The organism is Pseudotabrizicola sediminis, assembly GCF_004745575.1.
Classification (GTDB): domain Bacteria; phylum Pseudomonadota; class Alphaproteobacteria; order Rhodobacterales; family Rhodobacteraceae; genus Pseudotabrizicola; species Pseudotabrizicola sediminis.
Genome location: NZ_RPEM01000001.1, coordinates 511,003 through 568,466 on the forward strand (window position 1 = coordinate 511,003; position 57,464 = coordinate 568,466).

Consider the following 57,464-nt stretch of genomic DNA (forward strand, 5'->3'; position numbering starts at 1 on the left):
TGGCCGACCCAGTCAGGATCAGCACCATCGCGCCGGGCAGGCGGGCCATGGCTCCGGCAAGCGCCGCCTCGTCATGTGCCACCACCTCACACGCCGCCAGCCGCATCCCCAGGGCCCGCAGCCGCGCCTCCACCGCCGCGCGCCCCTTGGCCGCCAGCTTTGCCGGCAGGCCCGGAACCTCGGTCAGGATCAGCCCGGCATCGGGCAGCGCCACCGGATGCACCTTTATGGCCGCGCGCGCCAGATCACAGGACCGGACAAGGGACACCTCGGGCACGCTGTAGCTGATGATCTTGACCGTGCCCACCAAAGTGCCCGCCTCCACCCGGGTATAGGGCGCAAGCGTGGCCAGTGTGATCGACGGGTCCACCCGGTTCAGCGCGTGGATCGCCGCCGCATCAAGCCCCACCACACCGGGTCCGATGGCATTCAGATTGACCCGCCCGGTAAAGGCGGTGGTGACCGCCAGCCCGGCGGCACCCGGATCAGGCACCAGCGCCCGCGCCAGCCGCGTCGCGGCGTGGTCCTCCGCCACATCGCCGGGTTCCAGCCGCGCCACCGTCACCTGTGTGACCCCTGCCGCCCGCAATAGCGCAAGCTCGCCCGCGCCCAGAACCACACCCTTGCGCAACCGCCCTGCGCCCTCCAGCACCGAATGCGCCAGCACAGCGCCCTCGGCCAGGTCCAGCGGCACTTCGGCAAAGATCACGGCACGCTCCGCAAGACCTGGGTGATCTGTGCCAGGATCGAGACCGCAATTTCCGCCGGGGTCTTCGCCCCGATGTTCAGGCCCACCGGCGCGTGAATGCGGGCGATATCCGCGTCTGATACCCCCGCCGCCCGCAACCGATCCAGCCGTTTGGCATGGGTGCGGGTCGATCCGAGGCAGCCAAGATAGAAGCACGGGCTTTGCAGCGCCGCCATGATTGCCGGGTCGTCCAGCTTGGCATCATGGGTCAGCGTCACCACCGCCGTGCGCGCATCGGGGGCCAGTGCCGTCATCGCCTCATCCGGCCAGTCTTCGGAAATCACCTCACCCGGAAACCGCTCCGCGCTGCCAAAGGCCGCGCGCGGGTCGATCAGCGTTGGCGCATAGCCACAGGCGCGCGCCATGGTCAGCAAGGGTTGCGCAATATGCACCGCCCCCACCACGATCAGCCGCAGGCCGGGGTTCTGCACCGCAATGAAGCGCCCGTCCTCCTCCATCCCGGATTTGTCCGACCGCAGCCGCGCATCCACAGCCTGGTCCTGCCCCGGTCGCACCAATCCGCGCGTCCAGGCCTCCAGCGCGACAGTATAGGCGCATGCCTGCCGCCCCGCCCGCGCCGCCACCAGCGTCTCCAGCATCGCGGGCGGCAGGCGGGCACCACCTTCCCCAACAGGCTCCACCAGCACCCGGATGGTGCCGCCACAGGCCAGACCCACGGCGAATGCGCTGTCGTCGCTGACCCCGAAGGTCAGCAGGCGCGGCACGCCATCGGCCATCGCTTCCAGCGCCTCGGCCACCACCGCGCCCTCGACACAGCCGCCGGACACCGACCCCATGATCTGCCCGGTGCCCGACACCGCCAGCTGACTGCCCGCCTGACGCGGCGCAGAACCCCATGTTTCCACCACCGTGGCCAGCGCCGCCCCCTGCCCGACCAGGTACCAGTCCAGCGCAATTTCGGGGATACGGTCGTGATCGGCTGGGGTCATGTCATCCTCGGGTGCGGGGCCTGATCTGTGCCTCATTATGGGCCAGCCCCCGCAGCCATGCCACTGGCAAAAGGTGCCATACCCTCACATGCGAACGCCGCAGGGGGTTTCCCTGCGGCGTACACGTTCAATCCAACCCTCGGGTCAGCGCAGCGAGGCAGACCGCATCAGCGGCGTCACCACCCGCACGGCGGCGCGGCGGTTACGCACTTCATCCGCCTGCGTGTCGATGCGCAACTCATTCTCGCCATAGCCTTGCACCACCATGTTTTCCGGCGGGATATCGTAATACTCGGTCAGGGCCAGGGCCACCGACTCGGCCCGACGGTCCGACAGCGTCAGGTTGTAAGACGCCGACCCGACCGCATCGGTATGCCCTTCGATCAGGAACACCTCACCCGGATTGTCGCGCAGGATATCATCCATGATCCGGCCCAAAGACGCCAGTTTGCGCGCCTCGCTTGGCCGGATGACGGCCGAGCCGGAGGCAAAGGTGATGTTGTCCACGTCGATGGTTGCCGCCAGTTCGCGCACCTGCGGGATCTCGCGGATCTGACGCAGGCTGAAGGTCCGGCCCAAAGCGCGGGCCTCGTCGCGGGCAAGGGCGGCTTTCAGCGCGGCATTGCTGTCATTGGTCGAGATCGTCACCCGGTCAGGGCGCGGACGTGGCAGGGTCGAGATGTCGATGCGCTCTTCGCGCACCAGATCGTCGATCAGCACAATCTCGTTGCCACGGCTGTCATAGGTGGCGCGGCGCAGCACCCGGCCCGAGGCATCACGGATGGTCACAACCTGTGCCCCGTCTTGACGGTCAACTGTGGTGCGGGTCGAACCGTCATTGAACGTCTCGGTCCGCACGGTTGAACCGGGACGCCGCAGCAGCGTGTCATCGTCCTTGTAGACCGAGAAGTTGCCCTGCGGGTCGCGCACGACAACCCGGTCGCCGGTGTTTTCCACCACTTCGCGCCCGTCGCTCAGCACCTTGCCCACCACAAGCGCGCCCAGCGCCAGCAAGCCGACCTTTTCCAGGTTCGACAGGCCCGAACGCTGGTTGTTGCCAACGGCGGTGGGGGCTGCGGCGAATTCCTGTGCCGAAGACCGGGCATCGGCTTCGGTCACGGTGGTCGTCGTCACACTTTCCGGTTCCGGCTGGGCTGCCGGTGCCTCTGTGGTTGCGGCGGTGCCATCGGCGGCGGTGCCTGCGACCAGACCCGCTGCAGCGGCGGCGGCGGCAAGTCCGGTCAGCACATCGCTGCCGTCCCCGCCTGCATCCGTCGCGTCAGGCGCGGACAGCAGATTGAGCAGGCTTTGGTTTTCTTCCTCGGTCACGACTGGCGCTTCCACCGGTTCGGCTTCTGCAATTGCCTGAGCGGCTTGTTCGGCAGCCACTGCCGCCGCCGCTTCTGCCGCAATCGCGGCCTCTTCGGCTTGCGCAGCGGCCAGAGCATCCTCTTCGGCCAGCGCTTCGGCTTCGGCCGTTGCAGCTGCATCCGCCTCGGCATCCACTTCGGCGGTGGCTTCTGCCCCTGCCTCTGCCGGAACGGCAGGGTCAACCGGTACCTCGGCCTCCGCTGCGGCCTCTGCTGCAACAGCGGCTTCCAGCTCTGCAGCGGCCTCTGCTTCGGCCAGGGCCGCGGCGTCTTCTGCTTCTGCTGCGGCCGCCTCTGCCGCCAGTGCTTCTGCTGCCGCCGCTTCTGCTGCAGCTGCCTCTTCAGCAGCGCCAGCCTCTGCTGCTGCCGCCGCTGCTGCTTCTTCAGCTGCCGCTGCTTCCGCCGCAGCCGTGGCCTCGGCTGCTGCAGCGTCTTCCGCCGCCGCCGCTTGCGCTGCTTGCTCTACCGCTGCGGCCTCTGCCGCCGCTGCTTCCGCCTCTGCGGCTGCCGCCGCGTCTGCCTCTGCGGCTGCCGCCGCTTCGGCTTCTGCTTCTGCCGCTGCTGCTTCTTCCAGTGCCAGAGCTTCGGCCAGGGCCGCTTCTTCGGCCGCCGCAACCTCGGCAATCAGCTCGTCTGCATTACCGGCAACAACCTGTTCGGTGATCAGCGCGATGTCACAGGTCTGGCCCGCGGCCACCGAACACAGCAGGGCCCCGTCTTCGGCAAGAACCGACCCATCCTCGGAAACAGTCAGATTGGCCGACAGATCCTGCGCCATCAGCGGCCAGGGCTGAATGGGGGTCAGGGCGAGCGACAAAACCGCAGTGGTGGAGAGCAAACGTTTCATGGTCTTCCTTTCGCATGGGATCGGTCCGGTCGCATCTGCGATTCGAACCGCCGTTGAGCATGGCCGGACCTTGGGGCGATGCGCGTTGCTATGCGATATCACCCCCCGGTATCGGCATAACACGCGTCAACTCTGTGCCCCTAACGCGCATCCTGGGCATCAGGTTCCCGACAGCAACCGCATAAGACGCGCCTTTTCGCCACCGTCCCGGTCCGACCCGTCTTCGTGCCCGGACAACACCGCACCCAAAGCCTCCAGCGAGGCCACCGAATGCCCGGCCCGGAACGCATCACAATGCGGCAGCATCGCCCTGATGCCCTGTGCCTTCGGGGCAAAACCATCCCAGCGCAAGAGCGGGTTCAGCCAGATCAGCCGACGGCACGACAGGTGCAGCCGTTCCATCGCCTTGGCAAGCGCGCCGCTGTCATCGCGGTCCAGCCCGTCGGTGATCAGCAACACCACAGCACCCTGCCCCAGCACCCGGCGCGACCAGTCGCGGTTGAACTCGGCCAGACAGGCCCCGATGCGGGTGCCGCCCGACCAGTCCTGCGCCTCGGCCCCCGCCGCCCGCAGGGCTGCATCGACATCGCGGGTCTTCAGATGCCGGGTGATGTTGGTCAGCCGCGTGCCAAAGGTAAAACCATGCACCTGCGCCCAGCCCTGCCCCTGCCGGTTCGCCACCGCATGGATGAAATGCAAAGCCATCCGGCTGTACTGGCTCATCGAGCCAGAGATATCGCACAGCACCACAAGGTTCGGCCAGCGCAGGCGCGGGGCCCGCATCGCCAGCTGCGTGATCTCGCCACCCTGCCGCAGACTGGCGCGCAACGTGCGGCGCAGATCGACCTGCGCCCCTGTCGCCGACGTCCGGCTGCGCCGGGTGATCAGCGGCTTGACCGGCAGCGACAGCCGCGCCAGCATTGCCTTGGCCTGTGCCATTTCCTCCACCGACATCTGCTCGAAATCCAGCGACTTCAGCCGTTCTTCCTGACTCATGGTGGCCGAAGCGTCGATGTCGATCCGGTCTTCACCCGGGTCAGCAGGCGCGGGCAGATCCCGCTCCACCCCGTCCAGCAGCGCCTGCGCCGCCCGCTTTTCCGCAGCCTGCGCTGCGCGGTCTTCCTGCAGACCCTGGATCGCGGGCAGCAACAGGCTCATCATGTGATCGAGATACTTCGGATCGCGCCAGAACAGCCGGAACACCTGCTCGAACACCACCCGTTCTTCGGGCCGGCTGACAAAACAGGCGTGCAGGGTCCAGTAGAAATCGGCCCGCCCGGAAAAACCCGCAACCTCGACCGCGCGCACCGCATCCAGCACCCGCCCCGGCCCGATCGGCAGCCCGGCCTTGCGGAGCGCCCGCGCAAAATGGGCGATGTTCTGCGCCAGCTTGCCGTCATCTGGAATGGTCAGCGGAGCATAGGTTGCCATCGTTGCGACCGGGGGGTTTCACACCCCCCGGACCCCCCGTGGGATATTTATGAACAGATGATGAACAAGTGAGGTGTAGGAACTGGTCATGCCGGAGCCAGCTCTTTACGGACCTGATCGAGCAGGCGCTTGGCCTCGGACCCCTGAATTTTCTGGATATCGTCCTGATATTTCAGGATCGCCCCCAAGGTGTCGGCAATCACTTCCGGCGACAGGGCGATCACATCCAGCGCCAGCAGGCATTTGGCCCAGTCGATGGTTTCGGCCACGCCGGGCTTTTTGAACAGATCCTCGCGCCGCAGCCGCTGCACAAAGCCCACAATCTCGCGGCTCAGCGTCTCTTGTGCCTCTGGCGCGCGGGCGTGCAGGATCTCCATCTCGCGGGTGAAGTCGGGGTAATCCACCCAATGATAAAGGCAGCGGCGTTTGAGCGCATCATGCACCTCGCGCGTGCGGTTCGAGGTCAGGATCACGATGGGGGGTTCAGGCGCGCTTATGGTGCCAAGCTCGGGGATGGAGACCTGCGCTTCGGACAGGGCCTCCAGCAGGAACGCCTCGAACGGCGCATCGGTGCGGTCGATCTCGTCGATCAGCAGCACCGGCGCGCCGCCCGGTTGCGGGCGCATCGCCGCCAGCAGCGGGCGTTCGATCAGGTACTCTTCGGTGAAAAGGTCTGCCTTCGCGGCGCTGCCGCCCGTGGCTTCCGCCGCGCGGATCGCCACCATCTGCGCGGCAAAGTTCCACTCTGCTACCGCCGAAGCCTGATCGAGGCCTTCATAGCATTGCAGTCGGATCAGCCGCCGCCCCAGCGCCGTGGCCAGCGTCTTGGCAATTTCGGTCTTGCCGACGCCCGCCTCGCCTTCCAGAAACAAGGGCCGCCCCAGCTTCAGCGACAAGAACACCACCGTGGCCAGCGCCCGGCTGGCAACATAGCCCTGCCCTGCAAGCATCTCTTCTGTCGCGTCAATCGTGGCCGGAACGGCTGTCACACGGCATCCTCCCCTAGGGTGCGCCATGCTGGTCAGAACGCCCGGCGGGGTCAAGCAGGCAAGCGCCCGGCTACGACCAAGGCAGTAGTCAGCGCTTAGGATGGCGCCTGTGTCAGATAATCCGCGCTAAACGTCCGCCCGCTGCCGTCACAGACCCAGCATCCCCTGCCGGATGTAGCGGTGATCGCCCCGCGTCAGCACCCATCGCCCCAGCTTGCGCGCCAGATCGGGGCGGCCCCGGTCCAGTGCGCGCTTGAACAGTTCGCGCTGATAGCGGGCAAAGCTGCGGCGGGCGCGCAGGGTGCGGTAGAATTCAAGTTCGGACAGTGTGCCGTTCAGCGCGGCCAGCGTGATCGGCGCAAGGATGCCCATCTGGTGCAGGCTGGACCCAAGCCGGTGCCCCAGCAAGGGCGCGCGCAGCTTGACCACATTCGCGCCGCTGAACCGGTCGGCATGGGCGGCATCCAGCGGCTCGTAGGGGTCATAAAGCAGGAACACCCGGCCCGCCGCCTGCGCAGCCTGCGCCGCATCACCGTAGGGGCCGGAATAATCGCGGCCCCAAGCGGTGTGGTAGCGGGTTTCCCAAGGCACCAGGGCCTTGTCCAGCGTGGATTGCGGCGAGATCGCCACCACATCCGCCCCCGGACAGGCGGCGGAAAAGGCGCAGGCGGCATAGCCCCCCATCGAGGCGCCGTAGAACACCACCCGCTTGAACGGCCTGAAAAAACCGGCGTCGCGCAGCGCATCGAACTGCTGCCAGACCCAGGGGTCGCGATACCAGGTCCAGCCGTTCGCCATCACCCCCAGCATCGACCAGCCCTGCTTTTCGATGAAGGAAAACCCCCAGGGGCGGCGGTCTTCGCGCTTGCCCATGGCAATGTCGAGGTTGTCGAAGGTTACCACCAGCGTGTCAGAGCGTTGGATGAACAGAAACGAATGGTCCGGGCTTTCGCGGAAGAACCCGTCTTCGCCGGCCAGCGTTTTGGCAATCGCCGCCCAGCCGCCATCTTGCGGCACTTTGGCCGCAACCTGCGGCCCGGCGCGGAACAGCGCGCGGGTGATGGTCACACCGTCCGCCTCGCGCACCGTCAGCGACTCGCACCTGCCATAGTCGTTCAGCAACGGATAGCTGCCCGAGCCTTTGCGGATATCCGTCAGCATCTGTGTACCCGCATGAAGTGACGCTTCAAGAACGGGCTGCAGATGCTTGATCTTGTTGACATCTCCGAACCCGGACAGATTGGCGATCACCTCCACCGGACGCAAATCGGCGGGGCGTGCGATCCGCCTGATCCTTGTCTCGGGCACGCCATGGGCGGTCAGAAAGGCGATATAGGGAGCAACCCAGGGCGAGGCGGTGGCGGGCCAGTTGCCCTTGTGGTCCAGATCGATCAGATCAATCTCACAATCCCACCGGCTCCATGCCGCCAACGCCACAGATTGCGCATTGCCCCCGACATCGGCAAAGGCGGACACGTCGCCGCAGTCCAGACGGTGGATCAGACCGGCATCGAACACATGTTTGCCGCGCCCTTTGATCGGCGCGGCCTCTGCCGATATCTGATGCAAGACCAACAGCTTGTGCAGGTAACTTCCAACGGGAGGCAGACCGTGGTGGCGCAGGCCGAGTTCGCGCTTGTTCGAGGCCCAGAGGTGCAGCGCCGTGGTGCGCGGGGTGATCATCGCTTCGGCCACCGCTGCAGGTCGCAGGAATTTCAGCCGGTTGGGAAAGGTGACCGGGTAGAACGCATCCAGCGGCTGCACCTTGCCCGCCAGACCTAGCGCATGGGTGAAATGGGTGATCATCATCGGCCCCCAGACCCCCCAGGGCTGCTGGCTGACATGCACAGGTCGCCCCGCCGCCGCCGCCGCGCGATAATCGTCCTGCAGCCTGCCCTTCACAAAGGGCGGAATGGCATGAACGTCCGAGGTATAGTTCAGCATCGCCTGCAACAACGGCCCGTCCGCAGGCAGGCCCAGCACGGCATTGTTCACCCGCGCGCCGCCCGGCAGTTCAAATCCCATCACATGATCTTCGTCATAGGTCATCGGGCGCAGGCAGTAGACGTCGGTATCAACCCAGATCATCCCCGGATTGCGCGCGATCATGTGCAGCCGGAACAGATCGGCAAACAGCGCAAAGCTGTCTTTCTTTTCATATTTCAGAAAGGTGTCAGTCTCCAACACCTCGCGCCCATCACGCAAGATCACCCCTGCGGGGACATTGGGGATCGGCTCGTAGGAAAACAGCGTGATGGGCTGCCCCCGGTCGACAAAGGATTTCAGGCACAGCTGTTCCATCCAGGACAGGCTGCCGCCGATCCACAAGGTGCCGACCTCCCTGACCCTGCCCATGCCCGACGCCAACCCCACAACCGGCCCATCACTGTTGGCCGCCACGCACCAGTCTGACGAAATTACAGCGCTTTGCCAAGCGATTGGCACACGGCATAGGGGCTTTGCTTTGCCGTGATCCTGCCAACATGCTATGCCATCTGCCAAAGCGGCAGCAGACCGCAGGCAAAAAGGGGGCGGGGCATGGCGGGCAGCCCGAAGACATCCAGTGCGACCGTGCTTCACCGCAGCCTTGCGGCGCGGGATCTGGGGCAGGACGGGCTGACGCGGCTGCTCGATTGCGTGCAATTGCCCGATGGCACGGTAATCAGCACATTCGGCACCGGCACCCATCCATCGGCGTTTCTGCCCGACGGGGCACCGGACTGCGCCACCCCGCTGGACCTGCGCGAGATTTCCGGGGCGGCACTGGTCATCACCGCCGGGCCGGGCGCGCTTGCACTGGCCACCGGCGCCCGGCTAGACATGGTCCCCGTGCCTGCCGAACCCGAGCTGTTCGCCGGGTTGAACACGATCTTTGGCTTACGCATCGACGAATCTGCGGCGCAGGTGGCCGAAGGGCTGCGCTATCACGCGCTGCACCATGGTTTGCACGCAGCACTGATCGTCTGCCGCGCGCAAGATGGCCCCGGCTTTGCCCGCGCCCTGCGCAAGGCGCTGGCAGATACGGTGCTGACCGTGGTTGTGCTGGACAGCCCCTTGCCCCTTGGCAAGCCGGATCACGGCCCGATGAACCACCCATGGTACGCCCCGGACGCCCCCGGCAAGGACCGGATGGAGCCACCTGCCCCCGACCCCTGGCGGTCGGATCTGGCCGAACTGATCCTGTTCGAATCGCTCAAATGGCGGTTCCTGTCACAGGCCCGCGCAGTGCTGACGCTGGATGTCACCGATCTGCTGCTGCCCGATACCCCGAACGCCTTTGACCGTTGCCTGACCGCCCGGCATGGGGTGATTCTGCTGGCGGGGCGGCGGATTTACCCGTGGCGGGTGCGCCCACAGGCCGAGGCGCGCTTTGGCGACCACATCTGCCGGCAGTTCGATGCGCGGCGCGGCATTGCCCGCTGGGGCGTGGCCCCGGCAAAGGCGGGCCTGCAAAACACCTGGCGCATGGTGCGGGTGGCCTATGCCAAGCCCGACCCGGCCGAGGTGGTGCCTTTCCTGCGCGCTATGGCCATCCGCGTGCCGGGGCGGCAGGCGGGCGAGCTTGCGCCGAAAACCTCGCTGATCGAAGACCCCGCCCTGCTGGCCCTGTCGCAGATATTCAACCACAAACCGGTGCGCGCCCCCGCCTCTGCCCCGCGCCCCGCCCCGCAGGCCGCCGCAGAAGCCGGGCGCACGGCGATTGTCACCACGATGAAGAATGAGGGCCCGTTCATTCTGGAATGGATCGCCTATCACCGCGCGATCGGGGTCGATGATTTCCTGATCTATACCAACGACTGCACCGATGGCACCGACACGATGCTGGATCTGTTGCAGGAAAAGGGCCTGTGCCAGCACCGCGCCAACCCTTGGGTGCCGGGGGGCGATCTGAAACCGCAGCACGCGGCGTTGCAGGCGGCGGAGTCCGAACCCGTCATGCAAAATTGTGGCTGGGGCATTTGCATGGATGTGGATGAATTCATCAACATCAAGATCGGCGATGGCACCCTGCGCGCGCTTTACGCCGCGATGGGTCAGGCCAACATGATCAGCCTGACCTGGCGGCTGTTCGGCAATGCCGATGTGGCCCCCTATGACGACCGTTTCATGCTGGATCAGTTCACCCAATGCGCGCCTGAAGTGATCCGCAAACCGCATCAGGCCTGGGGCTTCAAGACGCTGTTCCGCAACATCGACATCTATAAAAAGCTGGGCGTGCACCGGCCAAAGGGGCTGAAACCCGACCTGTGGGATCAGGTGACATGGCTGAACGGATCGGGCCAGCCGATGCCCAAAGAGCTGTTCCGCAACGGCTGGCGGTCGACGCTGGAGACCTATGGCTATGGGTGGGTGCAACTGAACCACTATGCCGTGCGCTCGGCGGAAAGCTTTCTGGTCAAGCGTGACCGGGGCCGGGTCAACCATGTCGACCGCGATCAGGGGCTGAACTACTGGTTCCGGATGAACCACAATGCCGACCGCGATACGTCGATCCAGCGGATGATTCCGGCCATGCGCGCAGAATATGACCGGTTGCTGGCCGACCCGCATATCCGGGCGGCGCATGACCATGCGGTCGCCTGCCACCGCGCCAAGATCGCGCAACTGCTGCAGACCGACACCTACCGCACCTTTTATGCAGATCTGACCGGCACCCGGATGCAGAACCTATGCCGGATGCAGCACCATTTCGGCTCGGCGGTGTTCGCCGCGGGCCCCGAAGTGATTCCGCCCGATCTGCACTTGCGCGATCTGCCGCCGGGGTTCTTTTTCACCGTGGATCACGTCGGGGACGCCGACCATTAACAACAGATTAACACTGCACAAATTCAAGGCATTCACGACAAGGCCCGCGACCCTTCTCAGTAAAATGCTATCCGATCCGCCGCCCGATGCCGGCGCATAAAAGTCTTGACGCAGCTTCCTGACTTGCCTCAAATCGGTCAAAGTCAGTATGTAGATTTCGTGTAACCAGTAAAGTTCGGTGCATTCGTCTCTTGCACCGTGAACGGAGAGTATCATGTCGGAACGGCTCCCCCCGCTGATTCTAGCGGTCGTAGCACCACAGGCTTCAACCGGCGTGCACCCACAGACCCCCCCCCAGACCGTGACACCCATTGATGCATCGCCACCTGACAACCGTGAGGCCTGGCTGTCCATGATGGACCGGACCGGCGAAGAGGCAGGATATTTCATCACGCTTGGCGCACGGCACTGGGCGTTTTTCATCGACGAAGCGCCGACCCTGCTGGTGACGTTTGAACAGGCCGGGGATATCATGGCCCGGCCAGGCCAGATGCCCTTGGGCCATGACATCGCCAAGCAGAACGGCTGGTCGCATCTGTGTCTGATTGCCGATGGCGATACCTTCTATCGCGATCCGCGGGTCTATGGATTTTTCGACCGTCTGGTCGATGATGCGTTTTTCGAGGATTTCGACTCTGTGCTGTTCATGGGCTCGGGCGCGCAGGGCTATGCAGCGGCTGCGTTTTCTGTCGCCGCCCCCGGTGCGTCGGTCATCGCGATGAGCCCGCGCGCCACCTTGCGGCCCGAAACCGCCGGTTGGGACAAACGCGCCGTGCGGTCGCGCAAGCTCGATTTCACCAGCCGCTATGGCTATGCGCCCGACATGATTGATGGTGCCAAGCATGTCTTCATTCTGTACGACCCCGAGGTGACAGAGGATGCGATGCATGCTGCCCTGTTTCACGGCAACCATGTCACCCATCTGCGCTGTCCCCGGCTTGGCGGGCGGCTGGATGCGGCACTGGCTCATATGCAGATCGTCGTGCCGCTGGCGCAATCGGCCATCGCCGGCACATTGACCCGCAACCGCTTTGCCCGGCTGTGGCGCGGGCGGCGCAACTTTGGCCCCTATCTGCGGGTTTTGCTGACGCAGGCGCAGGCCGCCGGTCGGACCGAGCTGGAAAAGATGATCTGCCAGAACGTGACCGCGCGCCTGAATGCACCGCGCTTTCGCAAGCGGCTGGCCGATATTCTGGCCGCCGAGGTTGCGGAATCGCTCAAAGAGGGGGCGCCATAAGCCCCCGTCAGCCTTCCATGCCTGCGGCCAGGGTCCACAAATCCTGCGCCCGCGCTTGCGTCAGCCGTGCCATGCAGCCCAGCACCATCATCGCCTCGCCCGAACCGCCACGCATTTGAAACCCCTCTGCCGCGCAAGCATTGTCGCGAAAGCTGATCCAGGCGCGCTGCCCGTCGCGCAGCGCGACCTCTGCCCCCTGCAGATTGGGCGGCAAACCGCTGTCGATCCGGGCCATCTGGTCGCGGGCCTGCGCATAGGCGGCGTTCAGATCCCTGTCCGCCGCCTCGAACGCCATGCCGGCACAGGCATTGATCTCCATCTGCGTCATGGCATTATTGCAATTCACCGCCTGCGCCTGCGCCACGCCGGCAAAACCCGCACCCAGCACCAAAACCAGACCCAAAATCCGCATCAGAATATCCCCGCTTCAAACCTGCGGTCAGGATGAAGGCTCCGCCGGTGCGGGACCAGCTTTAATTCAACTCAATTCGCAAAAACGGTCACCTGCGGCAGGGCCGTCAGCGGCAGGCCAAGCGCAACAAAGGCAGCAAGCGACAGCTGCGCCGACCCCTGCCCCGGCAACAAATCGACCGCAACCGACTGACCCGAGGCGGTGAGCACACGCCCCTTGCCCGGGGCCGTCACCAGCGCCGAGCGCAACCAGATGCCCGGCTCCGCCGGACTGCCAAGGCTGACCGCCACCTTTCCCAGCTCACGCTCGCCACTGGCGGCGGGGGCGGCAAGGGCGGCCTGTTTCTGCGCGGCTGTCGTGGTGTCCAGCGTGGCGGCGGTGGCCCCTGCGCCAAGCACGGGGGCCGGGGCCGTTGCGCCGGGTGCGGCAACCGGGGCGGCGGGCGCTGTGGCAGCACCGGGCCGGAATCGATCCAGCACCGCACATCCGGAAACGGCGGTCAGGGCGAGGGTCATGATGAATATCTTGCGCATCCCCGGACGATAGTCTGCCCCCGCCCCGCCCGCAATGGCCCGATCACCGCTTGCCACACCATCGGCGGAGTCTTACCTTGGCTCCATGACCCAGACAGCCCCCCTGATCGACCCGTTTGCCCGCGCGATATCGTATTTGCGCGTTTCGGTGACGGATCGCTGCGATTTCCGCTGTGTCTATTGCATGGCCGAAAACATGACCTTCCTGCCCAAGGCCGACCTGCTGACGCTGGAAGAGCTGGACCGGATGTGCACCACTTTCATCCGCATGGGCGTGGAAAAGCTGCGCATCACCGGGGGGGAGCCTTTGGTGCGCAAGGGCATCATCACGTTTTTTCACGCCATGAAGCGCCATCTCGACTCTGGTGCCCTGAAGGAACTGACGCTGACCACCAACGGCAGCCAGCTTGCGAAATACGCAGGCGAACTGGCAGATTGCGGCGTGCGGCGGATCAACGTGTCGCTGGACACGCTGGACCCTGCCAAATTCGCCGAGATCACCCGCTGGGGCCGTCTGCCGCAGGTGCTGGATGGCATCGCGGCGGCAAAGGCGGCGGGGCTGCGGGTCAAGATCAATGCCGTGGCATTGAAGGGCTTCAACGAGGACGAACAGTTCAGCATCACCGACTGGTGCGCGCACAACGGCCATGACCTGACCTGGATCGAGGTCATGCCGATGGGCGATCTGGGCAATGAAAACCGGCTGGACCAGTATTGGAGCCTGCGGGATCTGCGCGCCCGCTACGCCGAGCGCTTCACCGTGACCGATCTGGCAGAACGGTCGGGGGGCCCTGCGCGCTATGTGCGGCTGGAGGAAACCGGGCAGAAAATCGGGTTTATCACGCCCTTGACCCATAATTTCTGCGAAAGCTGCAACCGGGTGCGCCTGACCTGCACGGGTGAGCTGTACATGTGTCTGGGCCAGGAAGACATGGCCGATTTGCGCAGCACCTTGCGGGCCAGTGCGGCAGATGCGCCGCTGGAGTCCGCCATCCGCGCGGCCATCAGCCACAAGCCGAAAGGCCATGATTTCGACTATTCCCGCAGCGGCGTGTCGGGCCAGATGACCCGCCACATGAGCCACACCGGCGGCTGATACGCTGTCCGTGACCGCTGGTCGCACCGGGCTTTCCTGATGCTGCGGGTTCCCTAGATCTGCACCAACAACAAAGGTGCATCATGGACACGTTTCTTCTTTCCCGCATCCAGTTCGCGGCGAACATCAGTTTTCACATCCTGTTCCCCACCATCACCATCGCGCTTGGTTGGGTCCTTTTGTTTTTCCGGTACCGCTTTGCGGTGACGAAAGACACAAAGTGGATGGACGCCTACATGTTCTGGGTGAAGGTCTTCGCCCTGTCCTTTGCGCTTGGCGTGGTGTCGGGCATCACCATGTCGTTCCAGTTCGGCACCAACTGGCCCGGGTTCATGGAAGCCGTGGGCAACGTGGCCGGACCCCTGCTCGCCTATGAGGTGATGACGGCGTTTTTCCTTGAGGCGGTGTTTCTTGGCATCATGCTGTTCGGCGCACGCCGTGTGCCACCATGGCTGCACATAACGGCGACCTTTCTCGTGGCCTTCGGCACCACGATGAGCGCGTTCTGGATTCTGGTGCTGAACTCTTGGATGCACACGCCGCAGGGGTATGAGCTGCGCGACGGTGTGGTCCATGCAACCGATTGGTTTGCCATCATCTTCAACCCGTCCATGCCGTACCGCCTTGGCCACATGCTGCTGGCCTCTGGCCTGACTGTCGCCTTCCTGATCGCCGGGATCGCGGCCTTCCGCCGGCTGATCGGGGACCGCGCGGATTCGACCCTGACCCAGTTGCGCTTTGGCCTGACGCTTGGGGCTGTGCTGATCCCGGCGCAGATTATCATGGGCGACCTGCACGGGCTGAACACGCTGGGGCATCAGCCGGCAAAGGTTGCCGCGATGGAGGGCAACTGGGACACCGGGCCGAATGTGCCGCTGGTGCTGTTTGCCATCCCCGATGAAGACGCACGCACCAACCATGCCGAAATCGCGATCCCGAATGGCGCAAGCCTGATCCTGAAACATTCGCCCGATGGCGTGGTGCCGGGGCTCAATGATTTCGTGGCCGAGGATGGCACGGTGATGCACCCGCCAGTGGCCCCGGTGTTCTGGGGCTTCCGGGTGATGGTCGGCACCGGCATGGCGATGCTGGCGCTGTCCTGGGGCGGTGCCTTCCTGATGTGGCGGCGCGGTGCGGGCAGTTTGCCGCGACCCTTCCTTTTTGCCACCACCGGCATGGCGTTTTCGGGCTGGCTCGCCACGCTTGCAGGCTGGTATGTGACCGAAATCGGCCGTCAGCCCTGGCTGGTGACCGGGGTGCTGACCACCGAAGCTGCCGTTGGCGATGTGGCGGCACCGATGGTGATGGCAACGCTGATGGCCTATCTTGCCACCTATCTTGCCCTGATGATCGCCTATATCGGCGTGATCTTCCATCTGGCCAAGCGCGCCGCTGCCGGCAAACGCCCGACGCGGGAAGAGCCGCGCGATGCCCCCATCGCTGTGCCGGCGGAGTGATTGACATGACACTTGATGCCACAACGCTGCCGGTGATTTTCGCGGGTCTGATGGGACTGTCGATCCTGCTGTATGTCATCCTCGACGGGTTCGATCTGGGGGTGGGCCTGCTGTTTCCGCTGTCCACCCCGGAAGAGCGTGACCGGATGATCGCGTCCATCGGTCCGTTCTGGGATGCCAATGAAACCTGGCTGGTGCTGGCCATCGGCATCTTGCTGGTGGCCTTTCCCACCGCGCATGGCACGATCCTGACCGCCCTTTACCTGCCGGTGGCGGTGATGCTGATCGGGTTGATCCTGCGCGGCGTGGCGTTTGAATTCCGCGCCAAGGCCCCACTGCCGCACAAGGTGTCATGGGACCGGGCGTTTTTCGCGGGCAGCCTGATGTCGTCGACCTCGCAAGGGTTCATGCTGGGCATGTATGTGATGGGGCTGGAATGGACGCTGTTCAACGTGGGCTTCGCGCTGCTGACGGCGGGCGCGCTGACGGTGGCCTACAGCTTCATCGGCGCGGCCTGGATCATCCTGAAAACCGACGGAGCCTTGCAGATCAAGGCGGTCTCCTGGGCGCGGGGGGGGATCTGGGGCATGGCGCTGGGGTTAGGCGCGGTGTCTTTGGCCACACCTTTCGTCAGCTCGCGGATCTATGATCGCTGGTTCAGTTTCCCCGAGGTGGTGCTGCTGGCGCCGCTGCCGCTGATGTCGCTGGCGCTGATCGTGCTGTTGTGGGTGGCACTTCGGCACCTGCCCACCAAGGGCGACCATTTCGCATGGTTTCCCTTTGCCGGGGCCACGACGCTGATGGTGCTGGGGTTCTTCGGGATGGGCTACAGCTTTTATCCGTTCATCGTGCCCGAGCAGCTGACGATCTATGAAGCGGCATCCAGCCCCGAAAGCCTGAAGATCATCCTTGTGGGTGCGCTGTTCGTGTTGCCGATGATCATCGGATATACGGTGCTGTCCTACACGGTGTTCCGCGGCAAGGCGATCAACCTCAGCTATGACTGGGACCGTTGAGGGGGGCTGTCTGCCCCCCGCGCGTGCCGCGCCCCCCCGAGGATATTTCTGAACAGATGAAATTCCGGGGGGGCGGTTGTCAGGCCGCTGGCATCCGGGATTCAACCATGCCGGCGTACCAGCTTGACCCGAAGGGGATGGCGTTGTCGTCGAAGTTATAGGCGGGGTGGTGGACCATGGCCGTGTCGCCATTGCCGAGGAAGATATAGGCGCCAGGGCGCGCATTCAGCATGAAGCTGAAATCCTCGGCCCCCATCAGGGGGGCGGTGTTGTCATCGACCTTGCCTGACACGGCTTTTGCCACATCGACGGCGTGCTGGGTGTTTTCGGTCGCATTGACCGTGACTGGATAGCCACGCTGGTAGTTGACGGTGGCGGAGGCCCCCAGTGCGGTGGCGGTGCCGGTCACGATCTCGGAAATCCGGCGCTCGACATAGTCCTGCACGGACGGGTCCATCGTGCGGACGGTGCCTTTGAGCTTCACCACCTGCGGGATCACGTTGTGCGCGGTGGAATCGGTCTGCACCGTACAGACGCTGACCACCACCTGTTTCATCGGGTCCACGCCACGGCTGGCGATGGTCTGCAGCGCCACGATGATATGGGCGGCGACCACCGTGGTGTCGATGCAGTCATGCGGTTTGGCGGCATGGCCGCCCTTGCCGGTCACGGTCAGCTCGAACTGGTCGGCCGCCGCCATGATGGCACCGGGGCGGATGGCAAAGGTGCCCAAGGGGATGCCGGGCATGTTGTGCATGCCATACACTTCCTGCACGCCGAACCGGTCCATCATGCCATCATCGACCATCTCGCGCCCGCCGCCGCCGCCTTCCTCTGCCGGCTGGAAGATCACCACGGCGCGGCCGTCGAAATTCCGTGTCTCGGCCAGATATTTGGCGGCCCCCAGCAGCATCGCCGTATGACCGTCATGGCCGCAGGCATGCATCACGCCGGGCGTGGTCGAGGCATAGTCCACCCCGGTCTGTTCATGGATCGGCAGCGCATCCATATCGGCGCGCAGGCCGATGACCCGGCCCGCCGTATCGGTCTTGCCATGGATGACGCCCACCACGCCCGTGCGGCCGATGCCGGTCACCACCTCGTCACAGCCGAAACCGCGCAAAAGGTCGGCGACGCGTGAAGCGGTGCGGTGCACTTCGAACAGCAGTTCCGGATGGGTGTGGAAATCACGGCGCCATTCGGTGATTTCGGGCAGCATTTCGGCAAAACGGTTCTTGACGGGCATCAAAGCCTCCTCTGGATCAGGGTGGCGGAATGGTGGGCCGGAATGCCGCCACCTTCAAGGGGGGCGGCGCGGCATCCTGACCTTTTGATCAAAAAACAGGCATCAGGCGAGGGCCGGGCCCACCTCGGGGGCAGTGCCATCGGTAAAGCGCGACAGCCGGAAGCGGCGCAGATCATGCCCCGTTGGCCGCCCCATCACCAGATCGGCCATCACCCGCCCGATGCCGGGCCCGATGCCAAAGCCGTGGCCGCACATGCCGGTGGCGATGGACAGGCCCGCGATCGGCGCATGATCCACGATTGGCACCACATCGGGCATGGTGTCGATCATTCCGGCCCATGCCGTTCTGATCTTCGGGCGGCCCAAGGCCGGAAACGCGGCGGCAAACCTGTCCTGCACGCGCGACAGGCTGGTGCGGTTCGGGGCCGGGTTCAGGATGCGCACAGCCTCGAAGGGGCTGGGGCCATCCCCCCATTGGCGCTTGGTGCCCCAGGCATCGGGGAAGCCTTTGGGGGCAATGGCGCGGAAGTGGGTGGAACGGAAATCCTGTTTCAGAACCGGCAGATAGCGGGCAATGCTGCGAAAGGCGTCGGGGCCGATGAAGAAATCATGCTCGGCCCCCGGCGCAAGCGTGTAGCTGCCATCCATCCGGCGGCGAAAGGCGAAATGGTCATCCGCCGCCGCCCCGGGGAAGATCTCGGGCATCGGCTCGGACTGCGCCACGCTTGCCAGCACCGACAGCTGCGGAATAGCCACCCCATGCGCCGCCAGAAACAGCCGCGACCACGCGCCGCCCGCCACCACCACGCGGCCCGCGCGCACAAGGCCATGCTCGGTCACCACCCCGGTCACAGCACCGGCCTGCACATCGAGGCTTCGCACCGCGCAGTTCTCGACGATGCACACCCCCGCCTGAGCCGCGAGGCCCGCCAGCAGCGGCACCGCCACAAAGGGTTCGGCCCGCGCATCAGAAGGCGTGATCATCCCGCCTTTCCATCCTGCCGCAGTGCCAAGCAGGGACGCAATCTCGGCCCGGGTCATCATGCGAGTATCGACAGCATTGGCCTGGGCATGGGGCAGGAAATCAGCATATTTCTCAAGCGCCGCATCGGTATTGGCCAGATAGACCACCCCGGTCCGGCGAAACCCCAGTGCATCGCCGAAGGTCTGCGCAAAGCCCTGCCACAGGCGCAGCGAGTCCACGACAATTGGCAACTCGTCCTTGTCGCGGCCCTGCTGGCGGATCCAGCCCCAGTTGCGGCTGCTTTGCTCGCCCGCAATCCGGCCCTTTTCGCACAGCACCACCTTTTGCCCGGCCTGCGCCAGATAATAGGCGGTCATCACCCCGATGATGCCGCCGCCCAGCACCACGACATCGGCGGCCTGCGGCACCGGGCCGGGATAGCGGATGGGGGTTTGCATTGTGATCGGAAAGGTCAAGACAGATCCGCCAGCAGTTTTTCCATGAACGCCTGCCCTGCCTGAAACTCGGACAATTCCAGATATTCGTCGGCCTGATGCGCCTGCGCAATATCGCCGGGGCCGCAGACCAGACTGGAAATGCCTGCGGCCTGAAAATGCCCGGCTTCGGTGCCATAGCTGACCACATGGGTAGCATTGTCGCCGGTCAGGCGGCGCACCAGCGCCTCGGCTGCGCCCTGATCTTCGGGCACCAGCGGCGGCACGTCGAAAAACCGCTCCAGCAGCACATCCGCCTCTGGGCGCACCGCCTGCATGGCGGCACGCAGGGCTGCGACCTCGGCCTCGAACGCCTTGCACCAGTCTTCCGGGGCCTCTCCGGGCACCACGCGGAATTCCATCACATAGCGGCAATCGGCGGCGGTGATGTTATGCGCCGTGCCGCCCGAAATCATGCCGATGTGCAGGGTGGTAAAGGGCGGGTCGAACAGCGCCGCCACCGCCGACGCAGGCTTTGCCGCATTCTCGGCGTTGCGTGCGTTGGCCCACATGATCAGCCGCGCCGCCTCCATGATCGCGCTGACGCCCTGCGGCAACAGCGACGAATGCACCTCAACCCCGCGCACATGAACCCGGTAGCCGGCCCCGCCCTTGTGACCATTGACCGCCTTCATCCGGCTGGGTTCGCCGATGATGGCAAGCCCGGCCTTGGGAAACACGCTTTGCAGCCCCGCAATCAGCGGCGGCGCCCCCATGCAGCCGATCTCCTCGTCATATGACAGCGCAATCTGCAGCGGGCGGCGCAAGCCCCGCCGGTGCCCTTCCACCAGCGCCCAGATCGCCAACGCATCAAACCCCTTCATGTCACAGGTGCCGCGCCCGTAAAGCCGCCCGTCGCGCTCGGTCACCACCCAAGGGTCCGATGACCACGCCTGCCCGTCGACCGGCACCACATCGGTATGGCCCGACAGAATCAGCCCGCCCGCCTCCATCGGTCCGACATGGGCAAACAGGCCGGCCTTGGTCCGGTCCTCGTTCCAGTGCCGATGCGCGGTAATGCCCTGACTGGCCAGATAGCCCTCGACCCAATCGACAAGCGGCAGGTTGGTGTCGCGGCTGACGGTCGGAAAGGCAACAAGATGGTCAAGGATCTGTCGGGGGGAAAGCGGCTTTGTCATCGGTCTGTCCTTGATGCGTTTGCGGCGAAGGTGCGCCGCATAAACAGGCAAGGTCAAGCCCGCACCGGCGGACGTAAGGGCAGATCAAACAAGCCGCTTGCGGGACGCCCAAAAATCTCTAACACTTGGTCAAATCACCGGGCAGGCCTTGGCCATGACACCGGAAAGACAAATAAAAAGAACGACTTGGGAGATGCCATATGGCCGATGGGGCCGCGCCCGTCCTTGATGTCCGGGGGTTGAAGACCGTGTTTCGCACCCGTGGGGGCGAAGTTCATGCGGTAAATTCAGTCAGCTTCCACCTCAATCCTGGTGAACTTTTAGGCGTTGTCGGAGAAAGTGGCTCGGGCAAGTCTGTAACGATGATGTCGCTGATCGGCCTGCTGCCCTCGCCGCCCGCAGATGTGCGGGCCGGAACGGTGATGCTGGGCGACCGCGACCTGCTGAAAATCAGCGCGGATGAGTTGCGCGATGTGCGCGGGGCCAAGGTCGGCTTTGTGTTTCAAGACCCGATGACCAGCCTGAACCCGGTGTTCACGGTGGGCAACCAGATCATGGAACCGCTGATCCGCCACATGGGGATGACCAAGAAGCAGGCGGAAGTCAGGGCGGCGGAATTGCTGGCGCTGGTCGGCATTCCCGATGCGGCGGCGCGGCTGAAATCCTATCCGCACCAGTTTTCCGGCGGCATGCGCCAGCGGGTGATGATTGCCATCGCACTCGCCTGCGACCCCGATGTGCTGATCGCGGATGAACCGACCACGGCGCTGGATGTGACCATTCAGGCGCAGATTCTGGAACTGGTGAAAGACCTGCGTCAGAAATTGGGCATGGCGATTGTCTGGATCACCCATGATCTGGGGGTGATCGCGGGCATCGCCGACCGGGTGATGGTGATGTATGGCGGCCAGATCGTGGAACAGGCCCCGGTGAAGGATCTCTTTGCCAATCCGCAGCACCCCTATACCCGCGCTTTGCTGAAAACCATTCCGTCACTGACAGGGGAACGCGAGGCACGGTTGCAGGTGATCGAAGGCCAGCCGCCGATCCTGATCGGCGCGCCTACCGCCTGCCCGTTCCGCGACCGTTGCGCGCATGCCTTCGCCCGCTGCTTTGTGGAAAACCCCGAACGCCGCGCGATTGACGGGCGCGAGGTTGGCAAGGGCCATGATGTGGCCTGCCACTGGGCGGCGGAGGCGGCGCATGCTTGATATCGCCAAACCGATCACGCCACTGGTACAGGTGCGCGGGCTGAAGATGTATTTCCCGATCTATTCGGGCCTGCTGCGCCGCCACACCGGCGATGTGAAGGCGGTGGATGGGGTCAGCTTTGACATCATGCCGGGCGAAACCCTTGGCCTTGTGGGCGAGTCCGGCTGCGGCAAATCCACCGTCGGCCGCGCCCTGCTGCGGCTGTACGAGATCACCGATGGCAATGTGGTGATCAACGGCACCGATATCGCCACGCTGTCGCCAGAGGCGTTGCGCAAGACCCGCCCCCAGATGCAGATGGTGTTCCAGGACCCGCAGGCCAGCCTGAACCCGCGCATGACGCTGGCCGATATCATCGGCGAGCCCTTGAACGAGCATACCGACTGGGACAGCGACCGCAAACTGGCCCGGATTTATGAGCTGATGGATGCTGTCGGCCTGAACCGCCGCTTTGCCAACCGCTTCCCGCATGAGTTTTCCGGCGGGCAGCGGCAGCGGATCGGCATTGCCCGCGCCCTTGCGCTGAACCCGCGCTTCATTGTCTGCGACGAACCGATTGCGGCGCTGGATGTGTCGATTCAGGCGCAGGTGGTGAACCTGCTGGAGGATCTGCAGGAACAGTTCGGCCTGACCTATCTGTTCATCAGCCACGATCTGTCGATGGTGCGCCACATCGCTGACCGGGTGGCCGTGATGTATCTGGGCCGTATTGCCGAACTGTCCCCGCGCGACGCGCTCTATGCCCGGCCGCTGCACCCCTATGCCGAGGCGCTGCTCTCAGCCGTGCCCGAACCCAACCCGGCACTGGCGCGCACGCGTCAGCGCATCATCCTGCAAGGCGATGTGCCCTCACCGGCCAACCCGCCAAAGGGGTGCAATTTCTGCACCCGCTGCCTGAAGGTGTTTGAGCTGTGCCGTCAGGTCAAACCCGAGCTGATCGAGGTGGAACCGGGCCGCTTTGTCGCCTGCCATCTTTATTCCGATACCACCGCTGCCGGATCAACCGGCACACCCGAGGCCAAAGAGCACAATCAACAAGGAGTGTCACAATGAAACTGAAAACCGCCCTTCTGGGCGCCGCCGCCACGCTGGCCTTTGCGCCTGCCGCTTTTGCGGAACGCGGGGCCGATGGCAACGTCAACGTCCTGTATTCGCAGGCCGTGTCGATCATGAACGCCTATCTGTCGTCGGGCACCAAGGATGTCGAGGTCGGCTCCCTTGTGCTGGAGCCGCTGGCCGGCTTTGACCAGGATGGCACTGTCATCCCGCGTCTGGTGACCGAAATCCCATCCGTCGAAAACGGCGGCATTTCGGAAGACCTGACCACCATCACCTGGAAGATCACCCCCGGCCTGCTGTGGTCCGATGGCACGCCGGTCACCGCCGCCGATGCGGTGTTTTCCTATGAATACTGCACCCATCCCGAAGGCGGCTGCTCGCAAGCCGCGCGCTATGAGGGCATCGAAAAGGTCGAAGCGCTGGACGATCTGACCGTCAAGATCACCTGGACCGCACCGAAGCCGAACCCGTTCACCGCCTTTGTCGGCTCGACCTCGCCCATCCTGCAGGCGGCGCAATTCGCCAACTGCCTTGGCACCGCCGCCCCTACCTGCACCGAACAGAACTTCCGCCCCATCGGCACCGGCCCGTTCATGGTCACCGATTTCAAGGTGAATGACGTGGTCGAACTGGCCGCCAACCCGAATTACCGCGACGCGGCCAAACCGGCCTTTGCGACCATGGTCGTCAAGGGCGGCGGCGATGCGGCAGGGGCGGCGCGTGCCGTGATGGAAACCGGCGAATTCGACTACGCCTGGAACACCCAGATCAACCCCGAACTGCAGGCCCAGATGGAAGCCGGCGGTCAGGGCAAGTTCGTTTCCGCCTTCGGCACGCTGGTCGAGCGGATCGAGATGAACATGACCAACCCTTCGGCAGACCTGCCCGAAGGCGAGCGGTCCACCGCGATGCATCCACACCCGATGCTGTCGGACATTCGCGTGCGCAAGGCGCTGTCCATGGCCATCGACCGCAGCCTGCTGGTTGAGGTCGGCTACGGCAATGCCGGACGCCCGACCTGCAACCTGGTGCCCGCACCGGCGCAATACGCCTCGCCCAACACCGACTGCATCGCGCAGGACATGGAAGGTGCCAAGGCCCTTCTGGAAGAAGCCGGCTGGGTCGCGGGCGCCAACGGCATGCGCGCAAAGGACGGCGTGCCGATGAAGCTGTTGTATCAGACCTCGGTCAACGCGGTCCGTCAGGACTTTCAGGCGCTGATCAAGGGCTGGTGGAACGAGCTGGGCGTCGAGGTCGAGTTGAAGTCGATCGACGGCGGCGTCTATTTCGGGGGTGATCCCGGTTCGCCCGATACGTTCCAGAAGTTCTATGCTGACGTGGAAATGTATGCCAACAACTTCGACGGCACAGACCCCGAGCCCTACCTTGCGCAATACCTGTGCGACAAGGCCCCCAGCCCGGCGAACGGCTGGCAGGGTGAAAACATCAACCGTTTCTGCGACCCGGCCTATGATGCACTGGTTGCCGAACTGGCCAGCACCCGCGAACCCGAAAAGCGCGGCGAAATCGCCATCCGCCTGAACGAGATGCTGACGAAAGACAGCTATGTCGTCGTGCCGCTGGTGGACCGCGGCCGGTTGTCCGCCCATTCGAACACCCTGGGCGGTGTGGTGCTGAACACCTGGGATTCCGAGTTGTGGAACGCCAGCGACTGGTTCCGCATCAAGTGATCTGACATCCGGGGCGCGCCTGCACGAATTTTCTGCGAAAATTCCAAAGGCGCGCCCCTTCCCTTTCGATCCTCTCCCTCAACCCTCGTGCTGGCCCGGATTTTCGCAAAAAATCCGCGCCCGTCCCGACTGATCAACCGAGGCGTCGCCCATGCTCACCTTCACGATCCGCCGGTTGCTGCTGGCGATCCCGACGCTTTTGTTCATCTCTCTGGTGATTTTCCTGCTGGTGGATTTCGCCCCCGGCTCGCCCATGAGCCAGATCCCCCTGACCGTACCGCCCGAAGTGCGCCTGCGCATCATCGAGGCGATGGGGGCCAACGAGCCGATTTTTGTGCGCTATCTGCTCTGGCTCAAACAGTTCTTCTGGGTCGAACCGCTGGTCATGATCGACGGCATGTTCGGCACCACCTATTCCGAAGGGATGCAGCGCATTGTCAGCTGGCAATCGCGCAGCCCGGTGATGGACATCATCGTGGAACGCATGCCCCAGACGCTGACCGTGGTCGGGTCGGCCTATGTGATCGGGGTGCTGATCGCGGTGCCGATCGGGATCTATTCGGCCTACCGGCAATACAGCTGGTTCGACCAGATCGGTACCTTTATCGCCATGATCGGCTTTTCGGTGCCGACCTTCTTTACCGGCGTGGTGCTGATCCTTGTGTTCTCGGTCAACCTTGGCTGGTTCCCGTCGATCTACAACACATCATTGCGGGTGACCGACTGGGACAGCTTCGTGCAGCAGGTGCGGCAGATGGCGATGCCCGTCGCAGTGCTGGCGCTGTTCAACGCCTCGCAGATCAGCCGCTACATGCGGTCCTCCATGCTCGACAATCTGGCCCAGGACTATGTGCGCACAGCGCGGGCCAAGGGCATGTCGGAACGGGTGGTGGTGCTCAAACACGTGCTGCGCAATTCGCTGATCCCGGTGGTCACCGTCATCGCGCTTGGCATTCCCACCATTTTCGGCGGCGCGATCATCACCGAGCAGGTGTTCAAGGTGAACGGACTGGGCGCGCTGCTGATCAACGCCATCCAGGGGTCTGACCTGCCGATGGTGCAGACCCTGACCTTCATCTTTGCCGTGCTGATCGTGCTGTTCAACCTGATTGCCGATGTGCTTTACGGCATGCTCGACCCAAGGATCCGTTATGACTGATACATCTGTCATCGAAAAACCCCGCAGCCAATGGTCGGATGTCTGGGCGCAGTTCAAGACCCACAAGGGCGCTGTCGCGGCGCTGACGGTGTTTGTGCTGCTGATCCTGTTTGTCACCGTGGGGCCGTTCATCTGGCGGGTGGACCCGACCTACATCAACCCCAACGCCGCCGAGATGATCCGCACCCGGAACAAGCCGCCAAGCTGGCAGTTTCCGCTGGGCACCGACCAGCTTGGCCGCGACATGCTGGCGCGGATGATGAAGGGCGGTCAGGTCTCCATCGCGGTGGGGATGGTGGCGATGATCATCTCGATCCTGCTGGGCACGCTGGTGGGGGTGCTGGCGGGCTATTTCCGCCGGCTCGACGGGCCGTTGATGCGGCTGACCGATCTGTTCCTTGCCCTGCCCTTGCTGCCCCTCCTGCTGGTCATGGTCATGCTGTTCCGCGATCCCTTGTCGCGCGCGCTGGGGCCAGAGGGCGGCACCTTTCTGCTGATCGTCTTTGCCATTGGTGTGACCAGTTGGATGCAGGCCGCGCGAATCGTGCGCGGCGACGTTCTGGCGTTGAAAGAACGCGAATTCGTGCTGGCGGCGCGCTCAATCGGCACGCCGTCGCGGCGGATGATCCTGCGCCATATCCTGCCGAATGTGGTCAGCCCGATCATGGTGTCGGCCACGCTGGGTATCGCTTCGGCCATCATCACCGAAAGCGCCTTGTCCTTCCTCGGCCTTGGGTTTCCGCCCGATTTCCCGACCTGGGGGCGGCTGCTGTTTGATGGGGTGGATTACATCCAGCAATATCCCGAACGGGTGATCTGGCCGGGTGTTGCCATCTCGCTCACCGTGCTGTCGGTCAATTACATTGGCGACGGCTTGCGCGATGCGCTGGACCCACGCATCCGGGGGCGGTGAGCTGTCGGCCCGCCCCCCTTGTCTCGGCACGCCATGACACCTTACATTAGCCATGCAACGGGCCAGCGGGCCGACCAGAGGCAAGGGCTTGGACAGCATGACAGATCACAGCCCGGCGATGCTGCCCCCCGATCAGATGGAGGCGCAGGCCGCACTGGCGGCCGCCTTTCTCAAGGCGCTCAGCCACGAAGGGCGGCTGATGATCCTGTGCCACCTGTCATCCGGCGAAAAGACGGTGACAGAGCTGGAACATCTGCTGGGCAGCCGGCAGGCCGCCGTCAGCCAGCAGCTGTCACGCCTGCGGCTTGACGGGCTTGTCAGCTGCCGGCGCGAGGGCAAGGCGATTTACTACGCCATCCATGACCCGAAGGTCAGCCGCACCATCGCGCTGATGTATGACCTGTTCTGCAAGCCCGCCGAAGCCTAAACCCGTTCAGCCGCGCCCCAGATAGGGCATGTCGCGCGCCATGATGGTCATGAAGGGCACATTCACATCAAGCGGCAGATTGGCCATGTGCAACACCGCCTCGGCCACATGCACCACCGGCATCAGCGGTTCCGGCCGCATTTCGCCGCTGGCCTGCGGCATGCCGCTGGAAAACCCCGCCGTCATCTCGCTCGCGGCATTGCCGATGTCGATCTGGCCGCAGGCAATGTCGAACCGCCGCCCGTCCACCGCCAGCGTCTTGGTCAGCCCGCTGACCGCGTGCTTTGACATGGTATAAGGTGCAGAACCCGGGCGCGGGCGGTCGGCGCTGATAGACCCGTTGTTGATGATCCGCCCACCCTGCGGGTCTTGCCGCCGCATCATCCCAAACGCTGCCCGGGCACACAGGAACATGCCGGTGATGTTCACGCCTGACAGCGCCAGCCAGTCGGCGACCGCAATTTCATCAATCGGCTTGCCGGGCAGCGACATGCCTGCATTGTTGAACAGCACATCAAGCCGCCCGAACTGCGCCTGAACTTGGGCAAAGGCGGCATCGACCTGCGCCTCATCCGTCACATCGGTGGGCAGCACCAGCGCCTCATGCGTGCCCGCCGTTTCGCGCAACGCATCCTCGCGCCGACCCACCAGCGCAACCTGCCAGCCTGCCGCAATAAATGCCCGTGCGGTTGCCCGCCCAATGCCGGACCCTGCCCCGGTGATCAGAATGCTGCGCTGTGCCATGTGGTCTCCTCCCTTAAGTTACGGGGGGACCTTAGCGAATGCGCCGCAAGGGGGCCAGAGCGCGCTTAATGCAGCCGGAACTCTCCGACCACATTGCGCCATTCATTCGGGCCGATCAGCCGTTTGTGACTGAACCGCACCGAATGCAGCGGGCCTTCGATCTGCGCCTGCCAGTATTCGATGAACTTGAACAGGCGCGGATAGTCGGGGGCCAGATCATAGTCTTGCCAGACGAATGTATTCAGCACATTGCGGTAATCGGGCATGCGGTAGACCATTTCCGCCGTGGTCAGCCCATAGCCTTTCAGCATCAATTCCGTCTCGGTTCTCTCCATATGACTCTCCAGTGTCATGGCCGTTACGGAATCATGCCAGCATCAGATTAAAAATCAATGATTTCAATTTGTTATCACTGCCCACCCCCGGCTGCCAAATCGTGCGCCGAGGCGGCATTGCACCCCATCCCTTGCATGGTGTAAGGTTGCGCCAACTAGATATAGCCCCCCGTAAGGAAGGCCCGGCCCCATGAGCGATACGCCAGAAGACACTGATAAAACAGACGAAAAGCCGGTTCACACCGGCCCGCAGATCGACATCGCCGCCGAGATGAAGACCGCCTATCTGGATTACGCGATGAGCGTGATCGTCAGCCGCGCGATTCCCGACCTGCGCGACGGGCTCAAACCCGTGCACCGCCGCATTCTGTTTGCCATGAGTGAATCGGGCAACAGCCACGACAAACCCTATCGCAAATCGGCCCGGCCCGTGGGCGACACCATGGGGAAATACCATCCCCATGGCGACTCTGCGATCTACGACGCTCTGGTGCGGATGGCACAGCCGTTTTCGATGTCTTTGAAATTGCTGGACGGTCAGGGCAACTTTGGTTCCATGGACGGCGATTCCGCTGCTGCAATGCGCTATACCGAAGTGCGGATGGACAAGCCTTCGGCGTTTCTTCTGGCGGATATCGACAAGGAAACCGTTGATTTCCAGGACAATTATGATGGCAAAGACCGTGAACCCACGGTCCTGCCCGCGCGCTTCCCCAACATGCTGGTCAATGGTGCGGGCGGCATCGCCGTCGGCATGGCCACCAACATCCCGCCGCACAACCTAGGCGAAGTGATCGACGGCACGCTGGCGCTGATCGAAAACCCCGACCTGTCGTCCGAGGCGCTGATGGAGATCATCCCTGCCCCCGATTTCCCCACCGGGGCCACCATCCTTGGCCGATCCGGCGCGCGCAAAGCGTATCTTGAGGGGCGTGGATCGGTCATCATCCGCTCGAAAACCCATATCGAAGAGGTCCGCAAGGACCGCTACGCCATCATCATTGATGAGGTGCCGTATCAGGTCAACAAGGCCGCGATGATCGAAAAGATCGCCGAACTGGTCCGCGAAAAGCGGATCGAAGGCATCTCGGCGGTGGCCGACGAATCCGACCGCATCGGCATCCGCGTGGTGATCGAGTTGAAGCGTGATGCGACACCCGACGTGGTGCTGAACCAGCTGTTCCGTTTCACGCCGATGCAGACCAGTTTCGGTTGCAACATGCTGGCGCTGAACGGCGGGCGTCCCGAACAGTTGACGTTGCGCGATTTCCTCACCCATTTCATCACCTTCCGAGAAGAAGTTGTGGCGCGCCGCACCGCGTTCGAGCTGCGCAAGGCGCGTGAGCGCAGCCATATCCTCTGTGGTCTGGCCGTTGCGGTGTCGAACGTCGATGAGGTGGTCCGCACCATCCGCGCCTCTGCCGATGCAGCGGAAGCCCGCGAAAAGCTGATGACCCGCCGCTGGCCCGCCGCCGATATCGCGCCGTATATCCTGCTGATCGACGATCCTTCCCACACGATGAACGACGACGGCACCTATAACCTGTCGGAAGTGCAGGCCCGCGCCATTCTGGAACTTCGCCTGCAACGCCTGACCGCGCTTGGCGTCAAGGAAGTGACGGACGAGCTGGAAGAACTGGCCGGCAAGATCAAGGAATACCTTGAGATTCTGGGCTCGCGAGAGCGGATCATGGCGATCATCTCGGACGAGCTGCGCGAGGTGAAACAGCTTTTCGCCGTGCCGCGTCGTACCGAAATCGTCGACTGGGCCGGCGACATGGAAGACGAAGACCTGATCGAGCGCGAGGATATGGTCGTGACCATCACCTCTGGCGGTTACATCAAGCGCACGCCGCTCGCAGAGTTCCGCCAGCAGAACCGCGGCGGCAAGGGCCTGAGCTCGATGGCGACCAAGGAAGACGATGTGGTGACGACGCTTTTCGTCGCCAATACGCACACTTGGCTGTTGTTCTTCACAACCGATGGCATGGTCTACAAGCTGAAGACCTGGCGCCTGCCGCTGGCTGGGCGTACCGCCAAGGGCAAGGCCATCGTGAACATCCTGCCGATCCAGCCCGGCGTGTCCATCGCCGCCCTGATGCCGGTCGATGTGCCCGAAGATGAATGGGAAACCCTCCAGATCGTCTTTGCCACATCCGATGGCGATGTGCGGCAGAACGACCTGTCCGATTTCACCAACGTCAAACGCAACGGCAAGATTGCCATGAACCTGCCCGAAGGCGTGTTCCTGGTGAACGCCGCAATCGCCGATGAGAATGACGATGTGATGCTGGTCACCGCCCTTGGCCGCGCCATCCGATTTTCCACCACCGACATCCGCGTGTTCAAATCGCGCGGATCGACCGGCGTGCGCGGCATCCGTCTGGCGACGGGCGACAAGGTCGTGTCGATGGCCATCATCCGCCACTTCGAGGCGACGCCGGGTGAACGTGAGGCTTACCTCAAGCAACGTCGCCTCATGGCGGGCGCGGTCGAGGATGACGCTGAAGCCGATGACGAGGAAGAAACCGTTGCGCCGGATCAGCTGAGCCAGGAACGCTATGCCGAAATGTCAGCATCCGAAGACCTGATCCTGACCATCACCGCAGGCGGGGCGGGCAAGCTGTCGTCCAGCCATGGCTATCCGGTGCGCGGGCGTGGCGGCATGGGCGTCATGGCGATGGACAAGGCAATGCGCGGCGGGCGGCTGGTCGCCTCCTTCCCGGTCGATCCGTCCGATCAGATCATGCTGGCCACCTCTACCGGCCAGTCGATCCGGGTGCCGGTCGATCAGATCAGCTTCCGTTCCCGCTCTGCCGGGGGCGTGCGGGTCTTCAATGTCGGCAAAGACGAAGTGGTGGTCTCGGTCGCCCGCGTCGCCGAACAGGCCGATGAATGATCTGGACCAGCGGCTGGCAACTCTCGCCGCTGCCGGTCAGACCATCACCTATGGCCAGCTTGCCCGCGATCTGGGCTGGCGGATGGGCCAGCTGACGGCGGCACTTGAGGCGCTGATGGAAAGCGACGCGCGCATGGGCAGCCCCCTGCGCGCGTCCGTGTGTGAAGCGCGGCTTGGCAACGGCCTGCCTGCGCGCGGTTTTTTCGACAAGGCGGCAGAACTGGGGTTTGATGTGTCAGACCCCGCCGCATTTGTCGCATCGCAGCGTCGCAACCTTTCTGACCCCGTTTAAGAGTTCCGAAACGGTCGGGGCGCTATCCTTTCCAAACGGATGGAGTCGCGGATGAACCTGTATCACTGTATGATCGAACTGCGGCAAGACAGCCGCGCATTGTCCTTTGCCAAGGCGGTCGATGGCTGGATGGGCTATTTGCAAGCGCGCGGGCTGATCAGCAGCTGGCGGTTGATGCGGCGCAAGTTCGGCCTCGCCTCGGGCGCGCATCCCGATTTCCTGCTGGAGGTGGAGGTGCCGGGCATGGCCGCGCTGGATGATGCCTTTGCCGCCCTTGCAGCCTGCGATGATGAGGCGACCCGCCGCTATGACCTGATGCATCAGATGATCGCGCATGTCGATGTCGGCCTTTACCGCCCCTACCCCGACGCCACCCAGCGGGAACGCATTGCGCTGGTGTGACGCGCCCGCTTGAAAGCAGGGGGCTGGCGGGATATCTCCCGCCCATGAACAACACACTCCACATCATCGGCGGCGGCATGGCCGGGTCAGAAGCGGCATGGCAGGCGGCGCAGCAGGGCGTGCACGTCGTGATCCATGAGATGCGGCCAAAGGTGGGCACCTTTGCCCATCGCACCGGGCATCTGGCTGAAATGGTCTGCTCAAATTCTTTCCGGTCCGATGACCATGAAAGCAATGCCGTTGGCCTCTTGCATTGGGAAATGCGCGCCGCAGGCGGGCTGATCATGGAACAGGCCGCCGCCCACCGCCTGCCCGCAGGCGGTGCGCTGGCGGTGGACCGTGACCCCTTTGCCGAAAGCGTCACCGCGCGCATTCAGGCGCATCCCCTGATTTCAGTGTCTTACGAGGAAATCACCACCCTGCCGACCGATGGCCACTGGATCATCGCCACCGGCCCGCTGACCTCTGGCGCATTGGCGGAAAGCATCCGTGCGGCAACCGGGGCCGAGGCTTTGGCGTTTTTCGATGCCATCGCCCCCATCGTCTATGCCGACTCTGTCGATATGTCGGTGGCCTGGATGCAGTCCCGTTACGACAAGGGCGAAACGGTTGAAGAACAAACCGCCTACATAAACTGCCCACTGACCCGCGCGCAGTATGAGGATTTCATCGACGCCCTGCTGGCGGCGGAAAAGTCTGAGTTTAAGGAAGGCGAGACCGCAGGCTATTTCGACGGTTGCCTGCCGATCGAGGTGATGGCCGAACGCGGCCGTGAAACCCTGCGCTTTGGCCCGATGAAGCCGGTGGGCCTGACCAACCCGCATGCACCCGATGTGAAAGCCTATGCCGTGGTGCAACTGCGCCGCGACAACAAGCTGGGCACGCTGTTCAATATGGTGGGCTTCCAGACAAAGATGAAATACGGCGCGCAAACGGATGTTTTCAAACGCATTCCTGGCCTGACAGGTGCCAGCTTTGCCCGACTGGGTGGCATCCACCGCAACACCTTCATCAACTCGCCCACCTTGCTGGACGATCAGATGCGCCTGAAATCGCACCCGCATATCCGCTTTGCCGGGCAGATCACCGGGGTGGAAGGCTATGTCGAAAGCGCCGCCATGGGGCTTCTGGCGGGCCGGATGGCCGCGGCAGAGATCATGGGGGCAACCCTGCCACCGCCCCCGCCGGAAACTGCGACCGGCGCGCTGATCACCCATATCACCGGCGGGGCCGAGGCGAAGACGTTCCAGCCGATGAACGTCAACTTCGGCCTCTTCCCCCCGATCGACGCCCGCGGCGGGCGCCGGGGCCGCAAGGACCGCTACAAGGCCTATACCGACCGCGCCAAAACGGCGTTCACGGCATGGCTGGGGTAACGCGCCCTGCGGGGGCGTTCGTCTCTCGCTTTGCGCCCTCACCCACCGGCCCCTTGCATCTGGGGCACGCCTACTCTGCGATCCTTGCACATGACATGGCCCGCGCCGCCGGTGGCCTCTTCCTGCTGCGGATGGAAGACACCGACACCGAGCGCAGCAAATACGCTTATGAGGCGCAGATTATGGAGGATCTGCAATGGCTTGGCCTCACATGGGATGGCCCGGTGCAGCGCCAGTCCGACCACCTCGCACGCTACACCGCGCGGCTGGCACCGCTGGCGGCGCGAGGCCTGCTTTACCCCTGCTCGTGCACCCGGTCAGACATCCGCGCCGCCCTGTCCGCCCCGCAAGAGGGCACGGTGCATCCGCACTACCCCGGCACCTGCCGGGGCCGCAGCATGGCCTCACGCCAGCCCGGCGATGCGCTGCGGCTTGACCTTGCCGCCGCCCTCGCCCAACTCCCGCCTGACCTTGGCTTCACCGAAACCGGCGCCGCCCATGCCGGCCCGCACATCATAAACCCCGACGACGCAATCAACCGCATCGGCGATGTGGTCCTGTCGCGCAAGGGTGAGGATATCGTCGCCTATTTCCTCGCCTCGGCGCTGGATGATGCCGATCATGGCGTGACCCATGTGATCCGGGGGGAGGATCTGTTCGACTTCACCCCGGTTCAGGTCATCCTGCAGCACTTGCTCGGCCTGCCGACGCCCACCTACCATCACCACCGCCTGATCCGCGATGATGACGGCAAGCGGCTTGCCAAACGAGACGATGCCCGCGCCCTGTCCAAGTACCGCGCCGAAGGGACCACGCCACAGGATATCCGCCGCATGGTCGGCCTTTAGTCATTTGCTGTTTGCAAATATCCTCCGGGGGTGTGGGGGTGGAAAACCCACACTGCACCGGTCACAATTCGGCCCCCGGCCGGGCCGATACGCTCAAAAGCCCCATCACATAGCTGGCGACCGACCGGAAACACACCAGCGTGAAGCCGCCATCCTCGGCCCAGAACGCCGCCGCGACCTGTGCTGTGCGGCTGCGGCGCAGTTCTCCCGGCTCCAGCCGGTCGAAATCCACCGGTGACAGTTTGCGCAGGACCTGGTCGGCCTTCGCGCCCTCCACCCGAAACACCGCACGCGCGTCGGACACATCAACCGCCAGATGGTGCTGGCCCTGCAGCGCAGCGGCAATCGCTGTCAAAGCCGCCGCCACACCGCCGTAGGGGAGGACCAACAAAGTCTCATCCGGGCTCATCCAGCCCACCGCACACTCCCCCTGCCGCACAATCCGGCGCACCTGGGGCATTGCGCAGCCGGTGGCGGCTTGCACTGCCGCCTCCAGCCCCGGCGTGCCGGCCTTGGCGCGCAAGGTGATCATCCCCAAGGGGCCGATCTCGCGCACCGCCACAAACCCATCATAGCTTGCGCCCGAAAGCGCGCTGACCGGATCAGACATTCGGCTTCTCCCCGTCCTTGTCATAGAACACCGGGTTCACCACCCGGGCCGGTGTCACACCGCCGTCCATCTTGGTAAATTCCACCACTTCCCCCATCCGCGCCGGGCCTTGGCGCAGCAGCCCCATGGCGATGCCACGCCCCAAAGTGGGGGAGTGGTAGGTCGAGGTGACGCGGCCCTGGACCTTGCGCTGGTTGTTGGCGTTCATGCCAGGTTCGGGAATATAGGCCCCGTCTTCGATCACCGATCCGTCCAGCGTCTCGAACCCCACCAGCTTCCAGCGGTCGGGGTTCGCCAGAAAGCTGCGTTCCTGCCCGCGTTTGCCCAGAAAGTCGGGTTTTTTCTTGCTGATCGCCCAATCCAAGCCCAGATCCTGCGGGATGATGGTGCCGTCGGTTTCATCGCCGATCATGATGAACCCTTTTTCGGCCCGCATCACATGCAGCGCCTCGGTGCCATAGGGCATCGCGCCAAACGCGGCCCCCGCCGCATGCAGCATAGACCAGAACGCCGCCCCATGGCTGGCAGGCACAGCGATTTCATAGGACAGCTCGCCCGAGAAACTGATGCGGTACACCCGGCAGGCAAAGCCGCCAAGCGTGCCATCGGCCCAGCCCATGAAGGGCAACGCCTCTTTCGACACATCCATGCCGCCAAGCGATTCCAAGAGCTTGCGGGCATTCGGCCCCACCACGGCAACCTGCGCATATTGCTCGGTCACGTTGGCGGTGAACACCTGCCAGTCCCACCACTCGCATTGCAGCCAATCTTCCATCCAGGCATGGATGCGGTCGGCCCCGCCGGATGTGGTGTGGCAAAGCCAGGTATCATCGTCGATCCGCGCCACCACGCCATCATCCGACAGGAAGCCCTGTTCGTTGCACATCAGCCCGTAGCGGCATTTGCCGATGGGAAGGCTGCTCATCACGCCTGTATACAGCATGTCAAGGAAACGCCCCGCATCCGGGCCTTTGACAATGATCTTGCCGAGCGTGGAAGCATCAAGCAAACCAAGGGCTTCGCGCGTGTTCTTCACCTCGCGATGCACCGCCTGTTCCGGCGTTTCGCCCGGGCGCTGGAAGCAGTAAGGCCTGCGCCAATGGCCGACGGGTTCAAAGTAAGCCCCGTTCTGCTGATGCCAATCGTGCATCGGCGTCTTGCGCAGCGGCTGGAAGATGTCGCCCCGCGCTTCGCCTGCCAAAGCGCCCAAGGGCACCGGGGTGTAGGGCGGGCGGAAGGTGGTGGTGCCGACCTGCGGGATCTTTGCATTCAAACTGTCAGCAAGCACCGCCAGGCCATTGATGTTGCTTAGCTTTCCCTGATCTGTCGCCATGCCCAGCGTGGTGTAGCGCTTGGTGTGCTCTACACTCTCGTACCCTTCACGCGCGGCAAGCTGCACGTCAGCCACTTTCACATCATTCTGGAAATCCAGCCACATTTTGGACCGCAGGGCAATGCCCGCGCCCTGCGGCATGATCCAGACCGGTTCCAGTGCGGATTCGTCCGGCACCACATGGGCCGGAGGATCATCGCCTTCAGACGCAATATCAAGCGCTTGCAGCGCGATCTTCACCTGAGCATCCGCATCGGCAACCGCTGCACGCAGGGCGCCATTGGCGGCACCCGCAGGCAGCACCATCGCCGAACCGTCATCGGTCAGCGGCGGGCGGGACGGGTCGGGGCGGAACATCGCCTCACCGTCGTCCCAGATCAGCTTGCCGCCGCAATGGCTCCAAAGATGCACCACCGGCGACCAGCCGCCCGACATCGCCACCGCATCGCAGGGCAGCGTCGTGCTGGCAGCACCTTCGCCCGCCTGATGGCAGATCTCGACCGCTTCCACCCGCTTGCCACCCTTGACGCGCGCTATCGCGCGTCCGGTTTCCACGCGGATGCCGAGCGCCCGCGCCCGTTCCGGCAGCGGCCCGTTGGCGATGCTGCGCGCGTCGATCACCGCTGCCACTTCCAGCCCCGCCTGATGCAGTGCAATCGCGGTGCGGTAGGCGTCGTCATTGTTGGTGACCACCACGGTGCGGTCGCCGGGCGACACTGCCCAGTTAACCACGTAATCGCGCACCGCCCCGGCCAGCATGACACCCGGAATGTCATTGCCAGCAAAGGACAAAGGCCGCTCGATGGCACCGGTGGCGGCAATGATCTTGCCCGCCCGCATCCGCCACAGCCGGTGCTTTGGCCGCCCGTCACCGGGGGTGTGGTCAGCGATTTTTTCATCCAGCAAAACATAGCCATGGTCATAAGACCCCGCCGCCATGCAGCGCAGGCGCAGGGTCACATTGTCCATCGCCGACAGGTCCAGCACCGCCGCCTCAACCCAATCGGCCGCCGGTTGCCCGTCGATCACATCGCCATCGACTGGCGCGCGACCGCCCCAATGGGCGGTCTGTTCCACCAGCCAGACCCGCGCGCCCGCCCGGCCGGCAACCAGCGCCGCCTGCAACCCGGCGACGCCGCCGCCCACGATCAGCAGATCGCAGAAGGCATAGGCCTGTTCATAGCGGTCGGCGTCACGGTCCTTCGGGGCCGACCCAAGGCCTGCAGAGTGCCGGATGATGGGTTCGAACACATGTTTCCACGCGGCGCGGGGGTGGATGAACGTCTTGTAGTAGAACCCCCCCGGCAGCAGACGCGCGGCATAATTGTTCACCACGCCGACGTCAAATTCCAGACTTGGCCAGTGGTTCTGGCTGCGCGCCTCCAACCCGTCAAACAGCTCGGTGGTGGTGGTGCGCTGGTTCGGCTCCAGCCGCGCGCCAGCGCCCAGATTGACCAGCGCATTGGGCTCTTCCGCGCCGCTGGCCACGATGCCGCGCGGGCGGTGGTATTTGAACGACCGCCCGACCAGCATCTGGTCATTGGCCAGAAGCGCCGAGGCCAGCGTATCGCCCGCACAGCCGCGCAGCCGTTTGCCGTTGAAGGTGAATTCGACCGGGGCAGAACGGTCGATCAACCGGCCGCCGGATTTCAGACGGGTGCTCATGAAAAGCCCTTCCACTCGGGGCGCTTGGCCTTGATTTTTTCGATGATCTCGGCGGGCGGCTCTGTCGATTGTGCCGGGTAGGTGCCGAACACTTCCAGCGTGGCGGTGCAGCGCGCGGCCAGGAACCACTTGCCGCAGCCGTAGGCATGCCGCCAGCGTTCGAAATGCACGCCTTTGGGGTTCTTGCGGGCGAACATATAGGCCTCGAATGCATCATCATCTGACCCCGGCCCGAACCGCTTCAGATGCGCCTCGCCACCGGGGGAAAGTTCGGTTTCTTCGGCGCGCACGCCGCAATAGGGGCAGTGAAGGATCAGCATGGCGCACCTGTAAACATGGAAAAGGCGGGCGCTATGAAGCGCCCGCCTTGCAGGGAAGTCGTAAGACGTCGGAAATCAGTTGCCGGATGCCGGCGGCACAGCGGTGCCGGCGTCAGGTGCCGGGGCAGTTGCATCAGGCGTTGTTGCCGGAGCGGTTGCGTCGGGTGTTGCAGCCGGAGCGGTTGCCGGAGCCGTTGCATCAGGCGTGATTGCTGCGGGCGCATCTGGTGCCGGGACAGTGGCTGGAGCCTCCACCGCGCCGTTGTTGACGGCGGCAGGTGTGGTGGTGGTGGCATCATCGCCGCCAGACAGCACGAGGGCGGCAATGCCGACCACAACGACCGCCGCGCCCAGCAGATAGGCGAACCAGTTGGTCGGCTTGGTCTCGCGGACCTGGGTCGAGGTGGTGTTGGTGTTGGTCGGATAGGCCCCCGGTGTGGTGTGGGGCGGAGCGCCGAGTGGTGTCGTTGGTGGAATTCGCGGTTCGGCCATGACTGGTCCTCCTTGCAATACGTGATTGCAAAGGAAACTCGGATGCCCGCGGTCTGGTTCCCGAAAAACATCAATGCGCCACCCCGGCCGCCACCGACTCGTCGATGAACCGCCCTTCGCGGAAGCGCCACATGTCGAACTCCGTCGCCAGCGGTCCCGGCTCGCCGCGCGCCATCAGGTCGGCCATCGCCCAGCCGGAACCGGGAATCGCCTTGAACCCGCCGGTGCCCCAACCACAGTTGATAAAGCAGTTGCCCAGCGGGGTCTTGCTGATGATGGGCGAACGGTCCCCGGTCATGTCCACGATGCCACCCCATTGCCGCAGCATCTTGAGCCTTGAGATCATGGGAAAAGTCTCAACCAGAGCGCGCAACGTCTCTTCGATGTGGTGGAAAGACCCGCGCTGGGTATAATTGTTGAACCCGTCGGTGCCGCCGCCGATCACCATCTCGCCCTTGTCGGACTGGCTCATGTAGCCATGCACGGTGTTGGCCATCACCACCACATCCATACAGGGCTTGATCGGTTCCGACACCAGCGCCTGCAGGGCCAGCGATTCCACCGGCAGGCGGAAACCCGCCATATCGGCGACCTGCCCTGAATGGCCCGCCACCACGATGCCCAGCTTTTTGGTGCCGATATATCCCTTGGTCGTCTCGACCCCCGTCACCTGCCCGTTTTCAGACCGGACCCCGGTAACCTCGCATTGCTGGATGATGTCCATTCCCATTTCGGAACAGGCGCGCGCATAGCCCCAGGCCACCGCATCATGCCGCGCTGTGCCCCCGCGCGCTTGGTACAGCGCGCCGAGGATGGGGTATCGCGGCCCGTCGATGTTGATGATCGGCACAAGCTGCTTCACCCGCTCCGGCCCGATCCATTCGGTCACCACGCCTTGCAGGTTGTTGGCATGCACCGTGCGCAGATAGCCCCGCACCTCGTGATGGGTCTGCGCCAGCATCAGCAGGCCACGCGGGCTGAACATGATGTTGTAGTTCAGCTCTTGCGACAACGTCTCATACAAGGAGCGCGCCTTTTCATAGATCGCCGCCGACGGGTCCTGCAGATAGTTCGAGCGGATGATCGTGGTGTTTCGCCCGGTGTTGCCGCCGCCCAGCCAGCCCTTTTCGATGATCGCCACATTGCGGATGCCGTGGTTCTTGCCAAGGTAATAGGCCGTGGCCAGCCCGTGCCCGCCCGCGCCGATAATCACCGCATCGTAAGACGCCTTCGGCACCGGCGATTTCCATGCGCGTTCCCACCCCTGATGGTGGGTCAGCGCCTCACGCGCGATGGCAAAGACCGAATAGCGTTTCATCTGACCATTCCTTCGGTAAGCGGCGGCGGGGTTACCCATGCTCTGTGTGAACCCATACCGCTTTGGCGCCACCACCCCAAGCGGCACAACAGGGAAAATTGCGACATCGCGCCCGATTGCTGTCGCAGGCGGATGTCGCAGATCACGCTGCGGCCAATTCGCGCCTTTTGTCCGGGGCAATCACCCCTTACATGAGGGGGCAGGCAAAAAGAGGGCGGTGTGATGGAGGCGTGGGGATTCTGGGCGGCGGCGGCCCTTCTGGTGATTGGCATTCTGGCAACGCTTCTGCGCGCCATGACCAGCGCCCGGACCGACGAGCGCGGCGCGCATGAGTTTGATCTGGCCGTCTACCGCGACCAGTTGACCGAGATCGAACGCGACATCGCGCGTGGCGTCATTCCTGCCGATGAAGGCGCGCGCCTGCGCACCGAAATCCAGCGCCGCCTGCTTGATGCCGACCGCAGCGCGGACAAGACCATCCCGGCCCCGCAAGCGCACGCAGGGTCCGCTGTGGCGGTGTTGATCGTTCTGGTCCTTGCGGCGGGCGTCTTTGGCTATTGGCGCCTGGGCGCGCCGGGCTATCCGGATCTGCCGCTGCAGGCCCGTCTGGCGATGGCCGAAGAAATTCGCGCCAACCGCCCCGCGCAGGCCGAGGCCGAAGCGCAGATCCCCCCCGCCCCACGCCCTGGTGTCGACCCGTCCTTTCTGGAGCTGATGACCAAATTGCGCCAGGCGGTGCAGGACCGCCCCGATGATCAGCGCGGGCTGGAACTGCTGGCCCGCAATGAGGCCGCGATGGGCAATCTGACAGCGGCCAAGGACGCACAGGCGGCGCTCATCACGCTCAAGGGCGCTGCCGCCACCGCCGAGGATCATGCGGCCCATGCCGAACTGATGATCATGGCTGCGGGTGGCTATGTTTCACCGCAAGCGGAACAGGCGCTGGTCCGGGCGCTGGAGGCAGACCCGCGCAATGGCACCGCGCGCTATTACACCGGCACCATGTTCGCACAGATCGGCCGCTTTGACCGCACCTTCATCCTGTGGCAGCGGTTGCTGGCCGAAAGCCCGCCCGGCGCACCATGGGTCGCGCCGATCCGCAGCCAGATCGAAGAGATCGCCGCCCGCGCCGGTGTCCGCTACACCTTGCCACCCGCGACAACCGCCCCCGGGCCCACAGGAGAAGACATCGCCGCCGCCGCCGAGCTGACCGCCCAAGAGCGTCAGGCAATGATCGAAGGCATGGTCGATCAGCTGGGCGCGCGCCTTGCGCAGGATGGCGGCCCGGCAGAGGATTGGGCCCGGCTGATCACCTCGCTGGCGCAGATCGGGCGCACCGATCAGGCGCGCGAGGTCTATGCCGAGGCGCAAACCCGCTTTGCCGGGCGCACGGTCGAACTGTCTGGCCTGCGTCAGGCTGCGGTCGAGGCCGGGGTGGGCGAATGAGCGTGTCAAAATGATTCTGGCCGACATCGCCGAATTCGTCGCCACCCTGCCCCGCACCGGCGGCATTGCGGGGCTTGATCTGGGCGACAAGACCATCGGCGTCGCCCTGTCCGACCTGCGCCGCTCGGTCGCCACCCCGGTCGAGGTGATCCGGCGCGAGAAATTCACCCTTGATGCCACCCGCCTGCTGGCGCTGCTGACCGCGCGCGGGGCGGCAGGCATCATCCTTGGCCTGCCGCTGAACATGGACGGATCGGAAGGCCCCCGCGTGCAATCCACCCGCGCCTTCGCCCGCAATCTGGAAAAGCTGACTGCCCTGCCGATAACCTTCTGGGATGAACGCCTGTCCACCGTTGCCGCCGAACGCGCGCTGCTGGAGGCGGATACGTCCCGCAAGGGTCGCAAAGAGGTGATCGACAAGGTCGCCGCCAGCTATATCCTGCAAGGGGCGCTGGACCGGATGACGTATATGGCAAGGCTGGAGGAACAGTGACGGACGAGATCTGGAAACGGGATGAAATCGCCTCGCCTTGCGTGAAGCTTTGCGTTGTCCACCCCGAGGCCCGTCTGTGCGTCGGCTGTCTGCGCAGCATTGACGAGATCACGATGTGGTCGCGCCTGTCACCGGACGCGCGCGACGCGATCATGGCAGAGCTGCCCGCCCGCGCGCCGCGCATCGCCACACGCCGGGGCGGCCGCGCCGCGCGGCTTCAGGGCTGACCCCATCGGGACGGGCACCGGCGCGGAACGCGCGGCTTGACACCCCCCTGCGCTACGGGGCCGCAATCCACTCTGCCACTGTGGCCAGCAGCGGACGGAAATAGGCGATGATCCGGTAGCCGTGTTCGCTGCCCTGCCATTGCGCTACGCCGTGAACGGTCATTCGGTGCAGCAGGGTCGCCTCGCCGGGGCGCGCGGGCAGCTCAACGCGCGGGCAGCTGTCAAACACCTGCGCCCGGGCGGCCTGATAGGCCTGCGTCACGTCGATATCGGCCCAGGTTTCGGGCGCATGCGGGCGCAGGGCTGCTTCCAGTGCCGCCGCCATGATCTTGTGGCTTCCCTCCCAGACCACCAGCGGTGACGCAAGGATGTCCGTCAGCGGCAGACCCAGAATCCAGCCATGCGGTTCACGGATCATCCGGCGGCGGTCGGGGCCGACGGGCAGCAGCCCATCGAGATGGGCGGCGTCGCGGGTCTGGCGAAAGGCAAAGGCGGCGGCAGACTCGTCCGGCGATGGCTGCGGATAACCGGGCCGGATCACCGACAGCTGGCCCCGGTGCAGCGCTACGGGGGCCAGCGGCAGGGCAGACCATGGGAAGCCCACGCCCGCCACCGCGCCATCCGGCCCGTTGGGCAAGGCATCAACGCCCACAAACCACGTGCCGCCACAGCGCCAGGGCTCGGCACTGGCGCCGATCGCGTGTTGCGCCACCGGCAAAGCCGCCTGCGCCCAGGCCGTGATGGCAGGGTGCGGGCCGGTTCTGCACCACCCCCGGTCCGTCAGGCGCGTGGGTCCGGTCAATAGCCCAGAACCTTGCGCAGCATGTTCAGCGCGACCAGCGTGATGAACACGGCAAACACCCGCTTGAGCGGCTTGGGGTCCATCGCATGCGCCAGTTTCACGCCCCAAGGTGTGGTGATCATCGTCATCGCGAAGATCAGCGCAAAAGCGGGCAGGTTAACCGCGCCCAGCGTATAAGGCGGCGCACCGCCCACCGGCAGAAACAGGAACACCAGCACCGACGGCACCGCAATGGTCATGCCAAAGCCCGAGGCGGTTGCCACGGCGCGGTGGATCGGGGTGTTGTAAAGGCTCATCAGCGGCACGCCGAAACTGCCTCCGCCAATGCCCATCAGAACCGACAGAAATCCGACCATGCCGCCAAGTCCTGCGCGCTTTGCGCCCTTCGGCATTTCGGACCCCAGCCGCCAGTCGGACCGGGAAAAGGCCATATACAGGCCCACGATGATACCCAGCACCCCGAAGATCGCCTGCAGGGTTACCGATTTCAGCGCCGTGGCGGTAAACACCCCGATCACCGCGCCCACGCCGATGGCCGGGGCCCAGGTGCGCAGGATCTGCCAGTCCACGGCACCTTTCTTGTGATGCGCCAGAACCGACCGCAGCGAGGTCACCACGATGGTGGCAAGCGAGGTGGCCAGACAGACCTGCATCAGCTGCGGCCCGCCATAGCCCAGATACCCAAAGGCATAAAAGAACGCCGGCACCAGCACGATGCCCCCCCCGACCCCCAGAAGACCGGCAATCACCCCGGCAAAAGCCCCGATCACGGCCAGAAGGGCGATCATCGGAATCAGAAGGCTGGCGTCGGGCATGGAAGGCTCCTTGAACTGTCGCGCGGTCACCGGGCCGCAGGGTGCTGATACTGCGCCGCGCGTGCCGGGGCCAGTGCATGGCTGCCCAATCTTGCCAGAAAGGTGTTTCAGAGCCGCACCTCTGACCCTGCGAGTCGCTCCCCATGCCTCCCACTTCGCTGCGACCCGCGCTTGTGGTGGGGCTTTTTGGCATGCTGGCGATTGCCGCCCTGCTGTCCTTGCGGATGATCTGCTTTGTGCTGAGCGAGACCTTGCCCGCCGCACAACGGCAACGCTTTGACATGGCCGATGGAATGCGCGGCGCAAAGCGCCTGCTTGGCGACCGGGCGTTCATGGCGCTGACCTTTCCTGGCGGCTTTGCCATGGCCAGTTTTTTCGTCTTCATCGCCTCGGGCCCGTTTGTCTATACACAAGCCTTCGGCCTGTCGCCGACCGGGTTTTCGTTGGCCTTTGCGGTCAATGCGATCGGCTTCTTTGCCGCATCGCAGCTGGCCGCAGGCTTTGGCCAGCGCTTTGGCGCGGGCCGGGTGGTGCGGGGTCAGGCCGCCGTTGCCTGAACCTGCGACAGGGCTGCATCCAGCAGGTCCAGCCCCGCGCCGTCGCGCGTGGCCCCGGTTGACAGCACGCGGCGCCAACCACGTGCGCCGGGCCGCCCGGTGAACAGGCCCAGCATGTGCCGGGTGATCTGGTGCAACCGCCCGCCCGCCGCCAGATGCGCGGCGATATAGGGCTTCATGTCCTGCACCACGCGGTGCGCGTCGGGGGCAAAATCGTCTCCCCACAGCGCATCGGCACCGATCAGCGTGGCGGCGGGGTCGTGATAGGCCGCCCGCCCGATCATCACCCCGTCCAGCCCCTGATCCAGCAGGTCTTTCGCCTGTGACAGGGTTGAAACCCCGCCATTGATACAAATGGTCAGATCCGGGAAATCACGCTTCATCCGCAGCACCAGCGGGTAATCCAGCGGCGGAATCTCGCGGTTTTCCTTGGGCGACAGGCCCTGCAGCCACGCCTTGCGGGCATGGATGATAAAATGCCGCACCCCGGCGCGGGACACGGTGTCGATGAAATCGGGCAGCACGTGGTCGGGGTTCTGGTCATCCACCCCGATCCGGCATTTCACCGTCACCGGCACCGCCGATTCCGCGATCATTGCCGCCATGCACTGGGCCACCAGCGCCGGGCGTTCCATCAGCACCGCGCCAAAGCACCCCGACTGCACCCGGTCTGACGGGCAGCCGACATTCAGGTTGATCTCGTCATACCCCCAGCCTTGCGCAATCCGCACCGCCTGCGCCAGTTCCCCGGGCACCGACCCGCCCAGCTGCAAGGCCACCGGATGCTCCACCGCGCTGTAGTCGAGCAGTTTCGGGCGCGGCCCGTGCAGGATCGCCGGGGCCGTCACCATTTCGGTATACAGCATGGCGCGGCGCGACATCATCCGGTGAAACACCCGGCAATGGCGATCGGTCCAGTCCATCATCGGTGCGACGGACAATCTGTGTGCGTGAGTTGCGTTCATGTCCCGATCTTTGCCATCCGTTGACCCGCGCGGCACCTGCGCCTGACGGTTGACCCGTGCCCTGCTGTCTCGGCGCTCAAATCCCGGGCGTCCCCCCCGGATACCGGGATAAATCCACACCTGACCCCAAGGTAAGCGGCCCGAGGGCAGTTGGTGGCGGAAGCGGTGTCCGCAACACTTGCATCCCAAGGCGTCTCTCTGTGTTAAAGTTATACAATGTTTTCAGTGTATTCTTGACGCATTAGTCTCTGAGAGTCTACCACTATCCTTAAGCATCCCTAAACAAAGTTAGGGTCAATGTTAGGGACGATTGCATGTCACGTCTTCAAAATAAGCTGTCAGATCCAAAATGCAGGGCTGAGAAAAAGCCCGGCCTGCACAGCGACGGTGGCGGCCTCTATCTCAGTGTGAAGCCGACTGGAGCAAAATCTTGGGCGTTCGTTTGGAGAAGCAGTGGCAAACGATTTGAGATGGGGCTGGGCCCCTACCCCGCCGTCGGCCTCGCCCGCGCAAGGAAGATGGCAGCTGAGCACCGCGAGACAATCGCGGAGGGACGCAACCCCTTGGTCGAGAAGAAAAGGGAGGCTGAGCCGCTCTTCAGCGAGTGCGTGGAGCACTTTCTTAATTCCATGGAGGGACAGTGGCGCAATGCAAAGCATAGGGCCCAGTGGCGATCAACCCTCGCCACCTATGCCGCCGCGCTAAATGACAAACGCGTATCCCAGGTAGACACGACGGCAGTGCTCTCTGTTCTAACGCCAATTTGGACTAGACTGCCCGAGACGGCTTCACGCCTTCGTGGGCGCATTGAGCGGGTGCTTGACTACGCCAAGGCAAAGGAATGGCGAGTTGGCGAAAACCCAGCTCTTTGGCGGGGCCACCTTAAAAATGTTCTCCCCGAGCGGCAGCGTCTTTCCCGGGGGCACCATTCGGCACTCCCCTACGACAAGGTGGGTGAGGTCGTTAAGAAGTTGCAGGTATTACCGGGAGTCTCGGCCAGAGCCTTAGAATTCTTGATCCTCACGGCTTCGCGCAGCGGGGAAGTCCGTGAGGCAACTTGGTCCGAGATTGATCTTGAAGGAAGAGTGTGGACAGTTCCCGCCAGACGAATGAAAGCCGCTCGTGAGCACCGGGTCCCCTTATCGCCATCTACGATCGCTATTCTTAAAAGGATGCAGGCGATGCAGATCTCGGTTTATGTCTTCCCCGGACAAAAAGTCGACAAACCTATGTCGGTAATGGCCTACGCAATGCTGATGCGGCGCATGAAACTCGACGCCTACACCGTCCACGGTTTTCGCTCGGCTTTTCGAGATTGGGCCGGCGACCGAACAGATTTTCCCCGTGAGATCGCCGAAGCTGCCTTGGCGCACACCGTTGGCGACTCAACTGAGCGTGCATACCGTCGAAGTGATGCCCTTGAAAGACGGCGCTGCCTCATGGAAGCTTGGGCAATACACTGTGAGGGCCAAACGGATGGATCAATATGACCTCGCAACCTATCCAAAAGAAGAGATGGATCCGTTGGCATTGGGGTCAATATCCAAAACCGCGTCGCCCTCATCAACCGCTTCAACGCACTCGGCATCGCGGAAATCGTCCGTGTCGCATGAACTCACGTGGGCATGGGAGAGCCACGCCTCACCGCTAAGTTCTGCAACAACGCCGACCTCATCTATCCTTTACTGGCCTCGTCATTAATGGCACGCTCTGCTGCCAAAACACCAGAGTACTTAACACCGTCCACCGAGACGCCATCGGCTTCCTTGATGATCTCTCGACCGTTAAATATCTTTATCCGGTCGCCTGGCTCAACGACTCCGTTAGCTCTCTTATGATCCGCGGCCATCGACGATGATGCTTTTGTGTTAACTGCATTGGGCGAAATCAAACCTCCACCTTCACTGACAGTTGAAACAGATCGGAGTATACTGTCTTTTGCCATTTTCTCAAGACGAAGCGTGGACTTTCGGATATCATCAAGCGCAGCGAATGGCGCAACAAAGAATACGCCAAATAAGAATGCAATGATCAAACCGAAAAGAAGTCCGCCAAATCCTCCAATGAAGTAACCCGCAACAGCGTAGCTGATGAACATCAGCCACAATCCAATTTCAACCAAAGCAGAGTACGAGTTAATCAGAAATCTAAGCATTAATCTCTCCTATTTGAATTTAAAACTTCCTTCTTCAACCTTGACCAAATTCACAGATGTCGCAAGAAAATTATGACAGAATGCAACACAAGTACCCAAGACATAACCTGTGAAGAAGAAAGTTGGCGCAACCACGGCAAGTGCAGCCGAAAATGCACCGCCCAGAATGAGGCTTTCTACTGGGTTCTGAGAAACTACGGCCAGGCTTCCCGCCAGGATTCGTAGCAGTATGACCACAAAGACCGCTGTCGAGCAACTTGCCACCGCAAAAAGCTTGCCGGAAAAGGTCGGACTTATGTGTTTAAGAGTGTACAAATCTTGTCTAGTTCCAATGTCTCTGCCTCGCGCACGAGGATTGCCTGTTTAGTAAAGTGAATCAAGTATCTTTTTGAGAGACCTTTGGATTTCCGAATTGACCAGCCTTGGTAGGCTGTGAGGCTTCAGCGGTGTGGCAAATCGAAGACGCAAAGCTTTCGCTCCTTACGGTACCAAGGCAAAAGGGCAGAGATTTCGGCGCGTATGTGGTTGGCTCCAATGTATAGAATAATGTGCACCGTGGCATACAGATCTTTGTCCTGAAGCTGACCCGAAAGGTCCGACCTAGGCCAAAAAGGCTTGACACAACGGCCGAAAACTTTGGATCCTTCGGCATGTCCATAACGCTCATAACATTATTTGACCCTCGGCGAGTTGTTAGCGAGATGTTACAGATCGCGCCGCTTGGAGCAGTTTGGTGCGAAAGCAACGGAAGCGTGCATCGGAAGGGCGGCAATTTGGCAAGATGCGGTTACACGGCTACTCTCCTTGGCGTTTTGGATCTTGCGGTCGACGATATGCACCTTCCAACCTATAATTTTCTCGCGGGAAAAGTTCGTCGGTTCGGTGCATAGGGATGTGGGGCAGATTGATTGAATTCGCCGTTTTGGTCGAAACGTACAACATCATGACAAGTTGTGCGTCGCGTGTGCCAAGGCGGCAAGCGGCCATCCCGTCGACGCCAGAGACTCATGGCACACCACTCTACCAGCCGACGGCGAGAGAGGTTAGCGGATGAAAACTCGAGTAAAGTTCGCCGTTCTCTGGGCGGCAATGATGGTCGGAGCTTCGCTGGGCGAGGCTCAAGCCCAAGACCTCAAAGGTGCTGTTCTTCAAGACTTTTCGAGAGATCTTTATGCACAAATCATAAGTAGCGTTGACACCTCGGCGGCTGAAAAGGCGCTTCAAGTCGAGATCGCGGAGCGGATCATCAAAACCTTCGGGTCCCAGAATGTGCAGAACATTCTGGCTACGTGGCCTGGGTGGGATCTTGAACGGCTTATTCACAGTGCGACGGATGTCAGCGGCTCATTGACGTCGATTGGTGTGAACGCGGCTGAGAGTATGGTCGAGAACGCTATCGTCGAGATAGCGGCTGAGTTGGCGACAAAGATGCTATTTGCCAGCCCACCGATGAGCGATGTTCACGTTCGCCTTCGGTCGCCGTTGTCTGCCGCAGTGAAGGCCGCCATCGTGGAGATGTATGACCTCCAGAGTGCAGGGAGGGACCCAAGTGTCTTGCTGGGTAAGGTTCTCGACCGCACGCATGAGGCAGTCGAGATCTATCAAGGCACACGCCTGTTGGCACAGGCCGAGAGACGCGCCCTGGTGGCAACCGCCCTCAATATCGCTTCTGCTGCGGAAATCGGTGTTTTAGTTGGCGGAGTTCGCGGCCGTCGGGTGATCGATCTGGCGCGGGAAAGCCTTTCGGACTCTATGCGAGGCGCTGTGGGAGGCGACGATGAAGTGGCTGTCGAGGCGATCTTCTCCCATGCTCTCGATGCCCTCGTCGCCCATCATCGCGGCGATACGAGCGGCGCACTTCAGGCATATCGGCAGGCCGTCGGCGGGGTAAGAAGAGGCGGTAACATCAATCCGTTCTCTGCAATTACAAATCCCCTTGACTGGGGTGTGGCCGCGATGAATTGGGGAAAAGACTCGCCGTATTTGGCAGTGGAAATCCTTCGGACGACCACCGCGCTCGGCGAGCTTGAAACAAACGGCGCGGATGCGGCAAGGAACGCACCGCCCCCTATTCTTTACTCGTCGCTGGGCGAGGCTCAGGCTTATGCTGCCTATCGTGAGCGGTTTACCGGAGATGATATACGTCGGATTGCCGCTGCCGCTCGCAAGCCATGGAGGCCGACCACAGAAAACCTCGGACTTGCGATTGCCCTCTCCGCAGGCCTTCAACCCGCCAATGTGCCGGACTGGCTGCGTGCAAGCTTCTTGGAGCTTTTATCCGGCGTGGGGCGGGGCGAGAATGCGGAAGCCTTGCGAAACGCAATAGCCGCGGCGGCACTTTCTTCCTTCGCAGATCAAGTTGGTTTGACGATGGATGAGTTGCGACTGTTCAGTGACGCGCGCAATATCCATCAGCGCGTCCAGCATTCCGCGAATCCGAAGATGGTGGATGTGGCTGGGCAGAGCGGTTGGAGACTTCTCCCTCCGGAGAAGTCCTCCTTTCACGCGACCGGATATGACGCAGCCGACATCCGGAAATATGTTCACGAGAATGGCTGCGAATACGTCTTCTCTCGGACCGCGACAGACTGGGCGTTCGTCAACGACGGGATCAACAGCGGCACATTCAACTACGCATCGGACGAGGACTTGGTTGTCCACACTATTCTCGACGTCCTGCCCTGGATCGTTTGGGGTGTGGGCAAAGAGGAACGTAGCAGTGTGGCAGATCGTTTCGGAGTGATCGGGTGGGCGACGGGAGACGCGGCCGCAGCGCTTTTTGACAAGCTTAAACCGGGAGTGCGGGCCTTACCTGTCACAGGGGCGAACCAAACTAGGTTGATGAGCGCCTGCCCCGGTATCGCTGATTATGATGGGATTGCTAGTGTCGAAGCGCCGCAGGTGCTCGCCGATGACGCGGAAGCGCCCGACAAAGACGATAACGTCAACTCCCAATTTGTTCAGGCGTTTAGCGCTTATCTCGGAGCAGCCTCCCGATCCGAGGAAGAACGCGGCAGCATCTACACTTCAGTTGCCGCGACCTTCGCACAAATCGTGCGCGACCACCCGACCACTAGGCAGGCACGTGCGATCATTGAGCGTCGCGTGCCAGGGATCGATTTCGCCCTGCTTGACGCCGCATCGTCGGCGCAGGGGACCGACGATGCGGCAAAGGTCGAGGCAAGTGTTTCTTGGGGGCCTGAAATTGTGGTGCCGCCAGATCATCAGGTATGGAAACTGCAAGCTGGAGACTGGCGTGGAAGCACCGCAGAAACCCTTGCGCCGTATGGGCTATCCGGCCCTCAAATGGCATTCTTCGAGGCTTATGGAGACAGCTCCTCTGACGTACTGGCAGCGACATTCGTAGAACTGGGTGTGATAGATCTCGTCCGAACCGGCGGCATCAACCCTGGCGCATCGGCATGGTTTCGTCAGCCTGCCTATGTGAATGGTCTGGTTGGCGTAATGCGTGCAGAGGCCGGTCCCAGCAATTTGCAAACTGCGTTTAGAGACGGCACCAGTCTGGCAGTCTTAAACCGACAGCCAAAGGTCATACCGATTGACACCAAGGTTGCGCACCGGCTTCTCCCAGGCGGAGGGCAGCGCTTCGTGGAAATCGTGCCCTTCGTAGGGCCATGCAGGGCCTGCGAAGTAACTGCGGTCGCTGTGGCATTTGTGGATTTTGATTCAGGCGGCGCGTTCATTTCTCGACGCTATGTAGGGATTTCTGAACCGCAGGCATCCGAAGGCTTGAACGGTCGAGGTCGCGATTGGGGTGCAGTCGACTTCATCACAGACCTTGCCGGCTTGCAGTACAGGCTCAATTCGCTTGGATACGACGCAGGGGAAATGGATGGCTATCCGGGCCCGCAGACGCGCGATGCGCTCATGGCATTTCAGGCTGAGCATTGCGTTGCCCCGACAGGTCAGCCCGATGCGGCGACGACACAGGCGCTCGCTCTGGCGGATGGGCTTTCAGCTCCCTGCGCAGGAGCGGCCATACCGAGGGGGCTAGGATCCAATGATCCGCTTTTGCCAGGAATGTATGTCAGCGATCCGGCCTTTTGCGCACGAGAGGCGATCGATGAGGCGATCGTGTACGACGTCCAGCGAATCGTGCGTCCCGGCATGTTTACACGCGGCTATCATGGAGCCTGCGTTGCTCGCCGAGCTGACATTCGCGGCGGTGTCACTCTCTTCCGAGGCAGTTGCTCTGAGGGGCCAGAGGAGTTCGATGCTTCGTGGACGCTAGACGTGGAGACGAATGAAAGCTTCCGCGAGGTTTCCGGCGACGGAAGCGATATGCCCAGCAATCGCTTCGTCAAATGTGCGGACGGCAGTCTTCTGCGGCGAAGCTGGTCAGCGTGGTTTGACGGGGCAGAATCTGCATCAATCGAGTTGAATAGCCCTCTGATACCGCTGCCGGCTGAAGATCAGGAAAGAACAGCGGTCATTCAGGCCATGCGGCCTATTGCTGAGGCGATCTTCGGCCCGCCTGTCGAATTCACAGTGATCGACTTGCGGGTGAAGAGCGCTCTTGCCTATGCGGATGTCTACGCCCGCCGACCCGGCGGAGCGGAAATCGACTTGCGCTCGACACCTGGCTTCGCCCGAGGCGAGGTCCAACCCATGGACCCGAATCCAACTAAGATAAGCGCGCTCCTGCGGAGCGAATCCGGCGGGAATTGGCGGATCGAGCGTCACGTTGTCAGCGCCAGCGAAGCGTTTTGGCTCGAAGATTGCGCGACCTGGGGTCCGCTTTTCCCCGAAACTTGCGGCGGCACATCCGAAGGGGCAACGTCATATTTCGCTCCGGCAGGCTTCAGCTGGCTGCAAACCCATTCACGCGCCGACCGCGCCGAGGCTGTTGCTCTCGCGACCAGCCTGCGGTCGCAGGCTCCGGGCGTCCGGGTGTTCCGCGCCGCGAATGGGTGGTACGCCGTCGTTGCCCGGGCGGTGGCGAACAACGATGCCGTCCGACTCTCGGAGATCATCCGGGAATCCGGCTTACCTGCTGAAGCCACCCTCGTCAGCGGTGAGACCTATGTCGAGGCAGTGCCTCTTGCCCCGTCCGACGCTTCATTTCCCATCGCCGCAGCGGATGCCGACCCCGTAACTGGACCTCTCATAGGATCTTCCAACGCGGGAGCGCCTGCCCCGAACGCGACGGTTGCCGACAGTCTGCGTCTGGCCGAGGCCAGCGCGGTGCAAATTGCTGCACTTTTGCGTTCGGCAGGCGTCCACGATGAGAACGCGCGGATGGCGGACAGTGCCGCCGAGGCAGAAATTGTTACTCTTGCCGCCCACTATACAAAGAACACACCCAGTGTCGAAACGCCCGATCTTCCCGCCTTCGCAGGCGAGTACGATCCGACATCGGGCAGCCTTCGCGTCTGCGTAAAGAACGATCTGCTCTTTTCTGCAACGTCGTTCGATGAGATGACATGGGGACCGCGTCTGGGTGTCATGAAAGTCGACCTTCCCTATATCACAGCGTTTGGTAGCCTGCCCCAGATCTGCAATCTGTCGAACCTGTCGGCCGTTTCGGCACTGGAGGCATTGCATGGAACTGGCCAGATGGAGCGATTTGATCCCGCTGGAGCACAGCAGGCCGGACTGCGACTTAAGATCGGTCCAGACGCGGCGCAGCGCCTTATCGCAGCCTCGGCGAAAGGCGCGCTTCGGGTTGGCTATACGTGTCGCATGGAGTTCCGCGAGCAGGTGGGGACCCGGCCCGCGCCCTACGACTATCGCCGGATCGGTACGTGCGTCATGGCTGCGATGAGCCTTTCGATCGTCGACTACCTGGGCGGATCGGTCGAACGCATCCGCTTCATAAAAGGATTGAATGGAGTTATTGTGGAAGGCGGATTTGTGGCGGAGCCCCTGCAGACTGCCGATGTTGCGGCGGCGGAAGAACCGGATGCCCCTCCCCCGGCTCGCGCGCCTCGAAGCTTTGAGACTTCGGAAACTGGGGAGGACGCAGTTCGCCAGATCATTAAGGATCTCGTTGGCGGCCCGGCAGAGGTGACTTTGGGCTATCAGAATGCCTTCCCCTTTAAATCTGAGCCGTCAAAAGTTCTCGCGATCGCTGTGTTTGGCGCGCTTCCGCAGGATGAGATCACAAAGGTAGCAGGCACCGAAGCTGGCTACGGTTCGTTCATTCTGAAGTCTTGGTCTACACTCAATCGCTATTATTTCATCGAAGATCCTGAACCTGGTCTCGCATCGGCCATTGTCGGGAAGATTGAGGATATACGCATCCTTTCGGTGCGCGAGGTGGTCGGGTCGAGCTGCGAATGGTCAGTGACCTATCGCATTTGGTTAACTGAGAAAACGCCGTTCGGGGACGCGCTTTCGGCCATATCGGCGGCAGACGGTTTGACTTTCACAACGTGCCTTCGCACCACCAGAAACGGCTATGACATAGTGAGCCAGACCCATGTGGATTAAGCTATATCGAAGAATGTGCGTGCAAAATCTGGCTCTCGCCGCGTTCCTTACACTAGCCATATTACTGACGCCGCCTGTCGATGCGCAGGGAGCGGCGGGAGCCGAAGCATTGGCCCGAGAGGCAGCGGCACTCGATGAGGGCCCGGACACCCCGGCAGACCAGCTGAAAATCATGCGGTCGATTTTGGACCGTATCGTGGCCGAGTACCCGTCCTCCGATCTCGCCGTCGCAGTGCTTCTTGAGGACGAGGTCGCGGGGATCGACGTCGCCAATCTCAGCGCCCGATTGCGCCAAGCTGATGCAGCTGGAGTCGATCCCCTCGTAGCTTGCCTTACCAATGCTCTTACTGACAGCCCGGGACCGGCGCTTGATCTCGTGGCGATGATAGACGCTCAAGGCCGAGTGACCGGCCTGCCGTCGCTGAGGGATGGCGGCGCGCCGAATGAAGATACACGTGCAAGATACCTCGCCATGGTCGGCGGACTTGATACCTGCGCCCCGTTGCCAATGCAATTTGCTAATGGTCCAATAAACTTTTCGATTACAGCGACCGGCTCCATCTCTGTAGATGCATTAGTCGCAGATGCGCGAGCCAACTCTGCGACCGGCGATAAGGAACAACGCCTACCTGATGGAAACGCTGCCACTGAGGCCGCGCTGTCTCTGGACCGCAGAGCGATCAGAGATCTACAGGCTCGCTTACTCGTTCTTGGTCATAATCCGAACGGTGTCGACGGCGCGATCGGGCCGGGCACGCGGGCCGCAATTGAAGAATGGCAAGAGGCGCAAGGCAAGATACCAACTGGCTATCTCTCGGCAGCACAACTTGAGCAACTCAGGCTTATCACCCAGCAGGCACTTGACGCTTGGCTCACGGAACCTTCCAACGCATCTGCATATGAACCACCTCCCCCGATTGCACTGACCCCCGGACAAATGGCGGGCCCTTGGAACTTTACAACTCGATGCGGCTCCAGAAGCCGGTTGGGGCAGGTAACAATCAATGGTACGCTTTTGGTTTCCCATGCAGGCGGATCAACTTATCGTGGCCGCGCGGAAAACTCCCAAGGCCTGCGCGGCGCATTTTCCGGGCAGTTGCGCGGCCGGACCCTGCTCGGTCAGATAAACTGGGGCTTTCCAGTTGGTCGAACGCAGTTTGAAGGCCGTATCGCAGATCAGAAACTCTCGATTTCAGGAAGGGACGCCAACGGATGTGCCTTCTCAGCTTCAAAGCGGTGAGCATTCTCCTCAGCAAAGTCAAAGGGATGAAGACCTGTCATGAGCTTTAACACAATACAAAAAGAAATGATCTCTCTCCCAGCGAGATATAAGGATAAGCAAATGCAACTGAAAAAAAATTCAGACATCGTTGGCATTCTCAATTACACAACCGCGTTATTCATTATCTTGATTGGATACATGGTGCAAATCGGGACTGCAAACGCGGATGATTCTAGGCTCGATAGATTTACCGAGACTTTTTCCCAGAGATGTCTATTTGACGACAAAATAGAATATTCCTCTATAGATCAGATCATGAATCTTCCATTTTTTCAAAGATCAACTTCAAAGGAGATCCCCGAAGTTATCTTTTCTGATCGAAGCAGTTGGAACATCACCAAGTTTGCCAGCTCCGAAACATTTATTGTCAAGTGCCTATTCAGTGCCGATTTTTCTATTACCGAAATAAACAGAAGGTTTTCTAGTATTGCCGGAACCGTGGACACAGTTCCTCCCTTCATGGATAAACCCAGTGGTCAGAATATCGTAACACTTACGGAAGGGGATGGCACAACAGAGCCGAGGTTTTTCGCGATTGTGAGCTTGCTTTCTGCAAGCGAGGGAACTTTTTCTCGAACCTACGGTACTGTCAGCTTCCTGCCTCTTGCGCTGTTTCACTAGTAAAAGAAAGTCTGAACAACGGCTTCGGCAGCGCGGAGATGTTGGCCTGATTGCCGTGATCGCGGGATGACCAGGTTTTTTGGGCCGATCTCGCTCCTTCCGGAACGCCACACAGGCGGTTTGGCATTTGTCAGTCAGACTCGTCGTCATGCTATCAGCCTTCTTCGCATCAGGAATAAACATGACGCAAAATCGCAACGAAGATTGTATGCCTTGGGAGCGCGTTCGTCCCGACGAATGGCTTCGCGAGCCTTTTTTTTAAATCGGGCAGTCCAAATTGGATGAATGCTGTTTCCGAAATCATAGACCGCGGATGGAGAGAAAAAGGAATAGAAGCTCGAAGTCTATCACCAGCTGCGATCAAAAAATTACGGGAAATAGTTGGCCGATATGTCCAGTTCAGAGTTTTTTGGGATCAATTTCTGTCAAATGGCGAAATCGCTGAATTACAGAAGATTGTAAAGTCAGCTCAGAGGCTTCTGAACCACCTCAGCGCACTAGACATTCAAGGAGGTGCCGAGCACGATGAAGCGCCAATGCTTTGGCTTCTTCTTGGAAGTACGACCAGTCTTGAGAAAAGCTCAAACCCAAATTTTCTTGAATGGAGAGCAACGCTTGAAAATATAGCCAATCTGACGGTTGCATCTCCGCGAGTAAAAGTTACGGACGGTAACAACTATCAAGTGCCGCAACAGATTAGGGCGCGTCTTCGATCAGAACTGCAGCACGGACTGGACACATGGTGGAAGTCGGAAACCGGGCTTTCCATCGCAAAAGACATAACTAAGGCTGAAGCGTTTAACCTATTTCTGCAATGCATATTTGGGCGAATGTCAATTTCAAATCCTCCTGGCGCGACGGAAACTTCCATTGCAAATGCAAGGCGAGACTACATTGACCATGTTGACATCAACAGAAAGGCGGCGAAGCTTTCGGAAAGCATTCGACGATCTGTTTCTTATACTTTGTAAATGGAAGGAGAGCAATCTTGGGTAGACGTGGGATGAGTTCGATCTCTCCACTGGTGCTTTAGTTTTATGAGGTGATAGATGTTTAAATTTGCAGCAAGAGCAGTGTTGGCATTCCCTTGGAGTGTGGCAATCCCATGCGTTGCAGTGGCCCAAGATTTCGGTGTGGTGGAAATTGACAGACAAACTCTGAAAGTATTAGTAATGATTAGCACGGCGACGGCAGTTGCGTTTTGATCTGATCCCCGGAAACTGGACCGTTTGAAGCTGGAGTTTTCCGCTACGCTTTCCTGGCTGGGAGAGGAGAGGAATCGGATGAAAGCGAGCAATTTCACGGACGCGCAGAAGGCGTTCATCATCAAGCAGGGCGAAGACGGAACGCCAGTTGCGGAGATCTGCCGTAAGGCGGGCATCAGCCAGCATGGGCGCGTCGCCTGTTCCCAGCCGCGATCGCGGGAGAAGCGGAAGACCACGGCTGGGGGTGCGGTGCTGCCGAAGGTCCAACTCCTCTAGCGGCAAGACGATTGAATAGCCGTTGTGGAATTTGGACGAACTGCATCCGACAGCAATGTTGACGCCCGAGCCATCGGTCGAAAAGTGTACAACAGCATAGAAGCCGTCTGTAGGTCGGGGAGACATCTCCTTTGAGCAAAAGCGTGTCCAAGCTAACTCTGTCTTGCGCCCAATGCCGTCTGAACCTTCAACAAAGAAGTCATGCCCGAATTGCCCAAGCGCCCGCGCCAGAGGTTCTTGGAGAGCACGCACTTCCTCAGGCAGCTTTCGGCGGATAAGCTGGCCACGCTCCTGCATCTGAGCTACCCCCCGAAGATCGGACAGTGACGGAAGCTAC

48 protein-coding genes and 2 pseudogenes (1 of these 50 running past the window's edge) are annotated in these 57,464 nt (G+C 62.4%); 26 read left to right on the top strand and 24 right to left on the bottom strand.

Annotated features, from left to right (window positions below; genetic code table 11):
* The 6 genes from EEB11_RS02405 to EEB11_RS02430 form a co-directional block, all read right to left on the bottom strand.
* Positions 1-709, bottom strand: the 5' portion of a protein-coding gene (locus EEB11_RS02405) for a molybdopterin-binding protein (protein ID WP_135428792.1). 302 nt of this gene lie to the left of the window's left edge; 709 of the gene's 1,011 nt are visible here — the first part of the coding sequence; its start codon is at positions 707-709; the stop codon falls past the left edge of the window.
* Positions 706-1,698 (bottom strand): XdhC family protein, encoded by a 993-nt coding sequence (locus EEB11_RS02410; protein ID WP_135428793.1) that lies wholly within the window; start codon positions 1,696-1,698, stop codon positions 706-708. Before EEB11_RS02410 ends, EEB11_RS02405 begins: the two co-directional genes overlap by 4 nt.
* 144 nt (positions 1,699-1,842) lie before the next feature.
* The gene (locus EEB11_RS02415; protein ID WP_135428794.1) at positions 1,843-3,915 is read right to left on the bottom strand and encodes an OmpA family protein; all 2,073 of its coding nucleotides are present in this window, start codon (positions 3,913-3,915) and stop codon (positions 1,843-1,845) included.
* Between the two features lie 159 nt (positions 3,916-4,074).
* Positions 4,075-5,346 carry a vWA domain-containing protein gene (locus EEB11_RS02420; RefSeq protein ID WP_135428795.1) on the bottom strand — a complete coding sequence of 424 codons (1,272 nt, stop codon included), beginning with the start codon at positions 5,344-5,346 and terminating at the stop codon, positions 4,075-4,077.
* A gap of 86 nt (positions 5,347-5,432) precedes the next feature.
* Positions 5,433-6,296 (bottom strand): AAA family ATPase, encoded by an 864-nt coding sequence (locus EEB11_RS02425; protein WP_245298745.1) that lies wholly within the window; start codon positions 6,294-6,296, stop codon positions 5,433-5,435.
* A gap of 186 nt (positions 6,297-6,482) precedes the next feature.
* Entirely contained in the window at positions 6,483-8,690 is a 2,208-nt protein-coding gene (locus tag EEB11_RS02430) for a glycosyltransferase family 32 protein (protein WP_135428797.1), read from the bottom strand.
* A 183-nt stretch (positions 8,691-8,873) separates the two neighbouring features.
* Between EEB11_RS02430 and EEB11_RS02435 the strand changes: the two genes are divergently transcribed.
* Both EEB11_RS02435 and EEB11_RS02440 read left to right on the top strand, forming a co-directional pair.
* Positions 8,874-11,141 (top strand): glycosyltransferase family 2 protein, encoded by a 2,268-nt coding sequence (locus tag EEB11_RS02435; protein WP_135428798.1) that lies wholly within the window; start codon positions 8,874-8,876, stop codon positions 11,139-11,141.
* A 214-nt stretch (positions 11,142-11,355) separates the two neighbouring features.
* A complete protein-coding gene (locus EEB11_RS02440; RefSeq protein ID WP_135428799.1) occupies positions 11,356-12,378 on the top strand; it encodes a phosphoadenosine phosphosulfate reductase in 1,023 nt (340 codons plus the stop codon).
* Between the two features lie 7 nt (positions 12,379-12,385).
* Here the strand turns inward: EEB11_RS02440 and EEB11_RS02445 are convergent, their stop codons facing one another.
* Positions 12,386-12,790, bottom strand: coding sequence for a lysozyme inhibitor LprI family protein (locus EEB11_RS02445; protein ID WP_135428800.1), 405 nt, complete (start codon positions 12,788-12,790; stop codon positions 12,386-12,388).
* A 71-nt stretch (positions 12,791-12,861) separates the two neighbouring features.
* Complete coding sequence (locus EEB11_RS02450; RefSeq protein WP_245298736.1) at positions 12,862-13,305, bottom strand: hypothetical protein; 444 nt, start codon at positions 13,303-13,305, stop codon at positions 12,862-12,864.
* Between the two features lie 103 nt (positions 13,306-13,408).
* Here EEB11_RS02450 and moaA point away from each other — a divergent pair, with 103 nt between their 5' ends.
* The 3 genes from moaA (at position 13,409) to EEB11_RS02465 (ending at position 16,892) form a co-directional block, all read left to right on the top strand.
* On the top strand, positions 13,409-14,419 hold the full coding sequence (gene moaA / locus EEB11_RS02455) for a GTP 3',8-cyclase MoaA (RefSeq protein ID WP_135428801.1): 1,011 nt from the start codon (positions 13,409-13,411) through the stop codon (positions 14,417-14,419).
* A gap of 83 nt (positions 14,420-14,502) precedes the next feature.
* A complete protein-coding gene (locus EEB11_RS02460) occupies positions 14,503-15,876 on the top strand; it encodes a cytochrome ubiquinol oxidase subunit I (RefSeq protein ID WP_135428802.1) in 1,374 nt (457 codons plus the stop codon).
* A gap of 5 nt (positions 15,877-15,881) precedes the next feature.
* Complete coding sequence (locus EEB11_RS02465) at positions 15,882-16,892, top strand: cytochrome d ubiquinol oxidase subunit II (RefSeq protein ID WP_135428803.1); 1,011 nt, start codon at positions 15,882-15,884, stop codon at positions 16,890-16,892.
* A 79-nt stretch (positions 16,893-16,971) separates the two neighbouring features.
* On the opposite strand, the gene EEB11_RS02470 is transcribed toward EEB11_RS02465, so the two are convergent.
* The 3 genes from EEB11_RS02470 to argE form a co-directional block, all read right to left on the bottom strand.
* On the bottom strand, positions 16,972-18,138 hold the full coding sequence (locus EEB11_RS02470; protein ID WP_135428804.1) for a M20 aminoacylase family protein: 1,167 nt from the start codon (positions 18,136-18,138) through the stop codon (positions 16,972-16,974).
* 102 nt (positions 18,139-18,240) lie between these two features.
* Positions 18,241-19,578, bottom strand: coding sequence for an NAD(P)/FAD-dependent oxidoreductase (locus tag EEB11_RS02475; RefSeq protein ID WP_210134365.1), 1,338 nt, complete (start codon positions 19,576-19,578; stop codon positions 18,241-18,243).
* A complete protein-coding gene (gene argE, locus EEB11_RS02480) occupies positions 19,575-20,735 on the bottom strand; it encodes an acetylornithine deacetylase (RefSeq protein ID WP_135428805.1) in 1,161 nt (386 codons plus the stop codon). Before argE ends, EEB11_RS02475 begins: the two co-directional genes overlap by 4 nt.
* 200 nt (positions 20,736-20,935) lie before the next feature.
* On the opposite strand from argE, the gene EEB11_RS02485 reads away from it, so the two are divergent.
* From EEB11_RS02485 to EEB11_RS02510, 6 genes are all read left to right on the top strand, one after another.
* Positions 20,936-21,946: an ABC transporter ATP-binding protein gene (locus EEB11_RS02485; RefSeq protein WP_135428806.1), complete on the top strand. Its 1,011-nt coding sequence runs from the start codon at positions 20,936-20,938 to the stop codon at positions 21,944-21,946.
* Positions 21,939-23,000 (top strand): ABC transporter ATP-binding protein, encoded by a 1,062-nt coding sequence (locus EEB11_RS02490; RefSeq protein WP_135428807.1) that lies wholly within the window; start codon positions 21,939-21,941, stop codon positions 22,998-23,000. The genes EEB11_RS02485 and EEB11_RS02490 overlap by 8 nt, the downstream gene beginning before the upstream one ends.
* Positions 22,997-24,697: a peptide ABC transporter substrate-binding protein gene (locus EEB11_RS02495; protein WP_135428808.1), complete on the top strand. Its 1,701-nt coding sequence runs from the start codon at positions 22,997-22,999 to the stop codon at positions 24,695-24,697. Before EEB11_RS02490 ends, EEB11_RS02495 begins: the two co-directional genes overlap by 4 nt.
* Positions 24,698-24,848: 151 nt before the next feature.
* Complete coding sequence (locus EEB11_RS02500; protein WP_135428809.1) at positions 24,849-25,856, top strand: ABC transporter permease; 1,008 nt, start codon at positions 24,849-24,851, stop codon at positions 25,854-25,856.
* Entirely contained in the window at positions 25,849-26,769 is a 921-nt protein-coding gene (locus tag EEB11_RS02505) for an ABC transporter permease (RefSeq protein ID WP_135428810.1), read from the top strand. Before EEB11_RS02500 ends, EEB11_RS02505 begins: the two co-directional genes overlap by 8 nt.
* A gap of 97 nt (positions 26,770-26,866) precedes the next feature.
* The gene (locus EEB11_RS02510; protein ID WP_135428811.1) at positions 26,867-27,196 is read left to right on the top strand and encodes an ArsR/SmtB family transcription factor; all 330 of its coding nucleotides are present in this window, start codon (positions 26,867-26,869) and stop codon (positions 27,194-27,196) included.
* A 6-nt stretch (positions 27,197-27,202) separates the two neighbouring features.
* Here the strand turns inward: EEB11_RS02510 and EEB11_RS02515 are convergent, their stop codons facing one another.
* Positions 27,203-27,940 (bottom strand): SDR family oxidoreductase, encoded by a 738-nt coding sequence (locus tag EEB11_RS02515; RefSeq protein WP_135428812.1) that lies wholly within the window; start codon positions 27,938-27,940, stop codon positions 27,203-27,205.
* 65 nt (positions 27,941-28,005) lie between these two features.
* Complete coding sequence (locus EEB11_RS02520) at positions 28,006-28,275, bottom strand: usg protein (RefSeq protein ID WP_135428813.1); 270 nt, start codon at positions 28,273-28,275, stop codon at positions 28,006-28,008.
* A 190-nt stretch (positions 28,276-28,465) separates the two neighbouring features.
* On the opposite strand from EEB11_RS02520, the gene gyrA reads away from it, so the two are divergent.
* Genes gyrA through gluQRS form a run of 5 tightly spaced genes read left to right on the top strand, consistent with a single transcriptional unit; the run spans position 28,466 to position 34,092 of the window.
* Entirely contained in the window at positions 28,466-31,174 is a 2,709-nt protein-coding gene (gyrA, locus tag EEB11_RS02525) for a DNA gyrase subunit A (RefSeq protein ID WP_135428814.1), read from the top strand.
* Entirely contained in the window at positions 31,167-31,466 is a 300-nt protein-coding gene (locus tag EEB11_RS02530; RefSeq protein ID WP_135428815.1) for a hypothetical protein, read from the top strand. Before gyrA ends, EEB11_RS02530 begins: the two co-directional genes overlap by 8 nt.
* Positions 31,467-31,517: 51 nt before the next feature.
* Positions 31,518-31,868: a DUF6614 family protein gene (locus EEB11_RS02535; protein WP_135428816.1), complete on the top strand. Its 351-nt coding sequence runs from the start codon at positions 31,518-31,520 to the stop codon at positions 31,866-31,868.
* A 44-nt stretch (positions 31,869-31,912) separates the two neighbouring features.
* Positions 31,913-33,244, top strand: a complete 1,332-nt coding sequence (trmFO, locus tag EEB11_RS02540) for a methylenetetrahydrofolate--tRNA-(uracil(54)-C(5))-methyltransferase (FADH(2)-oxidizing) TrmFO (RefSeq protein ID WP_135428817.1) — start codon at positions 31,913-31,915, stop codon at positions 33,242-33,244.
* A complete protein-coding gene (gluQRS, locus tag EEB11_RS02545; protein ID WP_135428818.1) occupies positions 33,232-34,092 on the top strand; it encodes a tRNA glutamyl-Q(34) synthetase GluQRS in 861 nt (286 codons plus the stop codon). Before trmFO ends, gluQRS begins: the two co-directional genes overlap by 13 nt.
* Before the next feature lie 61 nt (positions 34,093-34,153).
* Here gluQRS and EEB11_RS02550 read toward each other — a convergent pair whose 3' ends face one another.
* From EEB11_RS02550 to EEB11_RS02570, 5 genes are all read right to left on the bottom strand, one after another.
* Entirely contained in the window at positions 34,154-34,702 is a 549-nt protein-coding gene (locus tag EEB11_RS02550) for a sarcosine oxidase subunit gamma (protein WP_135428819.1), read from the bottom strand.
* A complete protein-coding gene (locus EEB11_RS02555; RefSeq protein WP_135428820.1) occupies positions 34,695-37,700 on the bottom strand; it encodes a sarcosine oxidase subunit alpha family protein in 3,006 nt (1,001 codons plus the stop codon). The genes EEB11_RS02550 and EEB11_RS02555 overlap by 8 nt, the downstream gene beginning before the upstream one ends.
* Positions 37,697-38,020, bottom strand: a complete 324-nt coding sequence (locus EEB11_RS02560; RefSeq protein ID WP_135428821.1) for a sarcosine oxidase subunit delta — start codon at positions 38,018-38,020, stop codon at positions 37,697-37,699. Before EEB11_RS02560 ends, EEB11_RS02555 begins: the two co-directional genes overlap by 4 nt.
* Positions 38,021-38,095: 75 nt before the next feature.
* Positions 38,096-38,512, bottom strand: coding sequence for a hypothetical protein (locus tag EEB11_RS19760; RefSeq protein ID WP_210134366.1), 417 nt, complete (start codon positions 38,510-38,512; stop codon positions 38,096-38,098).
* A 70-nt stretch (positions 38,513-38,582) separates the two neighbouring features.
* Entirely contained in the window at positions 38,583-39,830 is a 1,248-nt protein-coding gene (locus EEB11_RS02570; RefSeq protein ID WP_135428822.1) for a sarcosine oxidase subunit beta family protein, read from the bottom strand.
* Between the two features lie 222 nt (positions 39,831-40,052).
* On the opposite strand from EEB11_RS02570, the gene ccmI reads away from it, so the two are divergent.
* From ccmI to EEB11_RS02585, 3 genes are read left to right on the top strand one after another with little or no spacing between them, the layout of a single operon-like run.
* Entirely contained in the window at positions 40,053-41,276 is a 1,224-nt protein-coding gene (gene ccmI, locus EEB11_RS02575; protein ID WP_135428823.1) for a c-type cytochrome biogenesis protein CcmI, read from the top strand.
* Between the two features lie 10 nt (positions 41,277-41,286).
* Entirely contained in the window at positions 41,287-41,769 is a 483-nt protein-coding gene (gene ruvX / locus EEB11_RS02580) for a Holliday junction resolvase RuvX (protein ID WP_135428824.1), read from the top strand.
* Positions 41,766-41,996 (top strand): DUF1289 domain-containing protein, encoded by a 231-nt coding sequence (locus EEB11_RS02585; protein ID WP_135428825.1) that lies wholly within the window; start codon positions 41,766-41,768, stop codon positions 41,994-41,996. The genes ruvX and EEB11_RS02585 overlap by 4 nt, the downstream gene beginning before the upstream one ends.
* Before the next feature lie 52 nt (positions 41,997-42,048).
* On the opposite strand, the gene EEB11_RS02590 is transcribed toward EEB11_RS02585, so the two are convergent.
* Both EEB11_RS02590 and EEB11_RS02595 read right to left on the bottom strand, forming a co-directional pair.
* Positions 42,049-42,798 carry a hypothetical protein gene (locus EEB11_RS02590; RefSeq protein ID WP_245298737.1) on the bottom strand — a complete coding sequence of 250 codons (750 nt, stop codon included), beginning with the start codon at positions 42,796-42,798 and terminating at the stop codon, positions 42,049-42,051.
* Positions 42,795-43,613: a sulfite exporter TauE/SafE family protein gene (locus tag EEB11_RS02595; RefSeq protein ID WP_135428826.1), complete on the bottom strand. Its 819-nt coding sequence runs from the start codon at positions 43,611-43,613 to the stop codon at positions 42,795-42,797. The genes EEB11_RS02590 and EEB11_RS02595 overlap by 4 nt, the downstream gene beginning before the upstream one ends.
* A 143-nt stretch (positions 43,614-43,756) precedes the next feature.
* On the opposite strand from EEB11_RS02595, the gene EEB11_RS02600 reads away from it, so the two are divergent.
* Positions 43,757-44,170: an MFS transporter gene (locus EEB11_RS02600; protein WP_135428827.1), complete on the top strand. Its 414-nt coding sequence runs from the start codon at positions 43,757-43,759 to the stop codon at positions 44,168-44,170.
* Here EEB11_RS02600 and dusA read toward each other — a convergent pair.
* A complete protein-coding gene (gene dusA, locus EEB11_RS02605) occupies positions 44,152-45,096 on the bottom strand; it encodes a tRNA dihydrouridine(20/20a) synthase DusA (RefSeq protein ID WP_245298747.1) in 945 nt (314 codons plus the stop codon). The two genes, EEB11_RS02600 and dusA, sit on opposite strands and share 19 nt — an antisense overlap.
* Before the next feature lie 353 nt (positions 45,097-45,449).
* Here dusA and EEB11_RS02610 point away from each other — a divergent pair, with 353 nt between their 5' ends.
* Complete coding sequence (locus EEB11_RS02610; RefSeq protein WP_135428829.1) at positions 45,450-46,625, top strand: tyrosine-type recombinase/integrase; 1,176 nt, start codon at positions 45,450-45,452, stop codon at positions 46,623-46,625.
* 185 nt (positions 46,626-46,810) lie between these two features.
* Here EEB11_RS02610 and EEB11_RS02615 read toward each other — a convergent pair whose 3' ends face one another.
* Together EEB11_RS02615 and EEB11_RS02620 are read right to left on the bottom strand one after the other, a co-directional pair.
* Positions 46,811-47,290, bottom strand: coding sequence for a hypothetical protein (locus tag EEB11_RS02615; protein WP_135428830.1), 480 nt, complete (start codon positions 47,288-47,290; stop codon positions 46,811-46,813).
* 9 nt (positions 47,291-47,299) lie between these two features.
* Positions 47,300-47,605: a hypothetical protein gene (locus EEB11_RS02620; protein ID WP_135428831.1), complete on the bottom strand. Its 306-nt coding sequence runs from the start codon at positions 47,603-47,605 to the stop codon at positions 47,300-47,302.
* 735 nt (positions 47,606-48,340) lie between these two features.
* On the opposite strand from EEB11_RS02620, the gene EEB11_RS02625 reads away from it, so the two are divergent.
* The 5 genes and pseudogenes from EEB11_RS02625 to EEB11_RS02650 form a co-directional block, all read left to right on the top strand.
* On the top strand, positions 48,341-53,743 hold the full coding sequence (locus EEB11_RS02625) for a peptidoglycan-binding domain-containing protein (protein WP_135428832.1): 5,403 nt from the start codon (positions 48,341-48,343) through the stop codon (positions 53,741-53,743).
* Positions 53,733-54,983, top strand: coding sequence for a peptidoglycan-binding domain-containing protein (locus EEB11_RS02630; RefSeq protein WP_135428833.1), 1,251 nt, complete (start codon positions 53,733-53,735; stop codon positions 54,981-54,983). The genes EEB11_RS02625 and EEB11_RS02630 overlap by 11 nt, the downstream gene beginning before the upstream one ends.
* A gap of 102 nt (positions 54,984-55,085) precedes the next feature.
* Positions 55,086-55,646 (top strand): hypothetical protein, encoded by a 561-nt coding sequence (locus EEB11_RS02635; RefSeq protein WP_135428834.1) that lies wholly within the window; start codon positions 55,086-55,088, stop codon positions 55,644-55,646.
* A 281-nt stretch (positions 55,647-55,927) separates the two neighbouring features.
* The gene (locus tag EEB11_RS02640) at positions 55,928-56,617 is read left to right on the top strand and encodes a hypothetical protein (RefSeq protein WP_135428835.1); all 690 of its coding nucleotides are present in this window, start codon (positions 55,928-55,930) and stop codon (positions 56,615-56,617) included.
* Positions 56,618-56,929: 312 nt separating this feature from the next.
* A pseudogene (locus tag EEB11_RS02650) lies at positions 56,930-57,034 on the top strand (transposase); the annotation flags it as partial.
* Between the two features lie 93 nt (positions 57,035-57,127).
* On the opposite strand, the pseudogene EEB11_RS19915 reads toward EEB11_RS02650, so the two are convergent.
* Positions 57,128-57,424: pseudogene (locus EEB11_RS19915) on the bottom strand (MrcB family domain-containing protein); the annotation flags it as partial.
* Positions 57,425-57,464: the final 40 nt, after the last annotated feature.

Coding starts and splice junctions, on each gene's coding strand:
- EEB11_RS02560 (WP_135428821.1), bottom strand. CDS start 38,020: ATGCTGATCCTTCACTGCCCCTATTGCGGCGTGCGCGCCGAAGAAACC.
- EEB11_RS19760 (WP_210134366.1), bottom strand. CDS start 38,512: ATGGCCGAACCGCGAATTCCACCAACGACACCACTCGGCGCTCCGCCC.
- EEB11_RS02415 (WP_135428794.1), bottom strand. CDS start 3,915: ATGAAACGTTTGCTCTCCACCACTGCGGTTTTGTCGCTCGCCCTGACC.
- EEB11_RS02610 (WP_135428829.1), top strand. CDS start 45,450: ATGTCACGTCTTCAAAATAAGCTGTCAGATCCAAAATGCAGGGCTGAG.
- EEB11_RS02440 (WP_135428799.1), top strand. CDS start 11,356: ATGTCGGAACGGCTCCCCCCGCTGATTCTAGCGGTCGTAGCACCACAG.
- gluQRS (WP_135428818.1), top strand. CDS start 33,232: ATGGCTGGGGTAACGCGCCCTGCGGGGGCGTTCGTCTCTCGCTTTGCG.
- moaA (WP_135428801.1), top strand. CDS start 13,409: ATGACCCAGACAGCCCCCCTGATCGACCCGTTTGCCCGCGCGATATCG.
- EEB11_RS02465 (WP_135428803.1), top strand. CDS start 15,882: ATGACACTTGATGCCACAACGCTGCCGGTGATTTTCGCGGGTCTGATG.
- EEB11_RS02555 (WP_135428820.1), bottom strand. CDS start 37,700: ATGAGCACCCGTCTGAAATCCGGCGGCCGGTTGATCGACCGTTCTGCC.
- EEB11_RS02570 (WP_135428822.1), bottom strand. CDS start 39,830: ATGAAACGCTATTCGGTCTTTGCCATCGCGCGTGAGGCGCTGACCCAC.
- EEB11_RS02625 (WP_135428832.1), top strand. CDS start 48,341: ATGAAAACTCGAGTAAAGTTCGCCGTTCTCTGGGCGGCAATGATGGTC.
- EEB11_RS02425 (WP_245298745.1), bottom strand. CDS start 6,296: ATGCTTGCAGGGCAGGGCTATGTTGCCAGCCGGGCGCTGGCCACGGTG.
- EEB11_RS02505 (WP_135428810.1), top strand. CDS start 25,849: ATGACTGATACATCTGTCATCGAAAAACCCCGCAGCCAATGGTCGGAT.
- argE (WP_135428805.1), bottom strand. CDS start 20,735: ATGACAAAGCCGCTTTCCCCCCGACAGATCCTTGACCATCTTGTTGCC.
- EEB11_RS02510 (WP_135428811.1), top strand. CDS start 26,867: ATGACAGATCACAGCCCGGCGATGCTGCCCCCCGATCAGATGGAGGCG.
- EEB11_RS02630 (WP_135428833.1), top strand. CDS start 53,733: ATGTGGATTAAGCTATATCGAAGAATGTGCGTGCAAAATCTGGCTCTC.
- EEB11_RS02495 (WP_135428808.1), top strand. CDS start 22,997: ATGAAACTGAAAACCGCCCTTCTGGGCGCCGCCGCCACGCTGGCCTTT.
- EEB11_RS02640 (WP_135428835.1), top strand. CDS start 55,928: ATGAATGCTGTTTCCGAAATCATAGACCGCGGATGGAGAGAAAAAGGA.
- trmFO (WP_135428817.1), top strand. CDS start 31,913: ATGAACAACACACTCCACATCATCGGCGGCGGCATGGCCGGGTCAGAA.
- EEB11_RS02490 (WP_135428807.1), top strand. CDS start 21,939: ATGCTTGATATCGCCAAACCGATCACGCCACTGGTACAGGTGCGCGGG.
- EEB11_RS02445 (WP_135428800.1), bottom strand. CDS start 12,790: ATGCGGATTTTGGGTCTGGTTTTGGTGCTGGGTGCGGGTTTTGCCGGC.
- EEB11_RS02550 (WP_135428819.1), bottom strand. CDS start 34,702: ATGTCTGATCCGGTCAGCGCGCTTTCGGGCGCAAGCTATGATGGGTTT.
- EEB11_RS02420 (WP_135428795.1), bottom strand. CDS start 5,346: ATGGCAACCTATGCTCCGCTGACCATTCCAGATGACGGCAAGCTGGCG.
- EEB11_RS02500 (WP_135428809.1), top strand. CDS start 24,849: ATGCTCACCTTCACGATCCGCCGGTTGCTGCTGGCGATCCCGACGCTT.
- ccmI (WP_135428823.1), top strand. CDS start 40,053: ATGGAGGCGTGGGGATTCTGGGCGGCGGCGGCCCTTCTGGTGATTGGC.
- EEB11_RS02410 (WP_135428793.1), bottom strand. CDS start 1,698: ATGACCCCAGCCGATCACGACCGTATCCCCGAAATTGCGCTGGACTGG.
- EEB11_RS02635 (WP_135428834.1), top strand. CDS start 55,086: ATGCAACTGAAAAAAAATTCAGACATCGTTGGCATTCTCAATTACACA.
- EEB11_RS02530 (WP_135428815.1), top strand. CDS start 31,167: ATGAATGATCTGGACCAGCGGCTGGCAACTCTCGCCGCTGCCGGTCAG.
- EEB11_RS02515 (WP_135428812.1), bottom strand. CDS start 27,940: ATGGCACAGCGCAGCATTCTGATCACCGGGGCAGGGTCCGGCATTGGG.
- EEB11_RS02535 (WP_135428816.1), top strand. CDS start 31,518: ATGAACCTGTATCACTGTATGATCGAACTGCGGCAAGACAGCCGCGCA.
- EEB11_RS02450 (WP_245298736.1), bottom strand. CDS start 13,305: ATGACCCTCGCCCTGACCGCCGTTTCCGGATGTGCGGTGCTGGATCGA.
- EEB11_RS02435 (WP_135428798.1), top strand. CDS start 8,874: ATGGCGGGCAGCCCGAAGACATCCAGTGCGACCGTGCTTCACCGCAGC.
- EEB11_RS02595 (WP_135428826.1), bottom strand. CDS start 43,613: ATGCCCGACGCCAGCCTTCTGATTCCGATGATCGCCCTTCTGGCCGTG.
- EEB11_RS02470 (WP_135428804.1), bottom strand. CDS start 18,138: ATGCCCGTCAAGAACCGTTTTGCCGAAATGCTGCCCGAAATCACCGAA.
- EEB11_RS02600 (WP_135428827.1), top strand. CDS start 43,757: ATGCCTCCCACTTCGCTGCGACCCGCGCTTGTGGTGGGGCTTTTTGGC.
- gyrA (WP_135428814.1), top strand. CDS start 28,466: ATGAGCGATACGCCAGAAGACACTGATAAAACAGACGAAAAGCCGGTT.
- EEB11_RS02520 (WP_135428813.1), bottom strand. CDS start 28,275: ATGGAGAGAACCGAGACGGAATTGATGCTGAAAGGCTATGGGCTGACC.
- EEB11_RS02485 (WP_135428806.1), top strand. CDS start 20,936: ATGGCCGATGGGGCCGCGCCCGTCCTTGATGTCCGGGGGTTGAAGACC.
- EEB11_RS02460 (WP_135428802.1), top strand. CDS start 14,503: ATGGACACGTTTCTTCTTTCCCGCATCCAGTTCGCGGCGAACATCAGT.
- EEB11_RS02430 (WP_135428797.1), bottom strand. CDS start 8,690: ATGGGCAGGGTCAGGGAGGTCGGCACCTTGTGGATCGGCGGCAGCCTG.
- ruvX (WP_135428824.1), top strand. CDS start 41,287: ATGATTCTGGCCGACATCGCCGAATTCGTCGCCACCCTGCCCCGCACC.
- EEB11_RS02615 (WP_135428830.1), bottom strand. CDS start 47,290: ATGCTTAGATTTCTGATTAACTCGTACTCTGCTTTGGTTGAAATTGGA.
- dusA (WP_245298747.1), bottom strand. CDS start 45,096: ATGATGGACTGGACCGATCGCCATTGCCGGGTGTTTCACCGGATGATG.